The 57,671-nt window shown below is 39.0% G+C and carries 46 protein-coding genes and 3 tRNA genes (1 of these 49 running past the window's edge); 41 read left to right on the top strand and 8 right to left on the bottom strand.

Translation table 11 applies throughout. From position 1 onward, the window contains the following. Together ACPF7B_RS00620 and ACPF7B_RS00625 are read left to right on the top strand one after the other, a co-directional pair. On the top strand, nt 1–490 hold the 3' portion of the coding sequence (locus tag ACPF7B_RS00620; RefSeq protein ID WP_490505709.1) for an aminotransferase-like domain-containing protein. The gene continues 713 nt to the left of window position 1, outside the view; 490 of the gene's 1,203 nt are visible here — the last part of the coding sequence; its start codon lies off the left edge, out of view; the stop codon is at nt 488–490. Nucleotides 491–614: 124 nt separating this feature from the next. Next, the gene (locus ACPF7B_RS00625; RefSeq protein ID WP_490505710.1) at nt 615–1,226 is read left to right on the top strand and encodes an IMPACT family protein; all 612 of its coding nucleotides are present in this window, start codon (nt 615–617) and stop codon (nt 1,224–1,226) included. A 72-nt stretch (nt 1,227–1,298) separates the two neighbouring features. On the opposite strand, the gene ACPF7B_RS00630 is transcribed toward ACPF7B_RS00625, so the two are convergent. Next, entirely contained in the window at nt 1,299–2,069 is a 771-nt protein-coding gene (locus ACPF7B_RS00630; RefSeq protein WP_490505711.1) for an endonuclease/exonuclease/phosphatase family protein, read from the bottom strand. Nucleotides 2,070–2,309: 240 nt separating this feature from the next. Here ACPF7B_RS00630 and ACPF7B_RS00635 point away from each other — a divergent pair, with 240 nt between their 5' ends. From ACPF7B_RS00635 to ACPF7B_RS00645, 3 genes are all read left to right on the top strand, one after another. Then, nucleotides 2,310–5,771, top strand: coding sequence for a pyruvate carboxylase (locus ACPF7B_RS00635; protein WP_490505712.1), 3,462 nt, complete (start codon nt 2,310–2,312; stop codon nt 5,769–5,771). Between the two features lie 113 nt (nt 5,772–5,884). Beyond that, entirely contained in the window at nt 5,885–6,289 is a 405-nt protein-coding gene (locus tag ACPF7B_RS00640) for a hypothetical protein (RefSeq protein ID WP_490505713.1), read from the top strand. Between the two features lie 198 nt (nt 6,290–6,487). Beyond that, on the top strand, nt 6,488–7,813 hold the full coding sequence (locus tag ACPF7B_RS00645) for an esterase-like activity of phytase family protein (RefSeq protein WP_490505714.1): 1,326 nt from the start codon (nt 6,488–6,490) through the stop codon (nt 7,811–7,813). Nucleotides 7,814–7,898: 85 nt separating this feature from the next. On the opposite strand, the gene ACPF7B_RS00650 is transcribed toward ACPF7B_RS00645, so the two are convergent. After that, on the bottom strand, nt 7,899–8,405 hold the full coding sequence (locus tag ACPF7B_RS00650) for a hypothetical protein (RefSeq protein WP_490505715.1): 507 nt from the start codon (nt 8,403–8,405) through the stop codon (nt 7,899–7,901). 78 nt (nt 8,406–8,483) lie between these two features. Next, complete coding sequence (locus tag ACPF7B_RS00655) at nt 8,484–9,416, bottom strand: LysR family transcriptional regulator (protein WP_490505716.1); 933 nt, start codon at nt 9,414–9,416, stop codon at nt 8,484–8,486. Nucleotides 9,417–9,613: 197 nt separating this feature from the next. Here ACPF7B_RS00655 and ACPF7B_RS00660 point away from each other — a divergent pair, with 197 nt between their 5' ends. The 3 genes from ACPF7B_RS00660 to ACPF7B_RS00670 are packed head-to-tail and all read left to right on the top strand — an operon-like array spanning nt 9,614 to nt 13,202. After that, nucleotides 9,614–10,909 (top strand): MFS transporter, encoded by a 1,296-nt coding sequence (locus tag ACPF7B_RS00660; RefSeq protein ID WP_490505717.1) that lies wholly within the window; start codon nt 9,614–9,616, stop codon nt 10,907–10,909. 36 nt (nt 10,910–10,945) lie between these two features. Further along, on the top strand, nt 10,946–11,986 hold the full coding sequence (locus ACPF7B_RS00665; protein ID WP_490505718.1) for a histone deacetylase family protein: 1,041 nt from the start codon (nt 10,946–10,948) through the stop codon (nt 11,984–11,986). Beyond that, complete coding sequence (locus ACPF7B_RS00670; protein ID WP_490505719.1) at nt 11,976–13,202, top strand: Zn-dependent hydrolase; 1,227 nt, start codon at nt 11,976–11,978, stop codon at nt 13,200–13,202. Before ACPF7B_RS00665 ends, ACPF7B_RS00670 begins: the two co-directional genes overlap by 11 nt. Nucleotides 13,203–13,269: 67 nt before the next feature. On the opposite strand, the gene mepA is transcribed toward ACPF7B_RS00670, so the two are convergent. The 3 genes from mepA to ACPF7B_RS00685 all read right to left on the bottom strand — a co-directional run bounded on the left by mepA (nt 13,270) and on the right by ACPF7B_RS00685 (nt 14,468). Continuing rightward, nucleotides 13,270–14,115, bottom strand: coding sequence for a penicillin-insensitive murein endopeptidase (mepA, locus tag ACPF7B_RS00675; RefSeq protein WP_490505720.1), 846 nt, complete (start codon nt 14,113–14,115; stop codon nt 13,270–13,272). Nucleotides 14,116–14,252: 137 nt separating this feature from the next. After that, nucleotides 14,253–14,329: transfer RNA gene (locus ACPF7B_RS00680), tRNA-Asp, on the bottom strand. Between the two features lie 62 nt (nt 14,330–14,391). After that, a tRNA-Asp gene (locus ACPF7B_RS00685) sits at nt 14,392–14,468 on the bottom strand. Nucleotides 14,469–14,679: 211 nt separating this feature from the next. Between ACPF7B_RS00685 and ACPF7B_RS00690 the strand changes: the two genes are divergently transcribed. After that, nucleotides 14,680–15,378 (top strand): DUF4377 domain-containing protein, encoded by a 699-nt coding sequence (locus tag ACPF7B_RS00690; protein WP_490505721.1) that lies wholly within the window; start codon nt 14,680–14,682, stop codon nt 15,376–15,378. A gap of 132 nt (nt 15,379–15,510) precedes the next feature. Here ACPF7B_RS00690 and corA read toward each other — a convergent pair whose 3' ends face one another. After that, a complete protein-coding gene (corA, locus tag ACPF7B_RS00695) occupies nt 15,511–16,542 on the bottom strand; it encodes a magnesium/cobalt transporter CorA (RefSeq protein WP_490505722.1) in 1,032 nt (343 codons plus the stop codon). 269 nt (nt 16,543–16,811) lie between these two features. Here corA and ACPF7B_RS00700 point away from each other — a divergent pair, with 269 nt between their 5' ends. The 12 genes from ACPF7B_RS00700 (at nt 16,812) to ACPF7B_RS00755 (ending at nt 27,497) form a co-directional block, all read left to right on the top strand. Then, the gene (locus ACPF7B_RS00700; RefSeq protein ID WP_490505723.1) at nt 16,812–17,027 is read left to right on the top strand and encodes a PA3496 family putative envelope integrity protein; all 216 of its coding nucleotides are present in this window, start codon (nt 16,812–16,814) and stop codon (nt 17,025–17,027) included. 99 nt (nt 17,028–17,126) lie between these two features. Further along, nucleotides 17,127–17,675, top strand: a complete 549-nt coding sequence (gene grpE / locus ACPF7B_RS00705) for a nucleotide exchange factor GrpE (RefSeq protein ID WP_490505724.1) — start codon at nt 17,127–17,129, stop codon at nt 17,673–17,675. A 115-nt stretch (nt 17,676–17,790) separates the two neighbouring features. Next, on the top strand, nt 17,791–18,447 hold the full coding sequence (locus ACPF7B_RS00710; protein ID WP_490505725.1) for a c-type cytochrome: 657 nt from the start codon (nt 17,791–17,793) through the stop codon (nt 18,445–18,447). Nucleotides 18,448–18,573: 126 nt separating this feature from the next. Next, complete coding sequence (locus ACPF7B_RS00715) at nt 18,574–18,993, top strand: VOC family protein (RefSeq protein ID WP_490505726.1); 420 nt, start codon at nt 18,574–18,576, stop codon at nt 18,991–18,993. A 95-nt stretch (nt 18,994–19,088) separates the two neighbouring features. Then, nucleotides 19,089–19,565: a transcription elongation factor GreA gene (gene greA / locus ACPF7B_RS00720; RefSeq protein WP_490505727.1), complete on the top strand. Its 477-nt coding sequence runs from the start codon at nt 19,089–19,091 to the stop codon at nt 19,563–19,565. A 28-nt stretch (nt 19,566–19,593) separates the two neighbouring features. After that, nucleotides 19,594–20,679: an AI-2E family transporter gene (locus ACPF7B_RS00725; protein WP_490505728.1), complete on the top strand. Its 1,086-nt coding sequence runs from the start codon at nt 19,594–19,596 to the stop codon at nt 20,677–20,679. A gap of 231 nt (nt 20,680–20,910) precedes the next feature. After that, nucleotides 20,911–22,020: an efflux RND transporter periplasmic adaptor subunit gene (locus tag ACPF7B_RS00730; RefSeq protein ID WP_490505729.1), complete on the top strand. Its 1,110-nt coding sequence runs from the start codon at nt 20,911–20,913 to the stop codon at nt 22,018–22,020. A 6-nt stretch (nt 22,021–22,026) separates the two neighbouring features. Then, a complete protein-coding gene (locus ACPF7B_RS00735) occupies nt 22,027–25,143 on the top strand; it encodes an efflux RND transporter permease subunit (RefSeq protein WP_490505730.1) in 3,117 nt (1,038 codons plus the stop codon). 188 nt (nt 25,144–25,331) lie between these two features. After that, complete coding sequence (gene lipB / locus ACPF7B_RS00740) at nt 25,332–25,955, top strand: lipoyl(octanoyl) transferase LipB (protein WP_490505731.1); 624 nt, start codon at nt 25,332–25,334, stop codon at nt 25,953–25,955. Nucleotides 25,956–26,016: 61 nt separating this feature from the next. After that, the gene (locus ACPF7B_RS00745) at nt 26,017–26,718 is read left to right on the top strand and encodes an AzlC family ABC transporter permease (protein WP_490505732.1); all 702 of its coding nucleotides are present in this window, start codon (nt 26,017–26,019) and stop codon (nt 26,716–26,718) included. Continuing rightward, nucleotides 26,711–27,055, top strand: a complete 345-nt coding sequence (locus tag ACPF7B_RS00750; RefSeq protein ID WP_490505733.1) for an AzlD domain-containing protein — start codon at nt 26,711–26,713, stop codon at nt 27,053–27,055. The genes ACPF7B_RS00745 and ACPF7B_RS00750 overlap by 8 nt, the downstream gene beginning before the upstream one ends. A gap of 52 nt (nt 27,056–27,107) precedes the next feature. Beyond that, nucleotides 27,108–27,497, top strand: coding sequence for a VanZ family protein (locus ACPF7B_RS00755; protein WP_490505734.1), 390 nt, complete (start codon nt 27,108–27,110; stop codon nt 27,495–27,497). 130 nt (nt 27,498–27,627) lie between these two features. On the opposite strand, the gene ACPF7B_RS00760 is transcribed toward ACPF7B_RS00755, so the two are convergent. After that, a tRNA-Ser gene (locus tag ACPF7B_RS00760) sits at nt 27,628–27,718 on the bottom strand. A gap of 373 nt (nt 27,719–28,091) precedes the next feature. Between ACPF7B_RS00760 and ACPF7B_RS00765 the strand changes: the two genes are divergently transcribed. The 20 genes from ACPF7B_RS00765 (at nt 28,092) to glaH (ending at nt 57,192) form a co-directional block, all read left to right on the top strand. After that, entirely contained in the window at nt 28,092–28,610 is a 519-nt protein-coding gene (locus tag ACPF7B_RS00765; RefSeq protein ID WP_490505735.1) for an Hcp family type VI secretion system effector, read from the top strand. A 273-nt stretch (nt 28,611–28,883) separates the two neighbouring features. Next, entirely contained in the window at nt 28,884–31,481 is a 2,598-nt protein-coding gene (gene tssH / locus ACPF7B_RS00770; RefSeq protein WP_490505736.1) for a type VI secretion system ATPase TssH, read from the top strand. A gap of 5 nt (nt 31,482–31,486) precedes the next feature. Then, nucleotides 31,487–33,028, top strand: coding sequence for a sigma-54-dependent transcriptional regulator (locus ACPF7B_RS00775; RefSeq protein WP_490505737.1), 1,542 nt, complete (start codon nt 31,487–31,489; stop codon nt 33,026–33,028). A gap of 24 nt (nt 33,029–33,052) precedes the next feature. After that, the gene (gene tssB / locus ACPF7B_RS00780; protein WP_490505738.1) at nt 33,053–33,550 is read left to right on the top strand and encodes a type VI secretion system contractile sheath small subunit; all 498 of its coding nucleotides are present in this window, start codon (nt 33,053–33,055) and stop codon (nt 33,548–33,550) included. An 8-nt stretch (nt 33,551–33,558) separates the two neighbouring features. Next, nucleotides 33,559–35,043 (top strand): type VI secretion system contractile sheath large subunit, encoded by a 1,485-nt coding sequence (gene tssC / locus ACPF7B_RS00785; protein ID WP_490505739.1) that lies wholly within the window; start codon nt 33,559–33,561, stop codon nt 35,041–35,043. Nucleotides 35,044–35,116: 73 nt separating this feature from the next. Continuing rightward, nucleotides 35,117–35,572 (top strand): type VI secretion system baseplate subunit TssE, encoded by a 456-nt coding sequence (gene tssE / locus ACPF7B_RS00790; RefSeq protein WP_490505740.1) that lies wholly within the window; start codon nt 35,117–35,119, stop codon nt 35,570–35,572. A gap of 66 nt (nt 35,573–35,638) precedes the next feature. Continuing rightward, the gene (tssF, locus tag ACPF7B_RS00795; RefSeq protein WP_490505741.1) at nt 35,639–37,411 is read left to right on the top strand and encodes a type VI secretion system baseplate subunit TssF; all 1,773 of its coding nucleotides are present in this window, start codon (nt 35,639–35,641) and stop codon (nt 37,409–37,411) included. Beyond that, entirely contained in the window at nt 37,408–38,376 is a 969-nt protein-coding gene (gene tssG, locus ACPF7B_RS00800) for a type VI secretion system baseplate subunit TssG (protein WP_490505742.1), read from the top strand. Before tssF ends, tssG begins: the two co-directional genes overlap by 4 nt. Nucleotides 38,377–38,410: 34 nt before the next feature. Beyond that, nucleotides 38,411–39,607: a type VI secretion system-associated FHA domain protein TagH gene (tagH, locus tag ACPF7B_RS00805; RefSeq protein ID WP_490505743.1), complete on the top strand. Its 1,197-nt coding sequence runs from the start codon at nt 38,411–38,413 to the stop codon at nt 39,605–39,607. A 9-nt stretch (nt 39,608–39,616) separates the two neighbouring features. Beyond that, on the top strand, nt 39,617–40,153 hold the full coding sequence (tssJ, locus tag ACPF7B_RS00810; protein WP_490505744.1) for a type VI secretion system lipoprotein TssJ: 537 nt from the start codon (nt 39,617–39,619) through the stop codon (nt 40,151–40,153). A 2-nt stretch (nt 40,154–40,155) separates the two neighbouring features. Continuing rightward, nucleotides 40,156–41,493: a type VI secretion system baseplate subunit TssK gene (gene tssK, locus ACPF7B_RS00815; RefSeq protein WP_490505745.1), complete on the top strand. Its 1,338-nt coding sequence runs from the start codon at nt 40,156–40,158 to the stop codon at nt 41,491–41,493. Nucleotides 41,494–41,537: 44 nt separating this feature from the next. Continuing rightward, nucleotides 41,538–42,404 (top strand): type IVB secretion system protein IcmH/DotU, encoded by an 867-nt coding sequence (icmH, locus tag ACPF7B_RS00820; protein ID WP_490505746.1) that lies wholly within the window; start codon nt 41,538–41,540, stop codon nt 42,402–42,404. A 14-nt stretch (nt 42,405–42,418) separates the two neighbouring features. Further along, complete coding sequence (locus tag ACPF7B_RS00825; protein ID WP_490505747.1) at nt 42,419–43,159, top strand: type VI secretion system-associated protein TagO; 741 nt, start codon at nt 42,419–42,421, stop codon at nt 43,157–43,159. 2 nt (nt 43,160–43,161) lie between these two features. Further along, on the top strand, nt 43,162–44,718 hold the full coding sequence (gene tssA / locus ACPF7B_RS00830) for a type VI secretion system protein TssA (RefSeq protein ID WP_490505748.1): 1,557 nt from the start codon (nt 43,162–43,164) through the stop codon (nt 44,716–44,718). Beyond that, nucleotides 44,715–48,329 carry a type VI secretion system membrane subunit TssM gene (gene tssM / locus ACPF7B_RS00835; RefSeq protein ID WP_490505749.1) on the top strand — a complete coding sequence of 1,205 codons (3,615 nt, stop codon included), beginning with the start codon at nt 44,715–44,717 and terminating at the stop codon, nt 48,327–48,329. Before tssA ends, tssM begins: the two co-directional genes overlap by 4 nt. 11 nt (nt 48,330–48,340) lie before the next feature. Next, complete coding sequence (locus ACPF7B_RS00840) at nt 48,341–49,477, top strand: tetratricopeptide repeat protein (protein ID WP_490505750.1); 1,137 nt, start codon at nt 48,341–48,343, stop codon at nt 49,475–49,477. 294 nt (nt 49,478–49,771) lie between these two features. Beyond that, nucleotides 49,772–51,835, top strand: a complete 2,064-nt coding sequence (locus ACPF7B_RS00845; protein ID WP_490505751.1) for a type VI secretion system Vgr family protein — start codon at nt 49,772–49,774, stop codon at nt 51,833–51,835. A gap of 74 nt (nt 51,836–51,909) precedes the next feature. Next, nucleotides 51,910–55,491 carry a DUF6531 domain-containing protein gene (locus ACPF7B_RS00850; RefSeq protein ID WP_490505752.1) on the top strand — a complete coding sequence of 1,194 codons (3,582 nt, stop codon included), beginning with the start codon at nt 51,910–51,912 and terminating at the stop codon, nt 55,489–55,491. A 121-nt stretch (nt 55,492–55,612) separates the two neighbouring features. Next, a complete protein-coding gene (locus tag ACPF7B_RS00855; RefSeq protein WP_490505753.1) occupies nt 55,613–55,936 on the top strand; it encodes a DUF3870 domain-containing protein in 324 nt (107 codons plus the stop codon). A 338-nt stretch (nt 55,937–56,274) separates the two neighbouring features. Further along, nucleotides 56,275–57,192 carry a glutarate dioxygenase GlaH gene (gene glaH / locus ACPF7B_RS00860; RefSeq protein WP_490505754.1) on the top strand — a complete coding sequence of 306 codons (918 nt, stop codon included), beginning with the start codon at nt 56,275–56,277 and terminating at the stop codon, nt 57,190–57,192. Nucleotides 57,193–57,671: the final 479 nt, after the last annotated feature.

Consider the following 57,671-nt stretch of genomic DNA (forward strand, 5'->3'; position numbering starts at 1 on the left):
ATCATTTTCAAAAATCTTAACGCCGGGTTTGCGCTTAGGATTTATTATCACTAGTAAAAAAATCCATGAAAAGATCGTTATCTGTAAGCAATCAGTGGATCTTCATTCGCCTGTTTTACCACAATTAATTGTTGCAAACTATCTTAGAAGTGGTCGCTTACAGCCACGCATTAAAGAGATCTCAAAAGCTTATGGTGAACGTTGCCAAATGTTGATGAACTCTCTTCGTAAACACCTTGGTGATAAGATCACATTTGCAGAGCCAACCGGTGGAATGTTCTTATGGGCACGTTTACCTAGAGGCATGAGTGCGACTAAATTATTAAAAAGTGCCATTGATGCGGGGGTTGTATTTGTTCCTGGGGCGGCATTTTATGTTGGTACACCCGAAGAAGAGACATTACGTCTCTCATTTGCCACAATTACTGATAAAATTGCAGATGAAGCGGGTCGTCGTTTAGCGATTGCTATGGAAAACTATCGCGATTAGTAGAAGCTCATTAAGCTATGCATTCTAAAAGCTATCGTAAGATGGCTTTTTTTATGGCTCATTAATTTTTTTTGCCAAAGAATTAGGCAATCACTCATATTTTTGCTCATGGTATAATCGGCGCATGAAAAGTGATCAATTTAAAACTATAACCGCTTTAAGTAATGATGAATTTGTGATTTCGCGTAGTCGATTTATCACTTACGCGGTCCCCGTAACATCTGAAGCAGAAATTGATGCCCTGCTTGATGAATATCGTAAGCGTTACAATGACTCTCGTCACCTTTGTTATGCGTATGTATTAGGTGACCGCTATGAATATTATCGCGCTAATGATGATGGAGAACCCTCAGGTTCTGCGGGGCGGCCTATTTTAGGGCAGATTCGCTCATTTGAATTGACAAATATTTTAGTGATGGTGGTTCGTTATTTTGGTGGTATTAAGCTTGGCACTGGTGGATTAGTATCTGCATATCAAGAAGGTGCACGCAATGCCCTTGAGAAAGCAGAAATTGTAACACGAACTATCGGTAAGTCGGTGAGATTTACTTTTGATTATCCGGCAACTAATGATGTTAATCATGTGATTAATGATTTTAATGCGACAAAAGTTGCTGAAGAATATGGTGTTAATTGTGATATGACATTGAAGGTACGAGCGAATGATTATGACGGATTGATCGAGCGGCTAAAGAAGGTTGATACACTCTTTATTACTGAAAAAGTTGAAGATTAATCAGCTTTTCATGCCTTTTGTATTTCGAGTCAATCGATATGTTAAGTCGTTTTGCAGAGCATAAATCGGGAATTATTGTAATCTGAAATTGGCTACTAATGGATTATGATCTGATGCATCTGTTTCAATGACTGCGCTGCTTTCTAAGCGTAATCCTCGATAGAAAACAAAATCGAGCGGAGAATTGAAGAATGATTTGCGATGATCGTGATCAAAGCTGACACTTTTTAATCCCATACGGCGTGTGAATAGATAGAGAAGGTGTAAGCGTTTTTTGCTCCATGTATTAAAGTCGCCGGCAAAGATGACCGGTCCATTATGATTCATTACATGTTCGGCGATCGATTGAATCTGCTCTCGATAGATTTTTACACCAAAACTGAAATTCACAGAATGGACATTGACAACCATTAGTAGCCGTTTGTCATGAAGTGGATAAACCGTGATTAATGCTGACTTGGCAAGACGTAAAAAAGGTTCAATGGTTCTAAATGGTCGGGAATAGACAGGATAACTTGCTGCTAATGTCATAACGCCGTAGGAGTTTTTCGTTAGTTCAATTGCGGGAACTTGATCACCTACCAAAAAATGTTCTCGTGAAAAGCGAATTAACTCATCTGAAGCTTGAGCTTCTTGCAGAAGAATAAGGTCACGATCTGTGCCGTATGTATTTAAAAAAGAGCGCCAATTTAGTTTCTGTTGTTTGTAGATATTCCACACCATAACGGAGATACGATTATCTTTCGCAAGGGGAAAGAATCGATCTAAGCGTGTTTCTCCGTAGAGGGTTTCACGTTCTTTTTTATTCGATAGAAAACGAAAAAGATGATTTTTAGGTGCCATAGAATCTTATTTACTAGAAACTAAAGAGCCATTGTCGCTTATTCATTGATAAAAATCATAATTTATTTTGCAAATATCTTTAAATAGATGCGAAGGAGATTCGGTGCTGCGTAGGGAGACTTATCAATGGCTAAAGTAAAAAAATTTTGGTTCAAAAAAATATTGGAGTATTGTTGTAGTAAGCATGTAGTCTAAAAAAGAGTGCAAAAATCAGGTACCAAAGATGGAGGGGTTATAAAAATGGTGGAAGTTATTCAAAAAATTGAGAAGATTCTTGTCGCAAACCGCTCAGAGATTGCAATTCGTATTATCAGAGCTGCCGCAGAGATCGGTATTAAAACGGTAGGGATTTATGCTGAGCAAGATAAACGAGCAGCGCATCGCTTTAATGCCGATGAAAGTTATATCGTTGGTAAAGGGAAGTTGCCTTTAGAAGCTTATTTAGATATTGACGATATTATCCGTATTGCGAAGGAAACTAATGCTGATGCAATCCACCCTGGTTATGGATTTTTGGCAGAAAACCCTGATTTTGCGAAAGCTTGTAGTGAAAACGGCATTATTTTTATTGGCCCGTCGTATGAGATTTTAAATACACTTGGTAATAAAGTTGCAGCACGTAATGCTGCCATGGCGGCGGGTGTACCCGTGATGCCGGCTTCAGGCCCACTTCCTCGGGAAGATGCACTAATTAAAAAAATTGCAGCGGATATTGGTTATCCCGTTATGCTTAAGGCTAGTTGGGGCGGAGGTGGCCGTGGAATGCGAGCAATTTACCAAGAATCTGAGTTATTAGATGCTGTTCGTGCAGCGCGTAATGAGTCAAAAGCCGCTTTTGGAAATGATGAGGTCTATTTTGAAAAACTGATCGAACGAGCTCGACATGTAGAAGTACAGCTGCTCGGCGATCAACATGGAAATATTGTGCATCTATGGGAGCGGGATTGCTCTGTTCAGCGCCGTCACCAAAAAGTGGTGGAGCGTGCGCCGGCACCATATTTATCACAAGAGATGCGAGAAGCAATCTGTAATAGCGCACTTAAACTTGGACGTGCGGTGAATTATCGTAATGCAGGTACTGTTGAATTTCTACTCGATGCTGATACGAATCAGTTTTATTTTATTGAGGTTAATCCTCGTATTCAAGTGGAACATACCGTCACAGAAGAAGTTACAGGGATTGATATTGTCAAAGCACAGATTCAAGTGGCGGAAGGTGCCATTATTGGCTCTGAAAGTATGGAAGTGCCAACACAAGATAAAATTCATCTCAAAGGAAGTGCTCTGCAGTGCCGTGTAACAACGGAAGATCCAGCAAATAACTTTATGCCGGGCACCGGTACGATTGTGGCATATCGTTCACCGGCGGGGTTTGGAATTCGTCTAGATGGTGGAACGGCGTATTCTGGTGCGGTGATCTCTCCTTATTATGACTCCCTTTTAGTGAAGGTTACAACATGGGGCAACACGCCGGTTGAAGCAATTGGTCGAATGGATCGTGCACTTCGGGAATTCCGTATCCGAGGTATTTCTACAAACTTAAGTTTTGTAGAGAATGTGATTAACCATCCGAAATTTGTTGCTGGTGATTATACAACAAAATTTATCGATCAAAACCCAGAGCTTTTTGATCTTAAAGAGCGACAAGATCGATCGAATCTTATTCTGAAATTCTTAGGTAATATTGCTGTTAATGGACATCCTGAGCTGGAAGGTCGCGAGAAGCCAAAGCACTTTATTGAGCCGATTTTACCTACGCTTAAAAAAGAGAAATCGCCGGAGATTATTGGTTCTCGCAAGCGATTAATGCAACTTGGCCCGCAAAAATTTTCGCAGTGGATGCGTGATGAGAAAGAAGTTTTAATTACGGATACCACAATGCGCGACGCTCATCAGTCGCTTTTTGCAACTCGAATGCGTTCTTATGATTTATGGGAAATTGCGCCGTATTATGCAAAATTGATGCCAGAATTATTCTCGCTCGAATGTTGGGGCGGTGCGACATTTGATGTGTCGATGCGTTTTTTAAATGAAGATCCATGGGAACGTCTAGTTGAGCTTCGTAAAATGGTTCCGGATACTTTATTCCAGATGTTATTGCGCGGGGTCAATGGTGTAGGTTACACCAGTTATCCTGATAATGTGATTCAATATTTTGTGCAGCAAGCAGCGGAAAAAGGAATTGATCTTTTCCGTGTATTTGATTCACTTAATATTGTCGATAATATGCGTGTATCAATGGATAGCGTCATTGAAGCTAACAAACTATGTGAAGGAACAATTTGCTATACCGCAGATCTATTCAATGCGAAACGACCTAAATATCATCTTCATTACTATGTGAAGCTCGCAAAAGAGCTTGAAAAAGCAGGCGCTCATATTATTGGTATTAAAGATATGGCAGGAGTCTGTCGTCCTGAAGCGGCGCGGGCATTAGTCAAAGCCTTGAAAGAGGAGATTTCGCTCCCAATTCATTTCCATACACATGATACTTCGGGGATTTCTGCCGCATCTGTACTGGCAGCCATTGAGGCGGGTGTTGATGCGGTAGATAGTGCTGTGGATAGTCTTTCTGGCTTAACGAGTCAGCCACCAATGGGGTCGATTATTTATGCGCTAAAAGGAACAGAGCGAGCATCCAAAATTGACCTTGAGGCGATGAATGCGATTTCAACCTATTTTGAGGGAATTCGCTCAATCTATGCTCCGTTTGAATCGCAAATGCGTGCAGGAACATCGGATGTTTATAACCATGAAATGCCCGGAGGGCAATATACGAACCTTCGTGAGCAAGCGCGTTCGATGGGGTTAGAACCTCGTTGGAGTGAAGTTTCAAAAGCCTATGCCGATGTTAATCAGCTCTTTGGTGACATTGTGAAAGTGACACCAAGCTCGAAAGTTGTCGGAGATATGGCGTTGATGATGGTCACGCAAGATCTGACGAAAGAAGATGTTATCGACCCTCAGAAAGAGATCGCTTTCCCTCAATCGGTGGTTGGGCTGTTAAAAGGCGAACTGGGTATTCCTGAAGGCGGATTCCCTGACGATATTACTCAGAAAGTGCTCAATGGCGAAAAGTTGATCGAAGGGCGACCCGGAGCCCATCTACCTGAAGTTGATCTTGTTGCAACGAAGAAAGAGTTAGAAGAAGCACTTGGTTATTCGATTTCGAAGACTGATCTTGCTTCATACCTAATGTATCCTGCGGTATTTAAAGCCTTTAAAAAACATCAGGAAGAGTATGGAGTTTTATCGAAAATTCCTTCTAAAATTTTCTTCTATGGTCTGGAGAAAGATACTTACCATGCAGTTGAACTTGATCGTGGAAAAGAGCTGTTAATTAAGCTCCTTGCGATTTCATTACCTGATAAAGCAGGACGCTGTAATCTGTTTTTTGAACTTAATGGTGAAACTCGTGCGCTATCAATTCAACGTAATGACCTTGTAAAGGATCTTCCACAGCGGGAAAAAGCTGAAAAAGGTAATTTGCTTCAAGTTGCTGCGATGATGCCGGGAGCCGTTGGCACAGTTCATCTAAAAGTCGGTGATATGGTTAAAGACGGTGAGGCTGCGGTCACACTTGAAGCAATGAAGATGGAGACAACATTGAGGGTGGAAAGTAGTGGCAAAATAACACGAGTTTTAGTGAAAACAGGTGATGTTGTTGAAGCGGGTGATCTCTTAATTGAAATTGAAAAATAGTTTTTCTTTCTTAATATTTCATATATAGTAAATAAAGTTCAATACATGTCATTATAAAAGGGTGTTAATAATATTTAATACCCTTTTTAATATTCGATAAGGAGATTTTAGAGATGCGTAAACTCATACAATATACAGCTTTAGCGATGACTGTTTCATTATTGGCTGCTTGTGCGGTAACGCCGGCAGAAAAAGCGGCTCAAGCCCAAGCGCAAGCACAACAGATGCTTGATACACAAGTTGCATTGGCAGAACAATGTAGCCCGCAAGCGGCTGAGCTAATGCGTCAAATGCCAAATGCGAATCAACTACCAGGTTCTGAGAAGAAAATTTTTGAAGCAAAATATATGGCAGCTGTTGAAAATCCTGTTTTCCAAGCTTGCTATAATATGGCATGGAAAGATTATCGTGAGCAAAACGAGATGCAAGCACAACAGATGGCAGCATGGACAGAAGCAAGTGATGCTGCATGGGATAATGGTTTCTTCTTTAATGGTCCATTTGGATGGTATTACTAATATTAAATCAATAAATTTATATAAAACTTTGGTTTAATTGTCGATTGATATGTTCGATTTTACTAGTGAATTATCGAAAGGCTGTTTTCATTAGAAAGCAGCTTTTTTCGTTTGTGTAAAGAATTTATAACTTGTAATCATTCTGTTAAAAAGTCTTTGTACGATAAAGATTCTATTTAATCAATATGGAGTGACTTAATGAAATCAATACTTCGTACAACGCTGATTTTCTCTGCGAGTTTTATGAGTTTAATCGCTTCAGCGGCTGAACAGTACCCTGCAACTTTAACTGCTCATGCGTTTATTCCTGCAAATACGATGATTGCGGCGCCGCATGATGCAACAGATGATTTAAAAGTCAGTGGTAAGTTTACACAAGGAACGCGTACGGATACGCTCGGTACTATTGAGGGAACATCGATGGGGCGGCCAACTGGAATTTCGCTTCCTTTTGAAGGACAGCCAATTCAAGGTCATTCGGGAATTAAACGTATGGCAGATGGTTCTTTCTGGTTACTTACGGATAATGGTGCTGGCAGTGCAATGAATTCGCCGGATTTTATGCTCTATTTAAATCAGTATGATGTTGATTTTGAAAATAATGAATTTCGTCGTTTAAAGACGATTTTTTTGCAAGATCCTGATAAACGTGTGCCATTTCGTATTCAAAATGAGGGGACAAAGGAGCGTTATTTAACGGGTGCTGATTTTGATCCTGAGAGCTTTCAATTTGCCGGTGGTTATCTGTGGATTGGTGATGAATTTGGTCCATATTTGATTCAAGCAACGACAGATGGAAAAGTTGTGAAAGTCTATGAAACAGAGTTTCAGGGCCAAAAACTGCGCTCGCCTGATCATTACACTTTAACAACACCGGGTAATCCTGATTCTAAGATCGATTTTGAAGTACTACGTTCGAAAGGATTTGAGGGAATGGCTGTTAGTCGTGATGGAAAGAAACTCTATCCGTTACTTGAGGGTGCGCTTGTTGGAACTGATGGTACTCGTCTACATATTTTAGAATTTGATGTTGAGAAAGAAGCTTGGACAGGCAATTATTGGAACTATCCATTAGAAAAAACGGGTCTTGCAATCGGCGATTTTAATATGATTGATGATCAATACGGATTAATTATTGAGCGAGATAATGGAGAGGGTGTGATTGAATTTGTTTGCCAAAGTGAAGATCGTACCGATTGTTTTCCAGAAGATCAATTGCCGAAAATTAAGCGCATTTATAAGATTCAGTTGAATGCAGAGAATCAGAATCAAGATGTGCGTAAAGTGGGTTACATTGACCTTTTAGCGATAGATGACCCCGATAAAATTTCGCGTAAACCACTGAGTAACGGGAAGTTTGTGTTTCCATTTTTTACGATTGAGAATGTCGATATTGTGGATAATGAGACGATTGTAGTAGGGAACGATAATAACTTGCCATTCTCAAGTAGTCGATTACCTAATAGTGCTGATGATAACGAATTAATTTTGCTCAATGTTAAAGAGTTGTTAGAAGCAAAGTAAAAATATGGTAGCTATATTATAGGTTTAATAATATAACAGCGGTTGAAGTTGGATCCTCAACCGCTGTCTTTTATTTTGTTTAAATTTATAACTGATTGAATTGAGCTCTCTTTAAAATTTTTTCAGCATTTGGTTTTGCCGATTCTTGATCTGCACTAACAGAGATGATGATGATTCGGTCATTTTCTTTTTTTAAACGTTGCCAGCTGTAAAGTTGATTGGGAACAGCTAATGTATAAAAAATCTCATGTATTTTAGGATCAAGAGCAGTAATGGTTATCTCGCTTGCTTGTGGAGCATGTGTTATAAGCTGATTGCTATATGCTTGTAATGACAGATCGTTCTCTTGTGGTGTGAGATGGCCGGCTGTAACTGTTACCGTTAATCCATGACGTTGCGAGTATTGTGCAAGTAAAGTGCCTTTTGGTGATTGAGTTGAATCGATATTCTTGTAGCTATTATCGAGATAAACAGTCACCAATCCCTGTTTAGAGATTAGTTTTTCTTCTGAAAGAGGTTTAAAACGGTCATAGATGAAGAATCCGATCACAACAACAATAATGGCAATAATCGAGGCTTTTTTATTACTCACAGTATATTTCCTTAATGAATAGAGAGATAAAGTTATCGAAAAAGAGGTATTAACGCAATAAAAAGCTATTAATCTGACTTAAATAGCATAGAGATGATTTGTTTTAGGAACTAGCGCAAGTGATGTTGCATCAATAAAGGCATGTTCACAATTTTTTAGTTCTCGGTTTTGGTTCCAGATAATATAAACCGGTACATTAGCAACACCTTGATAAGGTGGAAGTTTGCGTAGTAGTGCATTGTTTAGAGCATTTTTGGCGGCATTATCAGGTAAACAACCGATGCCATAGCCGGTTATTATGAGCCGCTGTAATTCTTGTAAATTATTGGTAATTGCAACTTGTTTGCCGGTGAAATGCGCAATGTCGCGAAAGATTGCAATCGGCGATAGTGCTGCGCCTAACTGCTCACTATCAAAAGCAACATAATCTTGGCCACTTACATCTTGTTGAGTAATAGTCGGTTTATTAAAAAGAGGGTGCGATTGACCGCAATAGAGCGAGTATCTCTGTGGTAAATAAAATAGCTTACTGATATCTTCATAACCTTTGGGCTCCAAAGTAATGCCAATTGCAGGATGATTATTCGCAATTTTTTTCACAATATCGGCATGTGTCGATGTCGTCACACTTAAATGAACATTAGGATAGTGTTGATGATAGTAAGTGAGTAGATTATCAAAGTCCTCAGAAACAAGTCCCGAGACGACCATTAAAGAGAGTGTTTCTTGAATGCTATTTTGACTCTGTTCAAGTGTCTGTTCAAATTTAAGTAATTTACTATATATTTCTGAAGCTGTTTTATAGAGGCGCTCCCCCATCTCTGATAGATAAAAGGTTTTATTACTGCGATCAATTAGTTTTACTTCTAGTTGCTCTTCTAGTTTTTTTAAGTTTTGGCTTACGGCTGATTGAGTAATATTTAATTTTATTGCTGCGTTACTGATGCTTTGTTCTTCTACGATAGCAATATAGGTATAAAGTAAGGTCCAATTTAACTTATCGATTTTCATTTTTGCTCCTTCTTTTATTCTTCTTATTCTGAAAGTGTATTAGAAATACTAATATATAACATTAAAATTTATCGTTTGAAAAAGAGCGAGTAACCTTGCATAAATAGAATTATATCTACGTTAACCAAGTCATGAAATTGGATAATTTAGAACAATAATAATGTAGAACAATAACAATAAAAAATGGAGGAGGTTATATGACAACCACAAAACGGCAGCCGGTTAGAGCGTCGCTTGCGGCTTTTTTAGGAACGATGATTGAATGGTATGATTTTTATATCTATGCTTTTGCATCGGCAATGATTTTTGGTTCTCTTTTCTTTGAAACTGAAAGTGTGTTTATTGCAACAATGGCATCATTTGCAACGTTTGCAATTGGGTTGCTGGTGCGTCCACTCGGCGCAATTGTTTTTGGGCATTTAGGCGATAAGATTGGGCGTAAAAAATCTCTCGTTATCACTCTTTTTATGATGGGTTTTTCAACGATTGGTATTGGGTTTTTACCAACTTATGCACAAATTGGCGTCGGCGCTCCGATATTGTTGATTGTCTTGCGTATTATCCAAGGGCTATCAGTCGGTGGCGAATGGGGCGGTGCGGTACTTATTGCTGCAGAACATGCGCCTAAAAATCGCAAAACATTCTTTGCTTCTTTTGCACAATTAGGAAGCCCCGCAGGATTGATTTTAGCAACAATTGCTTTCCGTTTAATTTCAGGAATGAATGATGAAGACCTTTATAGTTATGGCTGGCGTTTACCCTTTTTAGCAAGCTTTGGGCTTTTAGTTGTAGGGTATTTAGTGCGTCGATCAGTGAATGAATCTCCTGAATTTATTGAGGCTAAAGCAGAACGCGATAGAGATATAGCAGATAATAAGCCGCAAGTTGCACCCTTTAAAGAGCTCTTTACTAAGATGCCGAAAGTAATACTCCTTGCCATTGGCGCAAATGTTTTAGGTATCGCTGGTTTTTACTTTGTGAACACCTTTATGCTCTCTTACACTACCGCTTATTTAGCAATGGATCGCAAACTCATTTTAAATGTATTGCTTGTTGTCTCTTTCGTGCAATTTTTTAGTCAGCCTTTAAGTGCTCTGGTGGGTGAAAAATTCAATAGCTATAAATTTTTACTCTTTAGTTCATTTGTCTGTATTTTTTCACCCTACTTAATGTTTATCTTAGTAGATACACAAAATCCTCTTTTAATGATTATCGGTATTTCAATTACTGTGATCTTTATGGCAGGTTACTACTCTGTAATCGCAGGATTTTTAACAACACTTTTTCCCGTCCATCTTCGTTATACCGCAATTTCAGTTGCTTACCAGTTTTGTGGAGCGATTGCGGGAGGATTAACGCCCTTGGTAGGAACCTTCTTAGCTGAAATGTATGCAGGTTCATGGATCCCATTAGCAATTTTTTATAGCTTTATCAGTCTATTAACAATGAGTTGTGTTTTTTTCTTAAACCCAAAAAAGCGAGCAATTTATTAGGGAATTTTCTGTCATATCAGCTTTGGAGGACTAAAAATGAATATTTATTATCATGAAAAACAAGCACTGCATGACCCACAAACTTATTTTTCTCGGGGAAAAATGCGCGAACCGCAAGAGGTTCCTCAACGAGTGTATGAGTTTCAAAAAGGGATTAAAAATGCAGGATTAACGGTGACAAAACCACAAGAGTTAGGTTTGGATTACCTCACGCAAGTGCATGGATTAGCATATATTGACTTTTTACGCACTGCTTATAAAGAGTGGCATAAAGTGCCCGAGGATTGGGGCGATGAGGTAATTCCTAATATTTTTGTTAAAGATTATAATGCGCAAAAAGGTATTTTAGCAAAAGCTGCGCGCTACATTGCCGATGGCAGTGCGCCGATTGGTAAATATACTTGGGAATCGATCTACTGGTCAGCCCAAAGTGCGCTAAATGCAGCAAAAGATCTTTGTGAAGGAAAGAAATATAGTCTTTCCATTAGTCGTCCTTCAGGGCACCATGCACGAAGCGAAGCCGCTGGTGGGTTCTGCTTTGTGAATAATGCAGCGATTGCAGCAGAATATCTACTGGCAAATAGCCAAGTGAGAAAGATTCTGATACTCGATACTGATGTTCACCACGGTCAAGGTATTCAAGAGATTTTTTATGAGCGAGAGGATGTACTTTATATCTCTCTTCATGGAGATCCTACGAATTTTTATCCTGTTGTTGCGGGCTTTGAAGAGGAGCGAGGAGTAGGTAAGGGAGAAGGATTTAATATAAATTATCCTTTTGCTCATGGATTGTCGGAAGAGGATTATTTAAGACTGCTTGATGAAGCTATCGAAAGTGCCCAAACCTTTAATCCAGATGTAATTATTCATAATATGGGGTTTGATGTCTATAAGGATGATCCTCAAAGTAAAACCGCGGTTACAACTCTTGGAATTTATAAAATTGCACAAGCTGTATTGGCGCTTAATAAACCTGTTTTAGGGCTCATTGAAGGCGGTTATTTAATTGAAAAGTTAGCGGTGAATATGGAGAGCTATCTACGCGGATTTAAAGAGGTACTCGCAGATGAAAATTAATGTTGATCGCCTTTGGGATTCATTAATGGAGATGGCCAAAATTGGGGCAACTGATAAAGGGGGGAGTTCTCGTGTTGCTTTAACTGCTGAGGATAGAGATGGAAGGGCACTATTTTGTAGTTGGTGTGAAGATTTGGGGCTAGAAATTCATCGCGATAAAGTAGGAAACCTCTTTGCTCGCTATAAGGGAAAAGTATCAACGAAACCACCTATTGTTATGGGAAGTCATCTTGATACGCAACCCAAAGGCGGGAAGTTTGATGGCGTATATGGCGTTCTGGCGGCATTGGAAGTTGTCAGGACTCTTGATGAAAATCAGTATCAGCCTACTCGTGATATCGAAATCGCTGTCTGGATGAATGAGGAAGGAGCAAGGTTCTCTCCAGCAATGATGGGATCTAGCCTCTTTATTGGTGAACTACAACTAGATGTTGCAATGAAGTGTCAAGATCGAGACGGTATTACGTTGCACGATGCTTTAGTGATGATGCAAGAGATGGGAAATTTAGAACTCAAGCGGGAGTTTGAGAGTTACTTTGAACTTCATATAGAGCAAGGACCTGTGTTAGAAGCTGAGTCAAAAGAGATTGGGATTGTGACCGGCGGACAGGGAATAGCATGGCTTGACCTTATTTTTACAGGACGCTCCCAGCATGCAGGAACAACGCCGATGGCATACCGAAAAGATACGATTTTTGCGCTTTCCCATCTGATGATGGCGATTGAAAAGTCATTTAGTAAAGTAGATGACCTATTAGTTACTATGGGTGAAGTATTAGTGCAAAATTCCTCTAGAAATACAATTGCAGGTCATATTGAAGCAACTTTGGATCTTCGTCACCCTAATTTAGATCAACTGCAAGCGGCTATACAACATGTAAAAAATATCGCACAACAAGTTAGTGCAATGAAAGGTGTTGATATCAGGATTGAAGAGCGTTGGATATCTCCGCCCATCCCATTTGATCAATCTTGTATAGCGTTAGTGTTAGAGGCCGTTAATAATCTTGGTCTATCGTACCGAGAGATTGTTAGCGGTGCAGGTCATGATGCTATCCATTTAGCAAAGCATTGCCCGACCACTATGATCTTTATCCCCTGTAAAGATGGTATCAGCCATAATGAAGAAGAGTCGATTTCACCACATGATTGTCAAAATGGTGCGAATGTTCTACTAAATACTATCCTCTTGCGAGATCAATCTTTAGCGGAGTAATAACGAATTCCAAAGAGGGAATAGAAGGCTTGGAGCTCATCAAGGACGATGGGTATTCCAAGCTTTTTTATTCTTGTCGCAAAATATTATGGCATTCCAGGGGCATTACTTTCTTTGGTTTAGGTTGAGCTGGTGTATCCGTTTTTTGGGGTGCTGTTGTCCACTGTATCTGATCTTTCACCCAATTAGTAAGATTGGCGTCGCAACCCTCACCTTTAGGGATTGGTGCTTGAGCTATACAACCTTCGCTACCTTTGGGACATTTTAAACGAATATGGAAGTGTGAGTCATGACCATACCAAGGACGTAATTTTTCGAGCCAGGCTCGATTTGATTCTGTTCGACAGAGATGTGCTTTAATAACCGGATTTACAAAAATACGCTCTGTTTGCGGATAAGTGGCTGCTGTGTAAAGTAGGTCACGATAAAAAGGCCGCCAATGATTGTTTATTTCACCAGTTTTAGGATTTACCACTGATGGTGTTTGTAGGGATTCTTTAAGAGAATTCGGTAGATGGTTTTCACGTTCTTCGAACCAGATATCCATATCTAATCCTGTTTGGTGGCTCGCGTGGCCAAAGTTTGCAGGACCGCCTCGGGGTTGAGATATATCACCAAAAATCAAAACGCGCGATTTAGCTGCGCCAAAGCGATTGAGATTTTCAATGAGTTCTTGAATCGCAGGCATGCCATAATTGCGATTTCGGCTTGGCCGTACTTGTTCATAATTAGAATCGCTAATTGGAATGGTAATTCCTCCGCTAAAGCAACCATTGGCGTAACTACCATATATTTCGGGCTTTCCAGAGGTTGGAGTTTTAACTTGATGCCACTCTTTTGGAAAAGCAATAGGAGTGGCGGTGAGCGTTAATAGGGTGAAGAAGGCTAAAAAACGCGATAATTTAAGTGTCATGATATTGGTTACCTCATAGCCCACTGTTATGTAAAGACGATTGAGGAATTGTACTAGAGATATCAGCTTTGCAGAAGCGGTTTACCATTATATAGATACAAAAAAACCTAGATCATTGATCTAGGTTTTGATGTTAATGGCGGAATGGACGGGATTCGAACCCGCGACCCCCTGCGTGACAGGCAGGTATTCTAACCAGCTGAACTACCACTCCGAGATTAGAATTGCTACTCTCAATAGCTTTGCTTAATAAGTAATGTTAAGCAACTTTAAATATGGCGGAATGGACGGGATTCGAACCCGCGACCCCCTGCGTGACAGGCAGGTATTCTAACCAGCTGAACTACCACTCCGTATTTCCTAATAGTTGTTTTCAACTAAGGAATGCTATTATACGAAAAAATATTTGCTTGTCATCTTTATTTTTATATTTGTTTAATAAAAGCACAAAAGCTAGTGCTATAACGTCTTTAGGATAGTGATATTACATAGATAATAGTTTTCTATAAAAAATCTAAAGCATGATAAACTTATAGTCATGATAACAAGAATAGAGGTTGATCTATGAATTTACGAAAAGCATCACTATATGGTTTGAGTCTTTTGATCGGTACAGGAATTGCAATGGCAGACTCATTGGCAATTGAGCCATTAGATGCGCAGCAAGACGTGAAAGTTGTATTGGATTTAGATGATAACCATTTTGCAGTCACTGGTGGCTGTAATACGATGATGGGGCGCGTTCATATTACCGAAAATGGTGGATTTAGAGTCAAACAGGGTAACCATGCGGCAGGGCTGGCATCGACAATGATGGCATGTCCTGGAGATCTTCAAAAACTTGATGAGCGCGTTGCACAATTTGTGCAAAGTACACCTAAAATTTTGCGTCAAGGCGATAGTCTTTATTTAGTCGGCACAGTTGGAGAAGAGCAAAATTCTGTTTATATTCCAGTTGAACTCGATAAAGGACAATATCTCGATATTGAAGCGAAGCCTTATGAGCTTGTCTTTTACTATGTTTCTGATAAAACGGTTCCTTGTGAAGATAGTGAGGGAACCTGTTTACAGGTGAAAAAAGAGAAAGATGGTGAATGGGAGATTTATCCAACGGCGATTGAAGGTTTTACACCCGTGGAAGATTATGAATATCGTCTTCGTTTAAAAGAGTATAAAAATGAGGATGGTTCCGTAAAGCATGTATTAGATATGGTTGTTGAGCAAGGAAAAGTTCAGGTATCAGCTGCAGAAGCTAGTAAATAAATTGTTTATCAACATACAGTTATAGATATTTGTTTTATAAAAGTACCTATTATTGCGTACGATGAATACAAAAAAACGGTCTCTTAAATATAGAGGCCGTTTTTTTGACGGTAGTGAATGATAAATGGGAGATTATAGCCATCCTTTACGCTTGAAGAGTAGATAAGGTGCAATTCCCGAGAGAATCATTGCACCAATTGAAATTGGGTAGCTGATAGCGTAATTCAGCTCAGGCATTGGGAAGTTCATACCGTAGATACTTGCAATTAATGTAGGAGGTAGGAATACAACTGAAGCGATGGAGAAGATTTTGATAATACGACTTTGTTCGAGCGAAATTTTACCAGTAGCGGCATCGAGTAAGAAGTTCACCTTGTCAAAAAGGAATGTTGTATGGCCAGTTAGCGATTCTAAATCTTGAAGTATCTCGCGGACATCTGTCTTTTGCTCTTCGGAAAGAAGTTGTGTACGCATTAAGAAAGAGAAAGAGCGGCGTGTATCCATTAATGAAAGGCGCGCTTTACCATTCATATCTTCTTGCATTGCAATATTTTGAAGAACTTCTTCCATGGTTGGTTTTTTATCAGAGTCTTCATCTTGCGACTCTAAGCGTTGACGTTTTTTATTTTTTTTCTTGTCATCTTCAGATTCATCATCCATCGCTAATACATACGGACTTGTGTTTTCGAGTTCTGCATAGATACGTTCAAGCACATCTGCAACATGTTCAATTGCTGTTTCATGAAGTCCAATAAGAATATTCATGACATCTACCTCGCCTTCATCAAGTTCGAGTTGCACTTGGCGAGCGCGAAGTCGATAGAGACGAAAAGCTGCTAAGTCTTCATCATGAATTGTAAACAGTCGGTTGTTATAGATAGAAAAAGCTACGGTTATATTTTGAGCGCTTGAGTCGAAAATATTCAGAAAGAAACTATGGATGTGTAGACCATCTTCATCCTCATAAAAACGTGCAGATGCTTCAAGATCATTAATTTCGGCTTTTTCAGGAAGATCAAGTTTAAAGTGGTTTTCGACAAGGAGCCTTTCTTCTTCAGTAGGGTCTACAAGATCAATCCAAATCATTTGATCGGTGAAATCTCCAGCCTGTTGGACAGTTATTTGTCGAAGACGATTATCCTTGAGAATAAATCCTGAAATCATGTTTAAATAGCTCCTAAGTTTTACCACATAAATAAATAGTGAACTAACGATAATCGATATCCACTGAAAAGACTAATTATACTCTCTATTTTACTCTATGTTTGATGAGTATTTTTTACTCATGAACTTGTCTTTTTTATAGAGGAACTCCATATAGGAGAGCATATAGTTTTGATAGTAAATAACAGTAGTGTATAAAGGCTTGCAATTATCTCTAAATATTGTATAAGCATGCAAATATTTTAATTTTTTGGTGAAAGGAGTTTCTCATGTCGAATGATTACGATGATGATTTATTAGATGACGATGATATCATTGAAGAGGATGTCCCTGATGTCACAGAGGTAAAAGGGGCAAAGTCCCAAGCATGGAGAAGTATTGAGGCTATTAGAGAAGAACGCGCTCTTCAGAAAAAACTTGCAAAAGAATTTGATCTCGATAGCTTTGATGATCTACTGCTTGATGATGAGCTAGATGAAAATTAATAGTGTGTTCTAGACGTAGAGACTTGGTTAAACTAGACACCAAAGAAGCCATTTTTCATTGTATAATAGCCTGTATTATTCAATAAAAAGGAAAAGAAAATGAGTAAAGAGAACTTAACAGAGACACCTGAAACAGTAGATGAGTTGATTGAAGAAGAGGTTGAGCTTGCAGAAGAAGAGGTTGATAACAATCTTGCGGAGATCGAGGCGTTAAAAGCAGAAAAAGAGAAACTTTACGATCAATATGTGCGCGCAGCAGCAGAAGTTCAAAATATTACCCGCCGTGCCGAAATGGATGTCGCTAATGCACATAAATATGCTTTAGATAAATTTGTGAAAGATCTTCTTCCTATTATTGATGCTATGGAATTAGAGATGAAAGCAGTTGATGATACATCATCTGATGAGCTAAAACGTTTTAGAGAAGGTTCTCAGCTAATGTATAAAATGTTACTTGGGGTCTGCGAAAAGTATGGTGTGAAGCAGATTAATCCAGAAGGTGAGAAACTCAATCCTGAATTGCATCAAGCCATTTCGATGATCCCGCATGAAGGCTATGAAACAAACCAGATCATTACGGTTGCACAAAATGGTTATATGCTTAATGATCGTTTAATTCGTGCTGCTCAAGTTATTGTCGCAAAATAAAAGCACATTTCTTTGATTTAGTACACTAGTAAAAGATAGAGAGTTGATTTATCATTATCGGGTATTAAATTATTTAAATCATATAAATTGGCTTGTTATTTTCTAGGAGCAGATCGTGCAAAAACAGTCAGATAAGTTTTCTTTTTCAGTACTTACTATTCTTGCGGTACTTGCATTAGTCGTTATTTTATTAGTGCTTGTGACTTCATTTTGGAAGTTGATCGACCGTAGTATTGGCGGTACTCCATTTGAAAATCGTGAATTAGTAGAAGAGCGTTTGGTACCTTATGGACGTGTCAATACAGGTAACTTAGTATCTGATGTGGTAAAAGCTAAAGCTCCTGAGGAAGTGTATGCTTCACTTTGTGCTAGCTGTCATGATACAGGTCTCAATGATGCGCCACATATGGGTGATAATACGCAATGGGCACAACGTTTTGCAGAACGTGGTTTAGATGGATTACACAACAGTGCGCTTCATGGACGCAACTTGATGCCTGCAAAAGGTGGGGATCCACGTTTAACAGATGAAGAAGTCATTCATACTGTGGACTTTATTCTTGCAAAAAGTGGTATTGAAGTAGCGGTAAGTAGTCCGGCCGAAGATATTGTCGCAGAGGAAGAACCTGCTACGGCAGAAGTTGGTGACAGTGCGGCAGAAACGAAAGAAAAGGTTGATGCTGCAATGGTTGAGGCAGGCGAATTAGAAGAAGCTAAAGCCGTAACAGAACAAGCAAGTGAGCAAAAAGCTCCAGAAACAAAATCAGAGTAAACTTCTATTAAGAATATGTGAGTAGGAGTTGAATCTCATACCACATATATCGCAATTAATAGTATGATATAAACGGGTATGAAGTTAAAAGGTCATACCCGTTATACTTTTTATAGGAGAAAAATTATGCGTTTTTTACATACAATGGTTCGAGTATCAAATCTCGATGAGTCTCTAAAGTTTTTTACTGAGATTTTAGGGTTAAAGGAAACACGCCGTAAAGAATATCCTCAATGGGAATGTACGTTAGTTTATTTGGCTGCTGAAGGACAAGATGTAGAAGTAGAGCTGACTTACAATTGGGACTCTGAAGAGAAGTATGGCATTGGTCGTGCTTTTGGTCATCTGGCTTTTGAAGTGGATGATATTTATGAGATTTGTCAGCGCGCAATGGATGCTGGTATCGAAATTAACGTTCCACCAAGAGATGGTTGGATGGCTTTCTTTAGATCACCTGATGATATCTCGATTGAGTTACTCCAAAAGGGGGAGCCTAAAGCACCACAGGCACCTTGGAAAGATATGGAGAATGTTGGTTGGTGGTAATGTAATCCTAAAATAGTTCATAGTTCACGTGTTGATACTGTGGACTATATGTGGGCTATGAACGTTTAAAAAGAATAATAAAAGGATATTGAGAAATGAAAAAATTTCCCATGACAAAAGTGGGCGCTGAAGCTTTGCGCCGCGAATTAGATGATTTGAAACAAGTCCAAAGACCTCGTGTAATTGAATCGATTGCCACAGCGCGCGAGCATGGTGACTTAAAAGAAAATGCTGAATATCACGCGGCACGTGAAGAGCAGAGTTTTATCGAAGGGCGAATTGCGGATTATGAAGCTCGACTCGCAAATGCTCAAGTAATTGATATTACTGAAATTCCTAACACGGGAAAAATTATTTTTGGCGTCACTGTTACACTTTTTGATGTGACTGAAGATGTTGAAGTAAGCTATCAGATTGTGGGTGAGCATGAAGCAGATGTAAAACAGAATAAACTATCGATTGCTTCACCTATTGCTCGAGCACTTATCGGAAAAGAAGTGGATGATGAAGTGACGATCCAAACACCCGGTGGCAGTCGTGTATATGAAGTGATTAGCGTCGAACATATTTAAATAGCGTAATAATAGAGAGGAAGAAACAATGCAGCCATTGACAGCAAATCCCGTAGCAAAATGGATTATCATTTTAATCTTGCTGTTGGGGGCTGTTTTTTTCCACTCTTTTTTAGTGCCGGCATTAGGTGCTATGATTATCACTTTTGTGACGTGGCGTCCTTATACAGATTTAGTGCGGTTCTGCCGAGGTAATACACTATTATCCGCCTCGTTAGCAACTGCCTTTATTGTTTTAGTTATTGTTGTTCCTTTTTTATGGTTAGTGCAGTATCTCTATGGGGAAATTGTATTAATGCGTAATTGGCTGATAGAAGCAAATACCTACGGAGTCGCAACGCCAGCATGGCTTTTAAATCTTCCTTTTGGGGAAGAACTTGGTAGTTATTGGGCAGAATATCTTGGAACGCCTGATGGTATTAACCATTTTTTTATGGAGTTTGGGCTTGCTAAATTAAGCTATGTTGCCAGTATTACTAAATCCGTGACTAAAAGTTTTAGTACATTAGGATTTACGTTACTGTTTGTGATGATTATTCTATTTTTCTGTTATAAAGATGGTCGGAGAGTCAGTCGGCAGCTCGACAAAGTGGGTGAACGTGTTTTTCCAGGTCGCTGGAAACGTATTTCTCGTATTGTCCCGACTTTAGTAAGTTCCACGGTTTCCGGAATGGTGATTATCGCTATTGGTGAAGGGATTGTTTTCGGGATTGTCTACTACTTCGTTGGTGCACCGATGCCTGTCACATTAGGGGTTATTACCGGTATTTTTGCATTAATCCCAGGTGGAGCGCCGATGTCGATGACATTAGTGTCAATTTATCTTGTGGGAAGTGGGCATCTGACTCAAGGGATTATTCTCTTTTGTTGGGGAACGATGCAGCTTTTTATTGTTGATAAGACGATTCGCCCTCGTCTTGTGGGCGGATCGGTGAAGCTGCCATTTTTACCAACAATCTTAGGGCTCGTAGGTGGCGTTAAAACGATGGGGATTATTGGGCTTTTCATCGGTCCTGTTGTGATGGCATTACTCGTAGCATTATGGCGTGAATGGGTTCATGAGGATGATCCTGTGCAGCTTGAAATACCGTCGGAAAAGCGTAGCTATAAATAATTTTCAGCAGTTATGCTGTTTTATTGGTCGTTATTTTCTTTATATTCAATCCCTAAATTTTTAGGGATTTTTATTATATTAAGAATTCCTTAAGGTATCTCTGTTTTAATCTCTTGATTAATATTTATAACGATTAATTTAAAATAGAAAACTTGAATCTCTGCTATTTTGCTAACATATTGCAAAGGCTATAAAAGGCATTTAAAAAATAAACTTCTAATGGAGTAATTGATGATGATTGACCACTTGATAAGACAGTTGTTACTAGTAAGCATAATGGGGGTAATGACTCTATCCTCATTTGCATGGGCAAAAGTAACAGATGTTGAACTTTCGGAAGTGGTGCTTCAGGATAAATTTGAAGAGATTTATGCCGTGGGGATTTTATATCCATTTCAAGAAGTAATTATTCGTCCAGAAGCAGCAGGTCGTATTGTCGAGATTGCCTTTAAAGAGGGTGAAACAGTGGAAAAAGGGGATCTGATTATTGCGCTTGATTCAGCAATTGAAGCAGCAGAGCTCCGAGAAGCTTCAGCGAAGCGATTATTAGCAAAACAGAACTTAGATCGTCTTTTAGCCGCTAAAGGTGGTTCAACAGCGCAAGCTAGAGACGCAGCTCAAGCAGAATATGAACAAGCCGTTGCTAATGAAGCAATCTCTCAAGCACGTTATGATCGTCGCTTTATCTATGCACCGTTCACTGGGAAGATAGGGCTAAAAAGTGTGGAACTCGGTGATTATGTGCAAGCCGGTGCAGATGTAGTACGCCTTCTTAATACGGATCAATTGCGTCTTGAGTTTAATATTCCCGAGCGGGTTGCGCATGTTGCGGAAACAGGGCAAAACGTGCAATTTACGGTAGATAATTACCCTAATAAAGTCTTTACCGCCGAGGTGTATGCTATCAGTCCTGAGATTGAGCAAAAAGGCCGATCACTTTCTATTTTGGCAAAATTTCATAATGAGGATCAGACATTAATTGCAGGGTCATTTGCGCGATTAAATTTGCTTATTCCGCTTAATTATCAGGTGATCATTATCCCAGAAGAATCGATTTTTGCATCGGAAGGTGCTCAGTTTGTCTATCGAGCGCAAGATCATGGCGATGATGAAACCTTTATTGCTGAACTTGTACCTGTCGAGATTGGTGAGCGAAGTACTTTCAATGTGGAAGTTCTATCAGGTCTTGAGCCGAATGATATTGTTGTAAAAGCAGGACAGGTGAGAATTAAAGATCAAAGCGAAATCAAAGATGCGACCGGTGATATTGTCCCTCAAAAGAGTCGTTCCCTGGAAAAGTTACAAGCAGAAACTTCTATTGAAATGCAATCGGGGGAATAGAGTCTTATGAAATTATCGGAAGTTTCGATTAAACGTCCTGTTTTTGCCATTGTTATTAATATTGTTTTAATTCTTTTAGGGTTAATTGGGTTAGATCGAATGTCTATTCGGGAATACCCCGACATTGATGTGCCGGTCATTAGTATTCGTACAAGTTATCAAGGTGCAAGCCCTGAGATTATCGAGACACAAGTTACCAAAGTAATCGAGGATGCGGTAACGAGTGTTGATGGAATTGACTTTATTCAATCAGATTCGCGTCGCGGTTCGTCTTCCGTCAATATTACCTTCAACTCCACAAAAAATATCGAAGAAGCGGCGAATGATGTCCGAGATCGCGTTGCGCGGGCTAAACGATCCTTACCGGATGAAGTGGATGAACCCATTATTCAAAAGTCTGATTCAGATGCCGATCCTGTTGTGATTTTAGCGCTTTCAAGTGATCAATATAGTGCTATTGACCTCACGAAAATGGTGGAAACGGTTGTCCAACCACAAATTGAACTTTTGGAAGGCGTCGCTAGTGTAACGCTGTGGGGCGGACGAGAGCCCGTTATGCGGATTTGGATCGATCCTCAAAAACTTGCTGTTTTAGATGTGACCGTCAGTGATGTGGAAGCAGCTCTTCGAGCCCAAAATGTTGAGATTCCGGCGGGCACAATTAAGAGTTCAACGCAAGAATTTTCTATTGTAGCTCGCACTGATCTTAATCAAGTTGAAGAATTTCGAAATATTGTAATTAAAGTTGCGGATAACGATGTCGATCATAATCGTCCTATCGTCCGTTTAAGTGATGTTGCACTTGTAGAACTTGGTGGTGTAGAGGAGACCTCTCGTCCGAGACTTAACGGCAAGCCTGGTGTTGGTGTGGCGGTAATCAAGCAATCGGTGGCGAACCCTTTAACACTTTCTGAAAATATTCGAAAATTACTCCCTTCCTTGCAAGAAGCATTACCGGAAGGTGTAGAGATTGCGGTCACGTCTGATACATCAGTTTTTATTAATAAATCATTAGGTTCTGTTTATAGCACGATTGTTGAAGCGCTTCTGTTTGTAGGAATTATTATCTTCATTTTCCTGAGAAATTGGCGTGCGACATTGATTCCGATGGTAACAGTACCGATCGCTTTAGTGGGTACACTCTTTGTTATGTATCTCCTTGGTTACTCTATCAATACTCTGACACTCCTAGCTTTTGTATTGGCAATTGGATTAGTCGTGGATGATGCGATTGTGATGCTTGAAAATATTCATCGGCATATCGAAGAGGGAATGAGCCCGGTGAAAGCTGCATTTGTTGGATCAAAAGAGATTGGTTTTGCAATTATTGCGATGACGATCACCCTTGCGGCGGTCTTTCTGCCGTTAACTTTTACCCAAGGGCGTATTGGTCAGCTTTTTGTTGAGTTTGCTGTAACGCTGTCGATTACGGTGTTGATTTCAGGCTTTACCGCCTTAACGCTTTCGCCAATGATGTGTTCTCGCCTATTGTTAAGTAAAGAAGCGGAGAAAAAAGCGCCTAAAACTGCTGTTGGTCGCCTATTCCGTGACATTTCTAGTAAGATTGAATGTTTGCTTGAAGCAGTAACAAATGGCTATGAATGGTTTTTGAAATTGCTTTTACGCGGACGGTATTTTGTACTATTTGGAATGGTTGCGATTTTAGGTATGGCCGCACTTTTTTATCTTCAATTGCCAGAAGAACTTTCGCCAACGGAAGATCGGGGAATGATCCGAGTGATGGCTATTACGCCGGAAGGTGCAACTGTTGATTTTACCGATCGTTACTTTACAGAGGTGGAAGATCATCTTTTAGAAAATTTAGATGAAGGCAGTATTGTGTACGCAATTTCGGGGATCTCAATGGGGGCGATTGCCTTTGTTACCTTGCCAGATTGGGATCTGCGTGATGAATCACAAATGACAGTCACTTCACGTTTGAATAAAGGTCTTCAAGATGTTGCGTTGGGATTACGTGTTTTTGCAAGTAATCCGCAATCATTAGGCCAACGAGGGGATTCAAAAGATGTGCAGATTGTTATTCGTTCAAATGAGTCATTTGAAATGCTTGATCGACAAGTGACAGAGATTATGCAAAAAATGCGCGAAAATGACCTCTTGGTTTCGCCTGATAATGATCTACGAATGAATACACCGCAACTTGAAGTCTCGGTAGATCGTGAAAAACTTGCACTTCTTGGTATCGATGTTTCAGTTGTAGGTCGAACGCTTGAAACTGCCCTAGGTGGACGTAATGTGACGCGTTATAAAGAAGGTGCAGAGCAGTATGATGTTCGTGTTCAAGTGGATCCGCAAAAACGAAGTCAGCCTCGAGATCTCGAAGGTATCTATGTGCGTTCACAATATGGTGAAATGGTACCATTATCGAATTTTGTTACCGTTGAAGAGACAATTGCACCGCAAAATTTACGTCACTTTAATAAACTTCGTTCTGTAACGATTTCGGCGAACTTACAAGAAGGTGTTTCGCAAGGAGACGGTATTACCTTGGTAGAAGATATTATTCGTGAAGTGATTCCGGAGGCGCTGCTTGATTATCAGGGTTCATCTCGAGAATTTATTGAGTCCGGTGCATCGATGATGATGATATTTATGATGGCACTTGTTTTTATCTATCTTGTATTAGCCGCACAATTCGAGTCCTGGATTGATCCACTAATTATTCTATTTACAGTGCCTTTAGCTGGATTTGGAGCATTAGGTGCACTCTATTTTTCTGGCGGATCAATCAATATTTATAGCCAAATTGGGTTAGTGACATTAGTGGGTTTAATCACAAAACATGGGATTTTAATTGTGGAATTTGCAAATCAGATTCGTGCTGAAGGCGCGACAAAGATTGATGCCATTATTCGTTCTGCAACATTGCGTCTGCGTCCAATCTTAATGACAACAGGTGCAATGGTGCTCGGCTCCGTACCTTTAGCATTAGCAACAGGTGCGGGCGCGGAATCACGACAAGCAATTGGCTGGGTGATTGTTGGAGGAATGAGTATTGGTACAATTTTAACATTGGTTATTGTACCTGTGATCTACCTCTTTATTGGTCGAAAAGAACATATTGTTAGCGAAGCAATGCAATATAACAGCGAAATAAATTAAGAATTCTCCACTATCTCTATTTATTCGTTGTTATTGCATCAATTCCCGAATGGGATATATAGCAGAGCATCGCCCATAGAATGGGTGATGCTTTTTATTATTGGGAGAAAGGATAATGCTTTATCACAATAGAGCAAATATCCGTTACAATAAAAAATAGCTAAAACAGAGAATATTTTGGATTAAAAATGATTGTACGAGAATTAGGGTTTCAGCCTTATAGTGAAGTGTATAGAGCAATGCAAGAGTTTACTGAAACGCGTCAGCCAGAAACGATAGATGAATTGTGGGTTGTTGAACATCCGCCCGTTTATACGCAAGGACAAAATGGTAAGCCGGAGCATATTTTAAATCCCGCAAGTATCCCAATTATACAGGTCGACCGAGGTGGGCAAGTCACTTATCATGGCCCAGGACAGATTGTGGTATATACACTGATTAATTTTAAAGCTCGTCAGTGTGGTGTTCGTTCACTTGTACGCGCAATTGAAAATGCCATTATCAATACGTTAAAAAGTTATGATATTACCGGTAATGGAGATGTGAGTGCGCCGGGGGTTTATGTAGATGGGAAAAAGATCGCAGCACTTGGTCTACGTATCCGTAAAGGTTCGGTATATCATGGTTTAAGTCTTAATGTAGATATGGATCTATCACCATTTAAAGGGATTAACCCGTGTGGCTATCAAGGATTAGAAGTAGCACAAATCCGAGATTATATTCCTAATATTAATATCGATGAAGTAAAACAGCGACTTATTGAGAATTTGGAATTTTATTTATCGGCAGATCAATTAGCCTTACATGCTTAAATAAATTAAAAATGTGACTTGTACAATCATTTATAAGAATCTAAAAAGGGGGAAAGGCTGAATGAAGATCTGCTCTGAGGAACAATATAGCTGGCGTTATGCAGTGAAAGTTACTGCGCCGGTGGCGATGGGTTATGCACCCGCGGGAATAGCCTTTGGCGTTTTAGCGAGTGTTGCGGGGATTCCATGGTGGATATCAGTATTAATCTCGGTTATTGTTTTTTCTGGAGCTGCCCAATATGCTGCAATTCCATTAATTGCATCAGGTGCAGGATTTATAAATCTCACAATAAACACCTTAGTGATTAATTTGCGCCATATTTTCTATGCCTTACCTTTGATGAATGCACTGCCGAAGAATCGTTGGAAGCGAGCATATTGTCTATTTTGTATTACAGATGAGTGTTTTTCCGTTATGACTAATTTAAAGCTGGAAGAGCAGCGAGCTCTCTTTCCAAAAATTGCCTTTTTAGTGCATTTTTATTGGGTCTTTGCCACTATTCTTGGCATTATTGCTGGGGAAGAGTTAGCAAAACTTATTCCAAATTTAGAATTTGCACTTCCGGCGCTCTTTATTATTTTGTGGTTTGAGCAGATGCGAGCTAAAAGAATTTGGTGGCCAACACTTGCGGCAGCTATTTTTTATCTCTTAATGCTACTCATTATTCCACGATATGCGCTATTAATGGCGCTTATCGCTTCCGTGATCTTTATTCTTTTTAAGGGAATACTGACAGTAAAAAAGGTGGTGAATAATGGTTGATCAATCCTTACTGATGCTCATAATTTCGATTGTTACCATGGGGATTATTACCTTTATTTTGCGAGCCTTCCCCACATTTGTACCGAAGCGGATTTTGCAATCGCATCTCTTACGCTTCTTAAATTATGCTTTACCATTGAGCGTGATGACGATTTTAATTTTTCACAGTTTAGAGATCGATATTTTTGCTCCCAAAATCATCGATATTATTGCCAAAGTATTGGCGTTGCTATTGGTTTTGTTGAGTTATATTTTGTGGAGAAATGTTTTTTTGAGTGTGATTATCGGTGTTGCGAGCTTAAATGGAGCACTTTATCTTGTCGAAATGCTTGTTTAAGGGAACTATAAACAGATAAAATAGCTCTAATTTCAATTTAGAGAGGTTTATCATGAGCATTGTTAAAAAATGGTCATACATGACATTTTTCTGGTTTGTTCTCGTACTATTGATTCTATTCGTTCCGGGACCCACAGCCGATAATCCTTCTCCTTTCTTATTTCCGCACAGTGATAAAGTTGTGCATTTCTCGATATTTGCGGTTCTCGCTGGTTTACTATTTCATACAATATCTGTTTCAGATTTTGTAGGGCGTTCTTGCAATAGTTTACGTTTTGTAGCCTTTTTACTCCTATTGGCTTTTGGTCTTTTTAGTGAAGTAGTTCAAGATGCATGGATCGAAGGTCGTAACGGTGATCTATGGGATTTTATTGCAGATGTCATTGGGATCATTTTCGGTATTGTAGTGAGTCAATTAGTGATTGTTATGAATAAGATTTAGACCCTATAGAGTAAAAGCGACTACTTATTTTATTGGTTATTTAAGTCTTTAGTAGATTAGATAGTACTCAAAGTATGCCAATAATATGATATTAACAAAAAACCCTTAGTAAAAACTAAGGGTTTTAATATGGCGGAAAAGGAGGGATTCGAACCCTCGATACGCTATTAACGTATACACCCTTAGCAGGGGTGCGCCTTCAGCCACTCGGCCACTTTTCCATTTGTCTACTGTGTAAGTAGACGTACTATTATAGTAATTCTTTTGCAGATGTAAAGCCTAAAATTTCTTCAATTACAGTCTTTTCTATAATAGAGGATTGATTCTCCATTTTTTAGGATCTTCGAATTTTTGAGTGAGCATTGAGCAATAAAGATGGCAAAAAATTGCAAACAGGCAATATATTGCCATTGTTCATTGTTGGGAATTGACTAATGTCAGGTTTGGAATTTTTATTCCCAGTTTTGATTTTTTTCTCTTGTAATCTTCGAGATGTGCATTCTATTTCACCAATGAAAAGAGTGTCATTCCTATAAATTCATAATTTAATCCTTTTAGTTTTATTCAATAATCTAAGAAAATTGGAGAAAAAATATGTCAACACCATGTTATGTATCAATTGAAGGTTTAACTCAAGGTAATATTACAGCGGGAGCTTTTACGGCGGAATCAGTAGGTGATATCTATGTAGAAGGTCATGAAGATGAGATGTTAGTTCAGGAAGTGAAACATATTGTAACAGTTCCAACAGACCCGCAATCAGGTCAACCATCTGGCCAACGTGTACATCGTCCGTTTATTATTACGGTAGATCTTAATAAAGCAGTCCCACTTCTTTATAACGCATTAGTTTCAGGTGAGCAATTACCGAAAGTAGAAGTGAAATGGTACCGTACTTCATCTTCAGGTCAGCAAGAGCATTTCTTTACAACAACATTAACAGATGCGATTGTGACAGAAATTAATCAAGTACTTCCAAATGCGATTAACCCAGAAAACAAACCTTATCGTCAATTAATCGATATCTCATTTGCTTATCGTAAAATTGATTGGGATCATGAATCTGCGGGTACTAAAGGTTATGATGACTGGAGAAACCCACGCCAGGTATAATAGATTATTGTTAATTTTTATTAAAACAGTAATGTTAGAAAAAAGAGCTTTTATAAGCTCTTTTTATTTTAAATAAAATATTTGAATAAACATTCAAAAACATATAATTAAAGTTTTTAACAAGTGGTAATTATATTCATATTAAAAATCGATAATTGATCTTTATCAGAATAACGATTTTAATATGAGAAATTGTTTTTACGCTGATATATATTCTTATACCTAAATTCACATTTATTTAATTTTCATGGATAGAGAGATATAGAGGCGAATATGATTAGAGTCGATTTATCAGTTATTTTAGAGAAACTCGGGGAAATTAATAAGATTGCTCTAGAGGAAGCTGCCGGACTCTGTATAGAGCGCCGAAATAGTGAAGTGACTATTTTGCATCTTCTCTATTCATTAACTGAAATGCCTCTCACTGATTGTCGACTTTTGTTAAAAGATATCGATATTGATTTAGCAGATTTACAGCAAGAGATTTTAAAATATCTTCCTCATGGTGAAGCTGTTTTGGAAAGCTATCCTGTTTTTTCACCGCTTTTAGTGGAAGCTTTGCAAGATGCTTGGTTACTTTCCACAACTGAGTTACATGAAGAGACGCTCCGTTCAGGTGCTTTTATGTTAGCAGTACTTCTTCGTATTGAGCGCTATTTACCATTTGAGCTTGTGAAGCTTTTTTCGAAAGTTAATCGTGAAAGTCTACGCCATAACTTTCGTGAGATTTTTGCTGATAGTGCCGAAAATACTCAAGATAAACGGCACGATAAAACTAAAAATAATGGTTTGCTTGATCAAGCCTCCTATCTTAAAAAATATGCAATTGATTTAACACAGCAAGCCAAAGAAGGCGAATTAGATCCCGTTTTATCTCGCGATGAAGAGATCTATTTGATGATCGACATTCTCTCTCGTCGGCGAAAAAATAATCCAATAGTTGTTGGGGATGCTGGAGTTGGTAAAAGTGCGTTAATTGAAGGACTTGCTCAAAAAATTGTTGTGGGTGATGTGCCTGAAACCTTGCAAGGTGTAACACTCTATATGCTCGATTTAGGGCTTTTGCAAGCGGGAGCATCTGTAAAAGGAGAGTTTGAGAAGCGTCTCAAAGGAGTGATTGAGGAGGTTAAGAATTCGCAAACCCCGATCATTCTCTTTATTGATGAAGCACATACTCTGATTGGTGCTGGAAATAGTGAAGGAGGCGGTGATGCTGCTAACTTGTTAAAACCTGCTTTAGCTCGTGGTGAATTGCGTACAATTGCGGCAACAACTTGGCGCGAATACAAAAAGTACTTTGAAAAAGACCCAGCACTCTCTCGTCGATTCCAATTAGTGATGGTGGAAGAACCACATGTTCAAGCAGCGATTAATATTATGCGCGGTCTACGAGAAACATATGAGAAAGCGCATAAGGTTATGATTACCGATGATGCATTAGTTGCATCAGTCGTTTTATCGGAGCGATACTTAGCAGGCCGTCAATTACCTGATAAAGCGATTGATATACTCGATACAGCTTGTGCCCGTGTTTCGATTAACTTCAATGTTCCTCCCTTGAAACTCACCAATCTTCGGAATAATTTGGGTGAACTAAAACTTGAAAAAGCATTATTAGAGCGTGAATTTTTATTGGGAAACATGAAAAATGAATCACGTTATGAAGATCTTGTAAAAATTGAAGAAGAGACGCTAGCAGAGTTAGAATTACTCGAGAATCGCTGGAACGAGCAAAAAGCTCTGACGCTTGAAATTCGAGATCTTCGTGATGATATTCTTAATGCAGCAGAAGAAGAAAAGCCTGAATTATTAGGACTTTTATTAGAGAAAGAGGTTCTTTTTGAAGAGCTCGTTGGAGACATGCGATTGGTGAATTCGCATGTCGATGAAAAACAAATTGCCTCTGTCATTTCAGATTGGACGGGCGTTCCAATTAATCAGATGAATTCGGATGAACTTGTGAAGATGACCGAGCTTCCAACACATCTTGAAAAAAATATTAAAGGCCAGAATATCGCGCTTGAGAAGATTCATCAGCGCTTATTAACGTCGCGAGCAGACTTGCAAAAAACAGGACGACCACAAGGGGCTTTTTTGTTAGTTGGTCCAAGTGGTGTGGGTAAAACAGAAACAGCCTTACAAATTGCTGAGCTTCTCTATGGTGGCAAACAATTTATTACGACGATTAATATGTCGGAATATCAAGAGAAACACACTGTTTCACGTTTAATTGGTTCACCTCCGGGGTATGTTGGATATGGAGAAGGTGGAATTTTAACAGAGGCCATTCGTCAAAAGCCTTACTCGATTGTTCTTTTAGATGAAGTGGAAAAAGCACATCCAGAAGTACTGAATATCTTCTATCAAGTATTTGATAAAGGTGAGGTATTAGATGGTGAAGGACGATTGATTGATTGTCAAAATATCCTTTTCTTTTTGACCTCAAATTTAGGTTATCAAACAATTGTCGACTATGCTGATCGTCAAGAAGAGATGGCAGATGTACTATATCAGGATTTAACAAAGTTCTTCCAACCGGCGCTTTTAGCACGTATGGAAGTAGTGCCTTATCTTCCACTTGAAGGTGCGGTTCTTGAAGAGATCATTATTCATAAGCTCAACAAGCTTAAAGAATTACTGCTAAAACGCTATGAGGCAGAGGTCTTTTTAGGTGACGGGCTTGTGGAAGAGATTCGTAAACGGGCAACGCGTTCAGAAAATGGTGCACGTTTAATTGAGTCGATAATCGAAGGACAATTATTGCCATCACTTTCTCTAAAATTATTACAGGCATTGAGTCGTGCAGAGACTATTCAAAGCATTACTCTTGACGTGGTAGATGAGGATTTCACAAGTTCAGTAACGGTATAAAGATTATGATCTTTCATGCATCTTCTGATGTAAAAGAGCATCGATATGTCTTTAAGATGATTGAGAGCCAAGATTCTCAAGAAGTGATCAATAACTTAATGTTGGCCTTTCATGAACTTTTTGGTCTTAAGAGTGCTTTTTATATGCCGTTATCGGCTGATAAAAAGCAATTGATTTACATGTCTGATCAATTCTACTTAGATAATCATCGCTCTATTACATTTAATCTTACAGAATTTTCCCATCCTTTTACGGCGATCTATCAAGAAAATAGTGCCGATGAAATAGAGAAAGTGAAATTCATGTATTGGTGTAATCAAGATAAAAATTTTGCCCATCTAATGGGAAACCGCGGGATTTTTAACGGGTGTGCCGTTATTCCTCTACATCAAGGCGAGCGAAATTTTATCGGATTGATTGTGATTGATTTAGTGGAGTTTCGTAATGTTGATTTTGATGTGCAGTGGCTAAATTTTTTTATGAAATTGAGCACACTTTTTCTTCAAAGCCTTGACCGAATCCGTATCTATAAAGAAGAGCGTTATTATCTTAACCAATCGTTAAAATCAGGAAATGCAAATCAAGAACGTTCTGTGATTAAGTCTAAAATCAAAGAGAATATGATTGCAAACTCCCTTGAGATGGACAAAATCGTCAGTAAAATCGCGATGATTAGCGATGCAGCAATTTCAGTACTGCTAACGGGGGAGTCTGGAACTGGTAAAACCTATATTGCAAAGATCATTCACCAACACTCATTGCGCTCTAAAGAGCCATATATCGAATTGAATTGTGAAGAGAATGCGAAAGAGGATTTGGAAGCAATCCTTTTTGGTAATGATGGTCTCATCAGTCAGGTTGGGCATGGCACGCTTTTTTTAGATGAAATCAGCGCATTGCCTAATGAGATCCAATTAAAGTTAGCACAAGTTTTCTTAAATGGTCTTTATCAAGATTCTAATAGTGAACGAGAGAATCCCTTTACCGGTCGAGTGATCGCTTCAACACGAGAGGATATTAAAGAGTTGTTAAAAAATCGAGTTATCCGTTCTGATTTTTATGCCCGCATTAGTCAATCAGTGATAGCACTTCCTAAACTTGTCGATCGTCTATCGGATTTTGAGCATTTTGTTGAAAAGTTTATTCAAAAAATTAATAAAAAACTGCCTATAACTGAACAGATTCAGGGGTATACCGAAGGATTTTTAAAGCAGCTATTTCACTATTCATGGCAAGGGAATCTTCATGAGTTGCGAAGTTTTATTGAAACAAAGGCAACGATTGCCACCGATAAAATTTTAACCGCAACGCATCTAGGTCTAGCTAATGGCTTGTCTGAAAAGAGCCTTGAAGAGCAGATTCAAGATTTTGTTAGTCGTCTAATGAATGGCGCTGAATGGAGATTAAATCGAGTTTTAAATGATATTGAGTGCGAGATTCTGAAACAGAGTCTTGATCATTGTAATGGAAAACGTCAGTTAACATCTGAAAAACTGGGGCTTCCCTTACGCACGTTGTCGTATAAGTGTCAAAAATTTGGCCTTTAGCTTGTAAATAAAAAGGAGCTGGAAATGAGTAAGAAAACTGGGTCAGTTGCCCCGAAAGAACGTATTAATATTAAATTTGTTCCTGCCACCGGTGATCAGGTTGAAGAGGTTGAACTCCCCCTTAAAGTCCTTGTTGTAGGGGATTTTAAAGGAATTGATGAGGAAGACTCTATCGAAGATCGTAAGGTTGTGTCGGTGAATAAGAACAATTTTGAGTCCGTTCTAAAAGAGAGCAATCTTGAGATTGAAACGGGTGTGCGTAATCGATTAGTGGACGATGAAGATGCAATGCTTCCTATTAATCTAAAAATTGAGTCGATGCGTGATTTCTCACCAGACTCAATTGCTCAGCAAGTTCCTGAGTTGAAGAAGCTCATAGAGTTACGAGAAGCATTAGTGGCATTAAAAGGTCCGCTTGGAAATCTGCCAGCTTTTAGACATAAATTACAAGAATTATTGGCGGATGAAGATGCTCGAGAAAAGTTACTGAAAGAGCTAAATGTTATTACAGATGAAGAGTAGGAGAGACAATGACTACGCAACAAAGTAAAGAGTTAGTAAGCCAAGCCACTACGAGTACGGGTTTACTAGATGAAATTCTTGCGCAAACAAAAATGACACCGCAAGATGAAGGGTATGACGTTGCTAAAAAAGGGGTGACGGCATTTATCGCGAATATTTTAGCAACCGATAGTACAGAAGATCCTGTTAATAAAAACTTAGTGGATCGCATGCTTGTCGAGCTTGATCGTAAAATCAGCGCACAGATGGATGAAATTCTCCATGCAAAAGCATTTAAAGAGATGGAGACCTCTTGGAAAAACCTTAAATTCTTAGTAGATAATACTGATTTTCGCGAGAATATTAAGATTGAAATTCTCAACGTCAAGAAAGATGAACTTTTAGATGACTTTGAGTTTGCACCAGAAGTTACTCAAGCCGGTTTTTATAAGCATGTATACTCGAGTGAATATGCGCAATTTGGGGGTGAGCCAATTGGACTTGTCGTAGGGAATTATAATTTCTCTCCGTCTGCCCCTGACATGAAGCTATTACAATATGTTTCAGCAGTTGGAGCAATGGCGCATGCCCCTTTTATCTCTTCAGTCGATGCAAGTTTCTTCGGAATTGATAGTTACCAAGATTTACCTAATCTAAAAGATATTAAATCGATTTTTGAAAGTGCTCGTTACACTCGTTGGCGCTCACTAAGAGAGTCAGAAGATGCACGTTACCTTGGCTTAACAACTGCTCGTTTCTTACTTAGAACACCCTACGATCCGGAAGAGAATCCTGTAAAAACATTTGATTATAAAGAGGATGTGACCGCATCTCATGAAGATTATCTTTGGGGAAATACAGCATTTGCTCTCGCGACGCGTTTTACAGAAAGTTTTGCGAAGTATCGTTGGTGCCCAAATATCATTGGTCCTCAAAGTGGTGGAGCCGTAGAAAATTTGCCGGTTCATCTCTATGAGTCATTAGGACAGATTGAGGCAAAAATTCCGACAGAAATTTTAATTACTGATCGTCGTGAATTTGAACTTGCGGAAGAAGGTTTTATCAGTTTAACCATGCGTAAAGGAAGTGATAATGCCGCATTCTTTTCAGCAAACTCTGTGCAAAAACCAAAACGTTTTCCGAATACTAAAGAAGGCAAAGAGGCTGAAACGAACTATAAGTTAGGAACTCAGCTGCCATATATGATGATCATGAATCGTCTTGCGCACTACATCAAAGTTCTACAAAGAGAGCAAATTGGTGCATGGAAAGAGCGACAAGACTTAGAGCGTGAGCTTAATGAATGGATTCGCCAATATATCGCAGACCAAGAGAATCCTCCTGCTGGTGTTCGTAGTAGCCGTCCATTACGTGCTGCAAAAATTACCGTCCATGATGTGGAAGGTGAGCCAGGTTGGTATCGCGTTTCAATGGCTGTGCGTCCACACTTTAAATATATGGGAGCAAGTTTCGAGCTCTCATTAGTGGGACGTTTAGATAAGAGCGATGAGTAGTTAGGACAAAGTGGAAGTAAAAGTATTAGTCAATATTGGCTAATACTTGCTCCATTATCATGAGGATGGCGCAATGACAAATGATACAAATTATGGCATACGGCAACGAGGGCTCTCTTTTTTAGAGCGATTAAATCGTGGTCAACCAAATCGTCGAGTTCATCGATTAGATGTGGATTTTGAAAGTGTCGTTCACTCCATTAAAGAGAATCTTAATAAAATATTAAATGCGCGTAAGGGGCATTCTATGAGTGCGCCTGATCTTGGATTGATTGATCTTAATGATGCAACTAATACTGAAAGTGATGTGTCAGCAAAAATTTGTTTAGAGATTCAGAAATGTATTTTGGAGTATGAACCGCGAGTGAAAGATGTGGAAGTTTCCATTGTCCCAGACTATGACAATCCAACTATCTGGCGGATTAGTGCTATGGTTACCGTTTTTTTAAGTGCCGTGGGGGATAAAACGAAAGAGGCATATATCGATATTCTCTATGCAAATAATAAGCGTTATTACGTAGAAGTTTAAGAATAGTGAATTTTGTAAAGCAGTGTAACAGCGATAGTTGTAGAGAAGAGTTAAAAGGAATTAATCATGAAATTTGATAAATATTTTAGAGAAGAGCTCGCATATTTACGAGAACAGGGACGAGCCTATTCTCAGATAAAGCCCCATTTATCAAGTTTTTTAGATGGGAAATATACTGACCCTGATGTTGAGCGGCTACTGGAAGGATTTGCCTTTTTAACAGGGCGTTTACGTCAAAAGCTCGATGATGATTTCCCCGAACTTACACATTCTGTTATCAACATGCTTTGGCCAAATTATTTGCGCCCCTTTCCAAGTGTGGTGATTACCAAATTCTCAACAATCAATAACCTTATTCAAAATCGTCAAGTTATTGAGGCGGGTGTTGAGCTTTCAGGGTATGCCCCTGAGAGTAAAATTTATTGCCCATTCCAAACATGCCGAAGCGTTACACTCTATCCATTAGAACGAACACATTTAGATCTTGAACAGACCAAAGATTTGACATCTATCTCGCTTGACTTTGAAGTGGAAGGGGAGAGCACCTTAGGATCTATTGATTTAGAAGATCTTACATTTTTCTTAGGTGAGGCCTCTCATGAGGCCTATACGCTTTATCTTTGGTTTCATCATTTTTTAAGTAAAATTGAGATCTATGTTGGTGATCAAGTGATATCTGTGCCGTTATCATGTTTGAAAGATGTTGGTTTTGAAGAAGATGAAGGAATTTTGCCATATCCCAAAAATGTTTATCAAGGCTATCGAGTTTTACATGAATATTTGGTCTATCCGGAATCTTTTCTCTTTTTGAAATTGGATCATCTATCCCATTTTTTTGCCAATATTCCCGAACAAAAATTTCAGCTTAAATTTAGTTTTCGTAAATCCTTTCCTCATGATGTACGGATTACTAATCGTCATTTACAGCTCTACTGTGTGCCGGCGATTAACCTCTTTAAACATGATGCCGATCCTATTTCGCTTGAAGGGTTTGGCAATGAATATATTGTGAAACCTTCTCGCCGTAATCCCGAGAAATATGAGATCTTCTGTTTTAATAAAGTAGAAGGATGGGGGCGACCGGGTGATGTGAATGGTGTTGAACAAGTCAGAGAATATCATGCTTTTGAGGGTTTTCAGCATGAGGAAGAGCGGGAACGAAAAGGGGATTCTTACTATTACCGAACTCGGGTAAAAGAGAATATTCTTTACGGAGGATTAGATCATTTTATCGCATTTTCCCGTAATGATGAGCTTTCTCAGATCGGGGTCAATGAGACAATTTCGCTTGAACTTCTTTGCAGTAATCGCTTTGTACCCTTAGAACTCGGTAAGGGTGATATTACCACCTCAAAAGACTCTGAACCGGCCTATATTACTGTTAAAAATATTACAGAGCCGAGTATGCCGCTTCATCCAATGACTGATGAGCGTCTGTTGTGGATGTTAATTTCTAATCTCGCACTCAATTACACCTCTTTATTATCGCAAGATAGCTTAAAAACGGTGATTAAAGCTTATGATTTCCGCTCAATCTATGATCGACAAGCAGAAAAAATCACGCGTAAAAAGATCAATGAGGGCATTTTGGAGATTAAAACAAAACCAATTGATCGAGTTCATAAAGGGTTGCCAATTCGAGGAATTCACTCAACATTGACGTTAGATGAATCTGCATTCGCGAGTGAAGGAGATCTTTTTCTCTTTGCAAAAGTGCTCAGTCAATTCTTTAGACTCTATGCGAGTATTAATTCCTTTCACGAGTTGACAGTAATTAATGCTGCAAATAATGAGCATTATTTCTTTGGTGCCGACGTAGGGAGACAGCCACTGATATGATGAACGTGGAGTTTATTGAGCATTTTTTACGTGAAAATGCCAAAAAATATAGCTTCTACCAAATGGTGAAGGTGCTGCATCTTTACCTAAAAGAGATTTCGGCGGAAGAGGGGAATTCGCTTCGAAAAATTCTATATAGCGCATCTTCTCATCTAGGTTTTGCAGAGACAGATATTCGGCAACTACAATTTGAAAAGGATTGTATCGATCTTGAAACCACATTTTTAGGGTTATCAGGTTCTCAATCGCCGCTGCCTAATTTTATTTTAGATGAGCTAGCGATTAATGATGATGAGGATATTCGGAAAGATTTCCTAGGGCTTTTTAACCATCGTGCATTAACAATTCTCTATAAAGGATGGCGGAAGTATCGTTATCACGAAACATTTTTACCTGGTGCGAGCGATAAAATTTCACAGTGCTTCTTTGCATTAATTGGAGTTGGAGACGAGGATCTTCGCCAAGAGAGTGAGCTTAATTGGCGAAAGATGCTTGCATATATTGGGATGATTACGGGGAAAAGTCGTTCTCAGCAAGTATTAAATGGTGTTTTATCACACTATTTTTCGATCGAAACATCCATTGAAGAGTGGGTGATGCGTTATGTCGAAATCGATTCGAGTCAACAGACAAAATTGGGTGCTGCTAACTGTGCACTAGGAAGTACAACACTCCTTGGGAGCAAAATTCGTGATTGCGCGAATAAATTTAATATCACGATTCATAATCTCGATAAAAAACGATTCATGGATTTTTTACCGGTCGGAAAAGAGCATGAAATTCTTAAAAAAGTGGTGCAATTTATGATGAAAATTCAGATGGCGTATGACCTTTGCTTAGAACTCAAACCCAATGAAATTGCACCTATCAATCTTAATCGTGATTCGGAGAATTTTTTAGGATGGACGACTTTCTTGGGCGATACCGATAAGAAACGGACAGTCAATATTCAGGTACAGGCGTAATTTGTGAAACAGATTTTAAGGAAGGAAAAATAGTATGAATGGGCAAAAGTTGTATTGTGTAGTCGGAAATAGCCAAGAGTTGAAGATCGGATTAAAACCCGAATTTATCTTTAGTGAGTTAGGTGGAACCATTGGATCATCGCCGAATGCGGATTGGCAATTAAAATCAGATTCTAGTCCAATTCTTGAAAAGCATTGCACAATTACAGTGATTGATGATCAATATTGTTTAATCGATCATTCTGGCGATGTTTATATTAATCACTCATTAGCGCCAATCACACCCAATGTACCGATTGCTTTAGGCGTTGAGGATGTTGTCAAAATTGGCAACTATAATGTCCGTTTTCAAACATTTTTAGAGCGTGAAGAAGATCCTCTTCGATTTCATAAGCATGATTTAACCAGTATTTTTTCATCAGAACATGATAATAATTTAGTGCCGGAAGATTGTGCCTCCCAAATTGATCCACTTTCTGCTCTTGAAATTACTCAAAAAGATGAGATCAGTTCCGATTCTAACTCAAGCTTTCATCTTGATGCCGTTATTGGCGCTGTCCCTAAAAACTTCGAAGAGATCGAGAATCATTTTTACGATCCTAATGCAAAAGACTGGAGTGGAAAATCCCATTATGTTTTATCGCCTTTGTTAAAAGGGCTTGATGCCAAAATTAGTACAAATTTAGATTCGAGCGAAGTGCAATATATCGCTGAAGAGATTGGTGCTTCCTTAAAAGAGGCTATTCAAGGTTTATTGAAGCTTTATGAGCAGAATAAGCTGATTTCTCACAATGCTTCTGATAAAGCTTTTCAACCGATTATTGATAATCCATTACAGATGGGACTCTCGTATGATGAAACTGCAAAGCTACTCTTTGATTCAAAAACCAGTTTAGTGCATTTAGCCGCGCCGGCGGCAATGCGTGAGAGTCTAGAGTTATTAGCAGATCATCATCAAGCGACTGAAACTGCGATTAATTATGCATTGATGCGGATATTAGATTCGATTTCTCCAGAACGATTGATGGAGCGTTTTAACTACTATCGTTCGGCTCGTAATCTTCCGCCGGAGGATCGTGAAGCTTGGGCGTGGAAGATGTATCAGGCTTATTATCAAGAGCTTACATCTAGCCGTCAAACAGGTTTTAATAAGCTCTTCTGGGAGCTTTTTGACCAATGTTACGACAAGGAAATTCGCGATCTACAAGATAAAAAACCACAGGATAAGTAAGGAATAGAGATGAAGAAGATCATGAAAATGAGTGGCTTATTATTACTTTTGAGTTTTCTAACTGCTTGTGGAATGCCGGGAGCATATCCAGGAATTTATTCCAATCCTAATGCCTTTGCCCAACAACAGTTAAAAAAACTTGCTGAAGAGAGTGATATTGATCTTGTGCTCGTTGGTGAGGATAAAATTAACCTCAATTTCTACGGTGAGCCAACGCCGGTCACGATAGAGATCTTTCAGTTACAAGATAAAGCACGTTTTTTAGCCGCTGATTACGATAGTTTATCGATCTCTGATAAGTCTTATGTACTGTCAAAAACCTATTTAGATCACGAGGAATATACGATCGATCCCTCATCACATCAATATATTAAAAATATTTCAATCTCTCCAAGAACACGGTTCTTAGGACTTATTGCGCATTTTGGAGATATTGATTCTGTTTTATGGAAAAAAATTATTCGAGTGGATGGGGTTGGTGATGATGCCAAAGTGATTGTTATCGTCAAACCCCAAGAAGTTCGTTTTGAAAGAATGGAGAAATAACAATGTCCAAAAATAGTAGAGTCGTTTGGTCTGAAGGGCTTTTTATTCGACCACATCATTTTCAGCAGATGCAGCGAAATCTTGAATATTTAGTGGAAGCGCGTGCGAAAACATTAAGTGGTAATCGATTTGGCATTGTTGAAGTGAAGATCAATGAGGATCATCTTAAATTTGGCAAAATCACTTTAGAACATGTCACGGGAATGATGCCAGATGGTACATTTTTTGATTTTCCTGCGGAAGATATTTTACCTGAGCCACTTGAGATCGGTACTGCACAATCAGGGAATGAGATTGTCTATCTGGCAGTGATGGAGCGTAATGAGGGACAGAGTGAAGTGGGACAAAATGTTTATAGTCCTACGCGTTTTTGTGAGAAGGAGAGCTTGGTAAAAGATACCCATAGCATTATGGGGAATGCTGATGAAATTAATCTTTCGCCGGTGAAACTCTCATTAATGCTTGGTAGTGAAGATATGAGCTCTTACAGCACAATTGCAATTGCCAAAATCAAGAACCGTGATAACTCCGGTGAGCTTTATCTCTATAATGATTATATTCCTTGCCATCTTAATTCCCGTAAAATTAAGGTTCTCGATGCCTTTTTAGCAGAGCTTGAAGGTTTAGTGCGGACTCGTTCTCAGAATATTGCTCTTCGTGTTGGCAGTCCAACGCAAGGTGGTGTTGCCGATGTTTCGGATTTTATGATGTTGCAAGTACTGAACCTCATGCATGGTGAACTTCAAGGCTTGATTAATCAAAACCATCTTCATCCGGAAGAGCTCTATAAGTTTATGATGCGTTACTGCTCTGAGATCTCAACTTTTGTGGCGGAAGATCGACTTTCTCCAAAATTTATGGCGTACGATCATGTCCATCCTGACACACCTTTTAAAGAGCTTATGCGCTTGCTTCGTCAAGTATTGAGTATTGAATTTGACCTTCGTGCGATCCCGATCAAAATTAATCGTCGTGATCATGGTCTTAGCATTGCACCGCTGTCAGATCCAAGCTTAATCAACAGTGCTGAGTTTGTGTTAGCGTTGAAAGCACAGATGCCAACCGAAGATCTTAAACGTTACTTTGTGCAGCAAGCAAAAATCGCTTCAATCGAGAAAATCCGTGATATTACCTCTGTTCAACTTCCAGCGATTCCTCTATTACCACTACCAGTTACACCTCGTCAGCTTCCTTACCATGCTGATTTTATCTACTTCAAGCTCGATAAAAATCATCCTTCTTGGAAGATGCTCGAAGGCTCAAGTGGTTTTGCGTTCCATGTACCGTTTGAGAACTTCCCAGAATTACAGATGCAGTTTTGGGCAATTCCTCGCCACTAGTCATTGGGGAGTTTGTGCGTAATGGAGAGAAAGTAGAGGGTAAGATGAGCAAGAGAAAGTTAACACCGGCAGTGAAAGATCGCGATGATGTTGTGGCGTATACCCAAGAACAGAAAGATCCTGTGATTACACCATACAGCGATACCTTTATTGAACATGCGCTTTCAGATGAAGAGCACCCGTTTAACTATGATCCGGATTATTGGTTTAAATTGCGTGATGATACGCAAGATAATCTTTTTGTTGATTGTGCTACACCACTGATAGGGCTTATTTTGCGCGCTAGAGGTCAACGTAAGCCTCATGAAGATCTCAATGGGCTCTATCAGCAATGTGTGGATGAGATCAATAGTATTGAGTTTGAGCTTTATGAGGCTGGGTTTGATCATGCGACGATTATTGCCTATCGATATGTACTCTGTACCTTTATTGATGAAGCGATCATGAGTACAGAATGGGGAGCGGGTTCGGCATGGATGTCGAAATCGTTGTTAGTTCACTTCCATAATGAAGCATGGGGTGGTGAAAAAACCTATCTTATTATTAAGAAGCTAGAACAAGATCTTGCAAAATATTTTTCGTTACTGGAGTTTATGTTTCTTTGTCTCTGCCTTGGATTTCAGGGGCGCTTTAAAGTGATGGATTTTCATGCGCAGAAAAAGCACGAGGAAATTGTGCTTAATCTCTATGACAAATTAAAACGTTATAAGCGTTGGGAACCAGAGCCTTTGGTACATCCTTATGAAAATATTGTCCCTAAAGATTATGCACTTAAAAAAGAGATGACGCCGATGAAGATTGTCGTTTCGATCTTTCTTTTTAGTATCGCCGTTTATCTTGTCTATCTCTTTATCCTTAATGGAAAAGGGAATGAGTTAGTGGAAGAGCTTCATAAAGTATTGGTATTTTAAGGATTGATATTGCCATGAGAGATAAATTTTTGGCTCGAACTGTTGTTACACTCTTTTTTTTATTATCGATGAAGTTGCTGTTGGCTGTCTCTGATAATCAACTCGCTCCAATGGGGGTCGTAGTGGCGTATGCCGACAACTATGGAGAGAATGCCCGGCAATTGCGTTTAAAAAGAGCAGAGGTTGATGCGTGCCGATCGATTGAATATGACCGAGAACGACTTCTTTGTTTCGATCTTTTACTCGATACGCCATTTTATTATACAGAAGTTGAAGAGATTGAGGCGGTGAGAGCACCGGAAAAAATCTCTAAAGACCATCCTCAAGAGTGGCGACTTGCAGAGCGGATTAATCAAAGTCGCCCACAAAATTACACGGGTTTTTGGACGCATATTGAGAAATATCCGCATTACGATGCACTCTATTTCACACAACCTGTGGAAAATTTAGGAATCCTTGTATTTAGTTGCGTCAATAATATCAGTCGAATTGAAGTGATGTTGGATGAGCCTTTGCAATCTGGAATTATTCCTGTTTCTGTAACTGCGCGTAATCAATTTGATAAACGTTGGTTACTTGATGATACCGGCTATATTCTACGCGAAGGTCGAGGTATTCCATCAATCGATATTATGCGCGATATGATCGGGCTTTCGGCCTTTACACTGCAGATCAAAGATCGTCGTTATACCATTCCCCTGGGGCCGTTCGCAAGCCAAGTACGCGATTTACAAATTATGTGTCATTGGAGATAGAGATGAGTTTTAGCCAATTTTTAGAAAAGTTCGGTCAACCGATCGCCGGTGATAATCCTAATGGCGCAGATATCTCTTATGAAAGTGATTTTGAGTGGCTAGATACCGAAATTATGAAGATCGGTTCTCTCAGCCATGAATCTGTGGAGTGGGAGAAGATTGAACAAAAATCAATGATGCTCTTGACAGAGCAGAGTAAAGATTACCGTGTGGTGACATTTTTAACGCAATGTTATCTGAAAAATTTATCTGCTGATTCCATCGCACAAGTCTTATCGTTACTATCAGTGATGATCAAAGAGTTTTGGGATGGTTACCCTTTTCATCAGGGAAATAAACGGGCGGAGTTAAATAGACGCAGACAATTAGCACAAATTCTTGTGCGAGCAACGCAAAAAATCGAAGAATTAGAAGCTTTAGGAGATGTAGTACCTCAAGCTTCTTACGAGCGCCTACAAACATTAGCGACAGCGATTGGGAATACCTTAAAGGCAAAAGAAGAGACGCTTGAAGAGTTTGAAAATTTAGAGATTTCCTTAAAACGGTTGCTAGTTGAAGAACAATCTGAAACGGTTGCCACAACCGATGTTAATGGAGATTCTTCGTCTATCGCGAATAATGAGATGCATTCTACCTCTGCTTCCAATAATAGGGAGCCGGCAGGAAAGCATGTGGTGACTAAGAGTAAATCTTTGGCAACTACGAATGTATTATCTATTAAAGATCTCTTTAAATCTGTCGGTGATCAGCAGACACTTAATTACTTTATCGATATATTTACAGCAAATCATGAAGATTTAATTGCGGTAATTTTACGCCGCATTCATCTTTGGGAAGGTATTTTAGAAGCGCCGATGAGTGATGCAGAAGGTGAAACAACCCTTTCTGCGCCATCACAAGAGTTAGCAAGCCGATATCGAGCTTTGTTACATGATAAAAATGTAGATCGTGATTCATGGATTCAGCTCGAAAATTCGCTTTCAAAAGCACCGTTTTGGTTTGATGCCCATTTTATGAGTGCCACGATCGCTCAAAAAATTCTTTCGCCAGAAATCGCGCTTATTATTCAAGATCGGATTAATCAATTACTTGAACGTCTACCACAACTCAAAGGTTTGACGTTCAGTAATGGTGAGCCTTTTTTCTCGCCTGAAACTATTGCATGGTTAGAAGAAAAAGTGAGGATTGGTACAGGACAAAAGGATATTTCTTGTGATGCTAGTGATAAAGCCCAGTTCTATCAATTAAAACCATGGAATGATTATCTCTTAAATGTAGAAGCTTATTATCAAAAGGAAGGATTTACGCCGGCACTTCATTATATCCACGATGAAATTGAAAACTCTATCAATCTTCGGGAAAAAACATTATGGAAATTAGCTCTCTCGGAACTTTATCGACAAGAGAATCTCCATGAGCTAGCACTTCATAATGATCAGCTGATCACCCAAATTATTAGAGAATTACCCGTGACAGCATGGGAACCACAATTGGTCGAAAACTTAGCAAAAGAATTGCGAATTGAAAAGAATAATAATGGTAAAGGAGTCGATAAATGAGACGTTTTTTCTACAGGGAGTTACGCTATTTAAATCCTATTTTACGCGTATGGCGCTTTATGCGCCCTTATCTTCGTAGTTCAGCACCGACAGCGCTCTTTTTCCTCTTTATCGCCATCCATATTATTGTTTGGTGGAAAGGACCTGATCTTGTTATCGATAAAGAGCATCCTCTAAGTTCTGTCACAAGCCGTGTTCTCTTTTCGATTGTCTTTACACTCGCTGCGCTTCTTTTTATCAGTTTTAAGATGCGTAAAGAGATTAAAAATTATTATAACGATCGAAAAAAAGAGGAGCTCTTAACCGTTGATGTCAAATTAAAATATATTGAACGCCAGCGCGTTGAGCTCAATGAGATGGTAGAAAATCTCAAACAAAACTATCAAGAGAATAATCATCTATATGATATTCCTTGGTACCTTGTAGTGGGGTTATCTGATGCTGGGAAGACGAGTCTGATTAAATCCTCTGGCATTGATTTTCTCTATAAATCGATTTTAGATGCTTCAAATTTCAAAAGTGAAAACCCCTTTAGTTATAATTGGTGGTTCAGTGATGATGCGCTCTTTATTGATCCTGACAGTGAAATATTGGTTCAAAAGCCCCTTACAGTTTTAACGCCTGGAGAGAATGACCCACAACTTGCCCGCCATTTATGGCTCGATTTTCTTGATTGGGTAAGCGAAGTACGTGTTCAACGTCCGCTCAATGGTATTGTATTAGTAGTGGACTTGCCTCAATTAGTAGGGAGCTTAATCGCTGAGCGTCGTGCCCATGCCGGAATTTTACGGGCACGTATTCAAGAAGTAATCTCAATGGTTTCAAGCCAAATGCCGATCTATGTAGTTTTTACCAAACTTGATCAGCTACAAGGATTTAAAGAGTTCTTTAAGCATCTTAATAAAGATGAACGGGAATCGCTCTTTGGATTTACTTTCAAAATTGATGCTGTTAATAGTGTCAATGGTTGGCTCAAAGATTTTAAAGATCAGTATGAGGAATTTTTGGCAAAAATTAAAGCATGTTTGCCGACCGCCATGATCGAAAGTGCTCAGCAGGATGATCGTGTGGCACTTTATAGTTTTTATCAGCAATTACTGGGTATTAAATCGATTCTTTCACAGTTTTTACGCGAAGTACTGATTAGTGATAAGTACTCAATGCAGCCGCTGATTCGTGGTGTCTATTTTACGAGTATCTACCAACAAGGTGTGCCTTATAATCTCTTTTTAAGTGAAATCGTTAAGCGTTATCAGCTTGATAATTATGCAATACGAGCACAAGATAATCGTTATTCAACACCGTTTTTTACTAAAGATCTCTTTACGAAATTAATTATTAAAGAGTCAGGGCTTGCCACTGATAATGCCAAAGAGGTGAAACGCAAACGTTCACTCTTTGTGAAGATCGGAATTGCTAGTAGTGCTGTTGCCATTATTTTACTTGGTTTTGTCAACTATTACTATTTTAAAAATCTCTACTCGCTTGGACAAGTGCGTGAAAAGGTCGAGCTGTTTGTAGAACTCCCAGGAAGTGGACAAAAGTTAGATGTGACCGGGCAGGTGATGTTGCCGGAGTTAAATCTTATCCGTGAAGCGATGTTAGAAATGGGCGATTTCCGCTCATTAACGCCTTTTTCTGAAATGGGTTTAAATCAAGCAAAAAAGGTCGGAACGGCGATTGAAAGCACCTATTTACGGTTACTCTCTTATGGGTATGTGCGTCATTTAGCATCGGGCGTTGCCTATAAATTGAGTCTAGCTGAGCCAGAAAGTGATGAGCAGCTTCGTCTTTTGCGTATATTTCATATGTTAACGAATCAAAAAGCGCGTATGCCGGATTTAGTGATGGATTATTTCACTAACTATTGGCAGCCCCTATTTTCAGGACAAGCTCAAGTGCAGAGTAATCTTATTCGTCATCTTGACTATGCGCTGAAATATACCGATGTTGGGCAAGATCGCGAAGATGGTGTGATAGAAGCAGAAGAGGTACTCTTTCCATACGATGACCTAGTCGCTAAATCACGTATTGATATCCGTAAAATCCCAATGGAACAGCGGATTTATCGTAGCTTTAAGCATTATGGGTTGGTGAAGTACAATACGCCGCTTGATCTACGAGTGGAAGTAGGACCGGCATTTGATATTGTCTTTGCACAAGAGATCAATAACGAACCGATCCCAACTGATATCCCCATGATTTTTACCAAAAAAGGGATTGATCAATACTACTCAACGCAATCAGATAATGTCTATCAAATGGCTATTATTGACAACTGGATCATTGGTGAACGTGAGCAGCTTGAATATACCGATGAGGATCTTGAATGGTTTAAAACGAAGATTCGCGAACAGTATACTGCTGACTATATCGCAGTATGGCGAGAGCGCCTTAATAATCTTGATGTCCGTCCTTTTAATAGTATTAGTGATGGGGTATTAGTCCTCGATAATGTCTTGGGGGGAAATCAGCCATTTCAACGATTATTGGCATCCGTAAAGGATAATACACAATTAACGGCGAACCTTGCCGCAGACCAAAAGGCGCGTCTTGAGCTAGAAAAATCGAATACTTATTTCTTATCATCCGAAATTAATGGTGATTTCTATAAGCTCAATAAAATTACTGATAGTGTTATGCAGACAGATACAAGTACTATTGCGCCACTTTTTAATACGGAAGTGATGGATATTATTGGAGGCGTTAATACTTTATTGCGTAATATTCAAGATGCCCCTAATCCCGGGCAAATGGCCTTATTGACTGCTAAGAACCGGATTATGCTTAACGAGAGTGATCCTATCTATGCCTTAACGCGAGTATCTGCGCAATTGCCATCCCCCATGAATCGAATTGTGAATAAATTGGCAGTCGAATCGTGGAAAGTGATTTTAATGGCGGCATTAGCAGAGGTTGATAAAAAATGGAATGAGGAGGTTTACGGGGAATTTGTTTCAACGTTAGCGCCGAAATATCCGTTTAATCCAAGTGCTAAAGCGGAAGTTTCGCTTGAAGAGTTTATTCATTTCTTTGGTGAAAATGGCACGATTACTAAATTCTACAAGGAAGATCTATCGCCATTCTTAGGTGATTATCTAGCAGTTGATGGGACTTCGGCCGGAGAGAAATTGATTAAGCCAGAGGTATTAGAGCAGATCAGAAGTGCGGAAAAGATCCGTAAAGGATTTTTTAATCAGCAAGGAGTATTAGGTATTGAATTTATGATTGCACCAGTTTCAATGGGCTCGCAAATCCAGCGTAGTGTTCTCAATATTGAAGGACAATATGTGGTCTTTACCCACGGTCCTAAACATTGGTATGCACTTGTTTGGCCCAATACATTAACAAAATCCGCTAGCGAAACAATTGCGAAGCTGAGTATGACCGGTGGTAAAGCGCAGTCAACAATTACGACTCATGGCCCTTGGGCGCTCTTTAGAATGTTTGATCAAGGGACATTAACCCCAATTTCCGGAGATCGTCTATCGTTAACCTTTAATCAAAAAGGGGTGCCGATGCGCTATGAGATTAATGTTCCGGGCGAGATTAATCCTTTTACAACGACATTGTTACGTCAATTTTATCTCTCACCTTCGCTGTATAAATAAAAAGGTAAAGCATGAAAAAAGTATCTAAAAGATCGAACTTGCATTATTTGTTAAAATATCTCTTTTCTGCAGTAAGTATTTCATTATTGATTGTAGGATGTGTGGGATTAAATAATACACAGAGTCAATTAGGGAATCGAATTGCACAAGAGACTGATTTTTTTATGGAAGAAATTCGTCAATTTGATCCACAAGCCTCATTTATCTGTGTATCAGAGGTGTCTACGCATAAACCTGTGCAAGTGCGCCAGGCTTTTCAACGTGCAGAGCAGCAATTTTCCCGAGATATTGCATTAAGTAACAAAATTTCGCTTTATAACCGTGCGTTGGCATTAGGCGAGACAAAAGCTTTACCAAGAATGTTAATGCTGTATGAAACATATGCTCTTTATAGTGATGGTATTCATAATGAAAATAAGCAAAAATATGCTCAGGAGATTGAGAATATTTATGTGAAGATTATGCAATCGCCTGATTTAAATGAGCGATATACACTCTTTGCTAAATTATTACAGAAGAAAAAAGTTGTTACACCTCATCCAAACTTAAGGCCGGAAGATTACCTTTATCATGCCGCTTTAAAAGGTGATCCTGAAGCTCAATTACTCTTAGGGGATTACTATCTTTATGTAGAGGGTGATTATCAGAAAGGAAAAAGTGCTTATCATTGCGCTCTAAAACAAAATAATGCATCTGCACATCATGCTTTAGCTGTCGGGTATGAAATATTTGAAGAGAATTATCCAAAAGCAATTGATCATCATTTACAAGCAGCAGATCACGGCTCTTTAAAGAGTTTGCTCTATTTAAGAACGACTTTCCGAGATGGTTTGAATGGGTATGCAAAGAATCAAGCGCTTGCTGATTGCTTCGATCATTTCTATCGAGCAACGTTGCGTAATCCTTATGGGCTTAAGAGTGTTTCCAGAAATTGTCGTGTACCCAATCATCAAACAGCGAATAAAAACAAACCAGCAACAGCGCAGGAGTTAAATGCTAAAATTCGTTATGCGGAGCGTCAATTTAATCCTCGAAGTTCAGAACGTTATCAAGGAACTTTACCAATGAAATTTGAAACCTTCTCTGAAGAAGAACTACGCAAAGAACGACTTTTGAAAGCGCTTAAAAATAAGCAATTAGAGTTTTAAAAATTTAGATAGATATATTTTTGTTAAGGGGCTAAAAGCCCCTTTTTTAATGGAAAAAATCTCGATTGAAATGGCAAAAAGTTGCCGCAAAGAGTGCAATTTACAAGGGTTAATAGGCAATTTTTGATACGTATCAGGTTTATAAGGCTTTAACACCGAATAACCTGTTTTTTTACGATAGTCTAACCGAGGAAAAATTTTATTTTGGCCCACGCTATTTGCGAATATTTCTCTTTAATAGAGTTAGAAAAAGCGCAATAGAAGTGGCAATAGACTTCATAGGGATAGTAGAAAATGGTTAATCGACAGTATCATGATGTCCGCTTTGAGTTTGCGGTCGAAGGTGTGAGTAGATTTGCGGTATTGAAGTTCACATTTGAAGAAGGGTTATCAACCCCTTTTTGTGGTGAGATTTCGTTAGTGAGTGCGAATCCCAATATTGATCCACGTGAAATGCTCAATAAAAAAGGGGTGTTGAAGGTTTATCAAAATAGTCAACATACTCGAACTTTCCATGGCATTATTCAACGTTTTGAGCGCGGAGACACTGCGCAAGATACTCGGTATAAGGTTACGATTGTTCCTGAGTTCGCTCGACTCTCTTTACGTCACAATTCCCGTATTTTCCAAAAACAGACGGTGATTGATATTTTAGAAACCTATCTTTCTGAAATTCAGTTAACTGATTATGAGTTAAAAATTCATAAAAAACATACTCCCAGAGAATATTGTGTGCAATATCGGGAAAATGATCTTGAATACCTTCATCGAATTCTTGCAGAAGAGGGAATTCTCTACTACTTCCAACATACTGATAAAGGCCATAAATTGATCTTTACCGATCACTCGCCTGTCACAAGACATATTAATAAAGAGGTTCTATACGATACCTTAGCAAGTGGAATTCAAGATCAGAGCAATATCAAATCGCTCTTTTTAAAGACGGAGATTCGTCCAACGCATGCAGTGCTTGATGAGTACCATTTTCAATCGCCTGATTATACGTTCTCTCATGAGGCAGAAGGTTTTGAGATTGAAGATCAAAATGGTATTTATGAGCATTATGATTATCCATCGCGTTATCGTAAACGTGATGTGGGTAAACTCTTCTCGGAGGCGCGTATAGAGTATCTGCGCCGCGACGCACTAACTGCTGTCGGAAGAGGAGATGTTTCAGAGATGGAGCCAGGTTTTTTCTTTGAGCTCAAAAATTGTTATCAAGAAGGATTTAATCGCCGTTGGTTGTTAACGCATGTTAAACATGAAGGAGAGCAGGCACAAGCACATGAAGAACGCGCAACAACTGGCAAAACTCTCTATAAAAATGAGTTTGCGGTATTGCCGCTGAATACATCTTGGAAACCAACACCGAACCCAAAACCTCAAGTCGGCGGGCCGCATGTTGCTGTTGTCACAGGACCACCGGGAGAAGAGATCTACGTCGATAAATATGGACGAGTAAAGGTCTATTTTAAATGGGACCGTCGCCAAACACCTAAACCCCGTGATGAGAGTGAACGTACCTGTTGGATTCGGGTTTCAGATGGTTGGGCAGGGGCTGGTCGAGGGACAATGGCACTTCCTAGAGTCGGTGATGAGGTGATTATTAGTTTCTTAGAAGGGGATCCTGACCGCCCTATCGTAACAGGCCGCACTTATCATGCCTTAAATATGCAGCCCTATGATCTACCCCGTGAAAAAACAATTACCGGCATTAAAACCAAAACCTATCATGGGACAGGTTATAACGAACTCAAATTTGATGATGCCACTAATGAGGAGCTGATCCATATTCATGCACAGAAAAATATGGATACAAAAGTGCTCAATGATCGGACAACGTACGTTATTCGAGATCATTCAGAACGAATTGGCCGCAATCAGAAAATTCTCGTAGAGAATGACCAAACGATTGATATTATCCGTCACGAAACAGAGACTATCGGCGGGAACCATATGTTAACAGTGAAGAAAAACCAGATAGAGACGGTACTACTTAATAAACTCGAAACGATCGGTATTTTAAAAGCATTAACCATTGGCGCAACCTCAATCTCGAAAGTAGGATTGATTAAAGCGACTAATGTGGGCTTCCTCTATAAGATCTGTACCAATATTCTCAAAATGGTGAGCCTTAAAGCGAAGATTGATTTTGCCGGTGTCGCTTCAGTCTTAGGTGCTGGAAAGCATCTTGAATTGGCATGTGGATTATCCAAAATTGTTCTCACATGTGATGGAAATGTCTATATCAAAGGGTTAAACCTCCACTTACAGGCTCAGGCTGCGATTAATGCCGATGGTATGATCGTCAATCTGAACTCCGGCGCTAGCCAATCGCCTCCTACGGCACCGCTCTAATGAGCTTATGCCTTTAAACTCATTGATATGAATTTTTAAAATTGAATCGACAGAATTAAAATAGGAGAGTAATTATGTGTGCAATGCCTGTTGCTAGAATTGGAGATATGACTTTAATAGGAGGGCCGATATTGTCGGGTTCTCCTGGTGTGCTTGCCGGCTTTCCAAGTGGGAAACCGTGTTCACCGGCGGCAAATCTTTTGTCTATTGGTAGTCCGGTAAACCCCGCTATTGGTGCGAAAGTTCTTGTAAATGAGGTTGATCTTTCATTGCCATGTGAGTTGCCGTTAATCCTAGCGAGAAGTTATAGCAGTTATAAAACAGCAACACCAAGTGCCGTAGGTGTTTTAGGTCCTGCGTGGAAGAGTCATCTAGATGTCAGCTTAACAGTTAAAAATCGTGAGATTATCCTTCATGATAAGGAGGGGCGTAGCATCTACTTTGAGCAGCTTATTGAAGGAAGTTCGCTCTTTAGCCCGAGTGAAAATATCTGGTTACTTCGTGGTGGAAAAGAAGAACTTATTGGAGGAAATCCTGCTTTAGGAAATATCTGGAAACAGATCCCACTTGAGTACCGTTTAGATCGCAATAGTTATTTTGTGATGAATAATGTTTTAGGGCCTGTTTCAATTTATCATTATCCCCATCAAAACCATCAAGATGAAATGGCGATTTATCCATTGCCTGTGTCTGAAAAACGTCATTTAGTGATGACAGTGGATATTTTTGGAAATCGTGTTCATTATCAGCGACAAAAAGAAGATGCACAGCTTATAACACAAATTACCGATTCTGCTGGACGCGTATTTCGTCTAGAGTATGAGCAGCTGTTTAAGAAAAATTTCAATAATGCGCATAAAAATGGTTATGGCGAAGATTCCGGCTGGCGCTTAACAGCTCTTTTTTTAGAGAATGACCCCTTATTTCATCTTCTACCTAAAGAGGCCTTGGTTGAATATCGCTACACCGCTAAGGGGGAGTTAGCTACGGTGATTGATCGCTCTGGTAAAGAGAGTCGTGAATTTACATATGATCCTCATAATATCGCTCGAATGATTGGACATAGTTATAGTGGTCGCCCAGTGACGACCTATCGATATGATGCGGTAGGGCGAGTAATAGAACAACATAATCCAGAAGGCTTAAATTACTATTTCAGTTATGGCGTTGATGAGGCGATAGTTAAAGATAGTTTAGATCGTGTTGATCATTACTATTTTGCCGGTGAGAAGGGACTTCGCCGCGTTGTAAAGCATGTCCGTAAAGATGGAACGATTGTCGAAAATAAATTCGATCATAATGGACGATTGATCGCACAAATTGATGCACTTGGTCGCCGAAAATCATTCGATCTTGATGTTGCTTCCGGAAAAGTCGTTGGGAAAACAACCGGTGACGGTCAAGAGTATCGTTATGACTATAACTCAATGGGATTAGTTGTTCGTACAAAAACGCCTTCAGAGGAGATTACCGAATATCACTATGATGAGTATGGTCGTTTGATCGAGGAAGTGAACCATTTAGATGAAAAAATCAGTTATCAATATGGCGAGAATAGCGCTTGCTTATTGAAAAAAATTAATCCGCTTGGGCAAACGACAAGTTATGAATGGAATTTGTATGGACAGAAGATTGCTGAAACAACGGATGAAGGTCACACCACTCGTTTTAATTATGATCAATGGGGGAATGTTGAAGAGATTCGTTATGAAGAGGGGTTATTAGAGAAAAATCGTTATGATGATCGTAATCGCCTAATTGAAAGTAGTACCCAAACTCAGGCAACTATCTATTATCGCTATAATGATGCGGGAGACCTTACTCGCTTGACTTACGCAGATGGAAGCTATAAGACCATGGAGTATAATTCACAAGGTCTAATGATTAAAAGTGAGTATGCGGATCAAGTGCAAAAATATCATTACGATGTCGCGGGCAGAATGGTGAAGTTTATCAATGAAAACGGTGCTGAAGCATTTTTTGAATATGATGCAATGGATCGGCTTATTAAAGAGATCGGCATCGATCAACGGGAAAAATATTATCGCTATAATGACGTTGGACTTATTACCGAAGAGCAAGAGCAAGCGCTTTTAGTTACTTATCATTATAATTATCATGATCAATTGATGAAAAAAGAGTATCAGAATCCAGAAGTTGGTGCAGAGACAATCAAATACGACTATCAAACAGGGCGACTCCATTCCTGCATTAAACAGATTGATGATGAGGTCATTGGGGTACGTTTTGGATATGATGCACTAGGACGAATTGCTAAAGAGACTCAGTGGGTGGCTCAAGGAAAAGAGCAATTATGGCAATATGAAATTAGCCATCGTTATAATGCACTTGGTGTTCGTGAGGCTTCTAGAATTGAAGGATTACCAGAATATCTTTATGAGGTGGATAGTGAAAAATACCTCACGGCTATAAGGTTAGGAGCGCATTCGTTATTATCGATTGATCGAGATGCACTCTATCGTGAAAAACATCGTCAGTTTGGCCAATATATTTTGCGATCAGAATATGATAAAGCAGGGTATCTTGCTAAAAATATCGCTGAAGATCATGCTTTAGCAATACTGAATCGGCATTACCAATATGATATGAAAGGCCAATTAATTCAGACTATAACGAATAGCGGTGAAACACAGTATCATTATGATATAACGGGGCGTATAGATAATGTTGTTTCCAATAATTATAAGCGTGAATATCACTATGATAAGGCAGGTAATCGCTTGCCAAATATTCCACATCCACTCTATCCACAATTTACAGAAAATCGTTTAATGGAAGATGAACGCTACTTCTATCATTATGATAATTTTGGTAATTTGGTAAAAAAAGAGCATCGATTTGAAGATGAACATCATCAATTTATCTATAATTGCGCACAGCAATTAGTTCGTTTTGAAAAATATATCGGCACTGATAAAGTGAAAGAGACGCATTTTCGTTATGATGGATTTGGTCGCCGTATTAGTAAAGATATTTCTAATTTCTGCAAAGGAGAGTTTATCAATGATACGCATTATTGGTATGGGTGGGATCAAGAGAAGCTTGTGACGATAGAGCATGATGAAGAGCGTATTCATACACTCTATAACCCTGCATCCTTAGAGCCCCTTATTCGTATCGCTCAAAGGTTGCCCCTACCTGAAAAAGTACAGACCCTTTCTGACTTAATCTCTGCAGGCGTTGAAGTCGAGTTACCCGATCTGATAAAAGATCGTTTTGATCGAGTAGAAAGGGAGATTCGTGCAGGCTCTTTATCGGTCGAAATGGCAGAATGGTTGGCAGAAATAGGCTTTGATGAGAAGACAATAGCCACTTTTTTACCAGATGAGCTTGAACCCCCTAAAGTTGCAATGCACTATTATCACTGTGATCCTTCAGGAACACCATTGGCATTGATTAATGAAAAGGGTGATATTGATTGGGAAATTGAGCTCGATCCATTAGGGAACAAAATACGGGAAGAGAATGAGAAGAAGCTTTATCAACCATTGCGATTAACAGGGCAGTTTTATGATGGTGATTCAGGATTACATTACACTTTTAATCGTTATTATGATCCGATGAATGGTCGTTATATTACCCAAGCGTCACGAGTTTCGAAGTTGATGACGACAAATCCTTATCTTGCCCATTAATTTAAGAGAATGTAATTGTTATTGCAAAGCACTCAATGATTCGCTATAAGAAAGAGAGGCTTTTACGAAAGTAAGAGCCTTTTTAGTATCAGATGATTAAATATGAAAAAGGAGAAGAGGAGTGAATAGTAAAACCGTTTTTTTAGCGGGCTATGCACGTTTGCCACAAGGAATGGCCGCAAAACATCTGTTCGAATCAATGACCATTACGGTTGAAATTGAACCGAAATATGGTGTTATCTTATCGGCAGATTGTACATTGATTACAGAATTAGGGCGAAATTTTATCCAACAGTTATTGCGGGGATACAGTTTTAAAGATGGGATTGAGCCGATGATTGAGGCGATTCATGAGTGCTATAAAGGCAAGGCTGAGAGTGCGCTAATAGCAGCCCTTCGAGACTTAGATCATCAATATCAACATATACAAAAAGAGCTCGAATAAAAATAATATAAAAACTAGACTTTGTTTTTGTTGCATGCTACATTCTAATTATATTATCAACATAGAGATGTGCAAGACCGACTTCCTCGCTCTTTTCCACAATCAAAGCTTGATATCATAAATTTTATAAGCCGTTCATAAGTAACTGCATATCCATTTCGGATCGCGACGCCAGCGACCAAACAAATGGCTGAGCCAGTGAATAGAGTTAATAGTTTGCTATTGACCTACTCACTGGTTTTTTTGTGCGGTAAACTTAAACGAAATAGTCATACATAATCAATAGCAGTCTCAGTCTATTAGAAATGCTTTAGTATCCCTAGAAGGGAGGAAAAACTATGTCAAAATTTATCCAAAGTAATGCGCAATTTGTAGCTAAATTTAATCCACAGTCAAAACGTTTAATTGACATTCAATTATCTAAAAATGTTGTAGAAAGTTTTTTAACGCGTGTCCGTGAAGAGAGTATTGGTGTACAGCGCTTAGAATATACCCCGTATGAACGTCAAGTAATTGCAAGTTATTTAGATGAACTTGTCGGTCACGACTTTGGCAATATGTTGCGTGATATTATTAATGATCGTGAAACAGGCGGATTTACCATTGGGCTAGAAGGTGTTTCAAAAGATACTGATGAATATGTGATTTTCTCTACTGCGATTGCTCATCTTGTGGGGATCTCCAATTTTGACTCTATGACAGGCAAATACTATGCCCGTTTTACGGTGAGAGATACGGACGACAGTGATTCATATTTGCGTCAAGCTTATCGTCTCTTCACGCTACATACTGATGGTACTTTCGTTAATGAGGCCACTGACTGGCTCTTGATGATGAAGATGGTAGAAGAAAATGCTGTGGGTGGCGAGAGTCGTCTACTTCATCTTGATGATTGGAGTGAATTGAATAAGTTTTATAGAAGCTCTTTAGGTGAGCATAAGTTCCAATATATAGCACCACCTAGTAAAAATGTTCAAGAGATTGTTTTCCGTAAACTCTTTTTCTTAAAGAATAATCGCCCGTGTATCTGTTTCATTGATCAATTTGCTTATCCCGAAACAATTGAAGAAGCAAAATTCTTAAAAGCGCTTTCGAATTCTATGGAGAGCGATAAAAATGTGATTGAGCTTAAATTACCAGTGGGCAATTTAGTGGTACTAAATAATGAGTTTTGGTTGCATGGTCGCGCTGCTTTTGAAAAACATCCGGAATTAAACCGAGAGTTATTGCGTCAACGTGGCCATTTTTATGAGTAAAAGATTTAAAAATCGAATTGTTAGGTATATAAGGATGTAAAAAGAAAGAAATAATCTCTTTATATAGCTCAATAGTTAGAGCGCTGGTGATTGCATCAGCGCTCTATTTTATTGAATAGTACGAATCTAAATTGATGAATTCCTTATGATTTTTATTTTTAGATATTTATCTTTTTGATTTTTATTCAAAAAGAGAGAATTAAAATCATTTTTACAAATGATCTTAATAGTTGATCAAAGTCATTTTTTTAAAATTTTATAGCACATAAAATGGTCGACATTTCTATTCTATTGATAGAAGAAATAATTTTATAAACCTAAATATCATTATTAAATCAACTGTTTGGTTGTCTGTTTTTAAAAAAAAGTATTGTCAAGTAGAAACCGTACGAGCTATCGAACAGTAGATACTTTGAGTAGACTGAAGACAAGAGATAGATAAATCTTTCACATATAAAAAATATTTTTTTATAACAAAA

The organism is Ignatzschineria sp. 22MB058224, from assembly GCF_058188435.1.

Excerpts from the sequence above, each read along its gene's own strand:
- ACPF7B_RS00625 (WP_490505710.1), top strand. The coding sequence starts at position 615 with ATGAAAAGTGATCAATTTAAAACTATAACCGCTTTAAGTAATGATGAA.
- ACPF7B_RS00630 (WP_490505711.1), bottom strand. The coding sequence starts at position 2,069 with ATGGCACCTAAAAATCATCTTTTTCGTTTTCTATCGAATAAAAAAGAA.
- ACPF7B_RS00635 (WP_490505712.1), top strand. The coding sequence starts at position 2,310 with ATGGTGGAAGTTATTCAAAAAATTGAGAAGATTCTTGTCGCAAACCGC.
- ACPF7B_RS00640 (WP_490505713.1), top strand. The coding sequence starts at position 5,885 with ATGCGTAAACTCATACAATATACAGCTTTAGCGATGACTGTTTCATTA.
- ACPF7B_RS00645 (WP_490505714.1), top strand. The coding sequence starts at position 6,488 with ATGAAATCAATACTTCGTACAACGCTGATTTTCTCTGCGAGTTTTATG.
- ACPF7B_RS00655 (WP_490505716.1), bottom strand. The coding sequence starts at position 9,416 with ATGAAAATCGATAAGTTAAATTGGACCTTACTTTATACCTATATTGCT.
- ACPF7B_RS00660 (WP_490505717.1), top strand. The coding sequence starts at position 9,614 with ATGACAACCACAAAACGGCAGCCGGTTAGAGCGTCGCTTGCGGCTTTT.
- ACPF7B_RS00665 (WP_490505718.1), top strand. The coding sequence starts at position 10,946 with ATGAATATTTATTATCATGAAAAACAAGCACTGCATGACCCACAAACT.
- ACPF7B_RS00670 (WP_490505719.1), top strand. The coding sequence starts at position 11,976 with ATGAAAATTAATGTTGATCGCCTTTGGGATTCATTAATGGAGATGGCC.
- mepA (WP_490505720.1), bottom strand. The coding sequence starts at position 14,115 with ATGACACTTAAATTATCGCGTTTTTTAGCCTTCTTCACCCTATTAACG.
- ACPF7B_RS00690 (WP_490505721.1), top strand. The coding sequence starts at position 14,680 with ATGAATTTACGAAAAGCATCACTATATGGTTTGAGTCTTTTGATCGGT.
- corA (WP_490505722.1), bottom strand. The coding sequence starts at position 16,542 with ATGATTTCAGGATTTATTCTCAAGGATAATCGTCTTCGACAAATAACT.
- ACPF7B_RS00700 (WP_490505723.1), top strand. The coding sequence starts at position 16,812 with ATGTCGAATGATTACGATGATGATTTATTAGATGACGATGATATCATT.
- grpE (WP_490505724.1), top strand. The coding sequence starts at position 17,127 with ATGAGTAAAGAGAACTTAACAGAGACACCTGAAACAGTAGATGAGTTG.
- ACPF7B_RS00715 (WP_490505726.1), top strand. The coding sequence starts at position 18,574 with ATGCGTTTTTTACATACAATGGTTCGAGTATCAAATCTCGATGAGTCT.
- greA (WP_490505727.1), top strand. The coding sequence starts at position 19,089 with ATGAAAAAATTTCCCATGACAAAAGTGGGCGCTGAAGCTTTGCGCCGC.
- ACPF7B_RS00725 (WP_490505728.1), top strand. The coding sequence starts at position 19,594 with ATGCAGCCATTGACAGCAAATCCCGTAGCAAAATGGATTATCATTTTA.
- ACPF7B_RS00730 (WP_490505729.1), top strand. The coding sequence starts at position 20,911 with ATGATGATTGACCACTTGATAAGACAGTTGTTACTAGTAAGCATAATG.
- ACPF7B_RS00735 (WP_490505730.1), top strand. The coding sequence starts at position 22,027 with ATGAAATTATCGGAAGTTTCGATTAAACGTCCTGTTTTTGCCATTGTT.
- lipB (WP_490505731.1), top strand. The coding sequence starts at position 25,332 with ATGATTGTACGAGAATTAGGGTTTCAGCCTTATAGTGAAGTGTATAGA.
- ACPF7B_RS00745 (WP_490505732.1), top strand. The coding sequence starts at position 26,017 with ATGAAGATCTGCTCTGAGGAACAATATAGCTGGCGTTATGCAGTGAAA.
- ACPF7B_RS00750 (WP_490505733.1), top strand. The coding sequence starts at position 26,711 with ATGGTTGATCAATCCTTACTGATGCTCATAATTTCGATTGTTACCATG.
- ACPF7B_RS00755 (WP_490505734.1), top strand. The coding sequence starts at position 27,108 with ATGAGCATTGTTAAAAAATGGTCATACATGACATTTTTCTGGTTTGTT.
- ACPF7B_RS00765 (WP_490505735.1), top strand. The coding sequence starts at position 28,092 with ATGTCAACACCATGTTATGTATCAATTGAAGGTTTAACTCAAGGTAAT.
- tssH (WP_490505736.1), top strand. The coding sequence starts at position 28,884 with ATGATTAGAGTCGATTTATCAGTTATTTTAGAGAAACTCGGGGAAATT.
- ACPF7B_RS00775 (WP_490505737.1), top strand. The coding sequence starts at position 31,487 with ATGATCTTTCATGCATCTTCTGATGTAAAAGAGCATCGATATGTCTTT.
- tssB (WP_490505738.1), top strand. The coding sequence starts at position 33,053 with ATGAGTAAGAAAACTGGGTCAGTTGCCCCGAAAGAACGTATTAATATT.
- tssC (WP_490505739.1), top strand. The coding sequence starts at position 33,559 with ATGACTACGCAACAAAGTAAAGAGTTAGTAAGCCAAGCCACTACGAGT.
- tssE (WP_490505740.1), top strand. The coding sequence starts at position 35,117 with ATGACAAATGATACAAATTATGGCATACGGCAACGAGGGCTCTCTTTT.
- tssF (WP_490505741.1), top strand. The coding sequence starts at position 35,639 with ATGAAATTTGATAAATATTTTAGAGAAGAGCTCGCATATTTACGAGAA.
- tssG (WP_490505742.1), top strand. The coding sequence starts at position 37,408 with ATGATGAACGTGGAGTTTATTGAGCATTTTTTACGTGAAAATGCCAAA.
- tagH (WP_490505743.1), top strand. The coding sequence starts at position 38,411 with ATGAATGGGCAAAAGTTGTATTGTGTAGTCGGAAATAGCCAAGAGTTG.
- tssJ (WP_490505744.1), top strand. The coding sequence starts at position 39,617 with ATGAAGAAGATCATGAAAATGAGTGGCTTATTATTACTTTTGAGTTTT.
- tssK (WP_490505745.1), top strand. The coding sequence starts at position 40,156 with ATGTCCAAAAATAGTAGAGTCGTTTGGTCTGAAGGGCTTTTTATTCGA.
- icmH (WP_490505746.1), top strand. The coding sequence starts at position 41,538 with ATGAGCAAGAGAAAGTTAACACCGGCAGTGAAAGATCGCGATGATGTT.
- ACPF7B_RS00825 (WP_490505747.1), top strand. The coding sequence starts at position 42,419 with ATGAGAGATAAATTTTTGGCTCGAACTGTTGTTACACTCTTTTTTTTA.
- tssA (WP_490505748.1), top strand. The coding sequence starts at position 43,162 with ATGAGTTTTAGCCAATTTTTAGAAAAGTTCGGTCAACCGATCGCCGGT.
- tssM (WP_490505749.1), top strand. The coding sequence starts at position 44,715 with ATGAGACGTTTTTTCTACAGGGAGTTACGCTATTTAAATCCTATTTTA.
- ACPF7B_RS00840 (WP_490505750.1), top strand. The coding sequence starts at position 48,341 with ATGAAAAAAGTATCTAAAAGATCGAACTTGCATTATTTGTTAAAATAT.
- ACPF7B_RS00845 (WP_490505751.1), top strand. The coding sequence starts at position 49,772 with ATGGTTAATCGACAGTATCATGATGTCCGCTTTGAGTTTGCGGTCGAA.
- ACPF7B_RS00850 (WP_490505752.1), top strand. The coding sequence starts at position 51,910 with ATGTGTGCAATGCCTGTTGCTAGAATTGGAGATATGACTTTAATAGGA.
- glaH (WP_490505754.1), top strand. The coding sequence starts at position 56,275 with ATGTCAAAATTTATCCAAAGTAATGCGCAATTTGTAGCTAAATTTAAT.